This is a genomic window from Lentzea aerocolonigenes, assembly GCF_000955955.1.
GTDB classification, from domain to species: Bacteria; Actinomycetota; Actinomycetes; order Mycobacteriales; family Pseudonocardiaceae; genus Lentzea; species Lentzea aerocolonigenes_A.
On record NZ_JYJG01000149.1, the window covers coordinates 1 to 47,152 of the forward strand.

At 68.5% G+C, this 47,152-nt stretch carries 45 protein-coding genes; 27 read left to right on the plus strand and 18 right to left on the minus strand.

The window, feature by feature from the left end; all coding sequences use genetic code 11:
* From UK23_RS21610 to UK23_RS21620, 3 genes are all read right to left on the minus strand, one after another.
* Window positions 1-658: chorismate-binding protein (locus tag UK23_RS21610; RefSeq protein ID WP_045313400.1), on the minus strand; the 658-nt coding region annotated here is incomplete at its 3' end.
* Window positions 655-1,278, minus strand: coding sequence for an isochorismatase family protein (locus UK23_RS21615; RefSeq protein WP_045313401.1), 624 nt, complete (start codon window positions 1,276-1,278; stop codon window positions 655-657). The genes UK23_RS21610 and UK23_RS21615, both read right to left, overlap by 4 nt.
* A 30-nt stretch (window positions 1,279-1,308) precedes the next feature.
* Window positions 1,309-2,271: a ParB/RepB/Spo0J family partition protein gene (locus UK23_RS21620; RefSeq protein WP_045313402.1), complete on the minus strand. Its 963-nt coding sequence runs from the start codon at window positions 2,269-2,271 to the stop codon at window positions 1,309-1,311.
* A 263-nt stretch (window positions 2,272-2,534) separates the two neighbouring features.
* Here UK23_RS21620 and UK23_RS21625 point away from each other — a divergent pair, with 263 nt between their 5' ends.
* The 6 genes from UK23_RS21625 to UK23_RS21650 all read left to right on the plus strand — a co-directional run bounded on the left by UK23_RS21625 (window position 2,535) and on the right by UK23_RS21650 (window position 10,433).
* Window positions 2,535-3,539, plus strand: coding sequence for a methyltransferase (locus UK23_RS21625; protein ID WP_156213289.1), 1,005 nt, complete (start codon window positions 2,535-2,537; stop codon window positions 3,537-3,539).
* 10 nt (window positions 3,540-3,549) lie between these two features.
* Window positions 3,550-5,391, plus strand: a complete 1,842-nt coding sequence (gene asnB, locus UK23_RS21630; RefSeq protein WP_045313403.1) for an asparagine synthase (glutamine-hydrolyzing) — start codon at window positions 3,550-3,552, stop codon at window positions 5,389-5,391.
* Between the two features lie 268 nt (window positions 5,392-5,659).
* On the plus strand, window positions 5,660-5,956 hold the full coding sequence (locus UK23_RS21635) for a hypothetical protein (protein ID WP_156213290.1): 297 nt from the start codon (window positions 5,660-5,662) through the stop codon (window positions 5,954-5,956).
* A gap of 663 nt (window positions 5,957-6,619) precedes the next feature.
* Complete coding sequence (locus UK23_RS21640) at window positions 6,620-7,558, plus strand: NAD(P)/FAD-dependent oxidoreductase (RefSeq protein WP_045313405.1); 939 nt, start codon at window positions 6,620-6,622, stop codon at window positions 7,556-7,558.
* Entirely contained in the window at window positions 7,555-9,483 is a 1,929-nt protein-coding gene (locus UK23_RS21645) for a phosphopantetheine-binding protein (protein WP_045313406.1), read from the plus strand. Before UK23_RS21640 ends, UK23_RS21645 begins: the two co-directional genes overlap by 4 nt.
* Window positions 9,480-10,433 carry a ketoacyl-ACP synthase III family protein gene (locus UK23_RS21650; RefSeq protein ID WP_045313407.1) on the plus strand — a complete coding sequence of 318 codons (954 nt, stop codon included), beginning with the start codon at window positions 9,480-9,482 and terminating at the stop codon, window positions 10,431-10,433. The genes UK23_RS21645 and UK23_RS21650 overlap by 4 nt, the downstream gene beginning before the upstream one ends.
* On the opposite strand, the gene UK23_RS21655 is transcribed toward UK23_RS21650, so the two are convergent.
* The 4 genes from UK23_RS21655 to UK23_RS21670 are packed head-to-tail and all read right to left on the minus strand — an operon-like array spanning window position 10,417 to window position 22,811.
* Window positions 10,417-11,535 carry a class I SAM-dependent methyltransferase gene (locus UK23_RS21655; protein WP_156213291.1) on the minus strand — a complete coding sequence of 373 codons (1,119 nt, stop codon included), beginning with the start codon at window positions 11,533-11,535 and terminating at the stop codon, window positions 10,417-10,419. The genes UK23_RS21650 and UK23_RS21655 overlap by 17 nt on opposite strands.
* Window positions 11,532-12,737 carry a class I SAM-dependent methyltransferase gene (locus UK23_RS21660; RefSeq protein ID WP_045313408.1) on the minus strand — a complete coding sequence of 402 codons (1,206 nt, stop codon included), beginning with the start codon at window positions 12,735-12,737 and terminating at the stop codon, window positions 11,532-11,534. Before UK23_RS21660 ends, UK23_RS21655 begins: the two co-directional genes overlap by 4 nt.
* Window positions 12,730-19,029, minus strand: a complete 6,300-nt coding sequence (locus tag UK23_RS21665) for a type I polyketide synthase (RefSeq protein ID WP_045313409.1) — start codon at window positions 19,027-19,029, stop codon at window positions 12,730-12,732. Before UK23_RS21665 ends, UK23_RS21660 begins: the two co-directional genes overlap by 8 nt.
* Complete coding sequence (locus UK23_RS21670) at window positions 19,026-22,811, minus strand: non-ribosomal peptide synthetase (protein ID WP_052684918.1); 3,786 nt, start codon at window positions 22,809-22,811, stop codon at window positions 19,026-19,028. The genes UK23_RS21665 and UK23_RS21670 overlap by 4 nt, the downstream gene beginning before the upstream one ends.
* Window positions 22,812-22,936: 125 nt before the next feature.
* On the opposite strand from UK23_RS21670, the gene UK23_RS21675 reads away from it, so the two are divergent.
* The 3 genes from UK23_RS21675 (at window position 22,937) to UK23_RS21685 (ending at window position 24,455) form a co-directional block, all read left to right on the plus strand.
* Window positions 22,937-23,647, plus strand: coding sequence for a class I SAM-dependent methyltransferase (locus tag UK23_RS21675; protein ID WP_045313410.1), 711 nt, complete (start codon window positions 22,937-22,939; stop codon window positions 23,645-23,647).
* Between the two features lie 183 nt (window positions 23,648-23,830).
* Window positions 23,831-24,094, plus strand: coding sequence for a hypothetical protein (locus UK23_RS21680; protein WP_045313411.1), 264 nt, complete (start codon window positions 23,831-23,833; stop codon window positions 24,092-24,094).
* A 163-nt stretch (window positions 24,095-24,257) separates the two neighbouring features.
* A complete protein-coding gene (locus tag UK23_RS21685; protein WP_045313412.1) occupies window positions 24,258-24,455 on the plus strand; it encodes a hypothetical protein in 198 nt (65 codons plus the stop codon).
* Window positions 24,456-24,890: 435 nt separating this feature from the next.
* On the opposite strand, the gene UK23_RS52775 is transcribed toward UK23_RS21685, so the two are convergent.
* A complete protein-coding gene (locus UK23_RS52775; protein WP_196777811.1) occupies window positions 24,891-25,217 on the minus strand; it encodes a hypothetical protein in 327 nt (108 codons plus the stop codon).
* 154 nt (window positions 25,218-25,371) lie between these two features.
* On the opposite strand from UK23_RS52775, the gene UK23_RS21690 reads away from it, so the two are divergent.
* The gene (locus tag UK23_RS21690) at window positions 25,372-25,620 is read left to right on the plus strand and encodes a hypothetical protein (RefSeq protein WP_052684919.1); all 249 of its coding nucleotides are present in this window, start codon (window positions 25,372-25,374) and stop codon (window positions 25,618-25,620) included.
* A gap of 359 nt (window positions 25,621-25,979) precedes the next feature.
* Entirely contained in the window at window positions 25,980-27,053 is a 1,074-nt protein-coding gene (locus UK23_RS21695; RefSeq protein ID WP_045313413.1) for a PucR family transcriptional regulator, read from the plus strand.
* A 15-nt stretch (window positions 27,054-27,068) separates the two neighbouring features.
* Here UK23_RS21695 and UK23_RS48840 read toward each other — a convergent pair whose 3' ends face one another.
* The gene (locus tag UK23_RS48840) at window positions 27,069-28,166 is read right to left on the minus strand and encodes a PucR family transcriptional regulator (RefSeq protein ID WP_082114857.1); all 1,098 of its coding nucleotides are present in this window, start codon (window positions 28,164-28,166) and stop codon (window positions 27,069-27,071) included.
* Between the two features lie 391 nt (window positions 28,167-28,557).
* On the opposite strand from UK23_RS48840, the gene UK23_RS48845 reads away from it, so the two are divergent.
* The 6 genes from UK23_RS48845 to UK23_RS21730 all read left to right on the plus strand — a co-directional run bounded on the left by UK23_RS48845 (window position 28,558) and on the right by UK23_RS21730 (window position 31,864).
* On the plus strand, window positions 28,558-29,268 hold the full coding sequence (locus UK23_RS48845; protein ID WP_082114858.1) for a response regulator transcription factor: 711 nt from the start codon (window positions 28,558-28,560) through the stop codon (window positions 29,266-29,268).
* 188 nt (window positions 29,269-29,456) lie between these two features.
* Window positions 29,457-29,837, plus strand: coding sequence for a peptidase inhibitor family I36 protein (locus tag UK23_RS21710; protein ID WP_045313414.1), 381 nt, complete (start codon window positions 29,457-29,459; stop codon window positions 29,835-29,837).
* Between the two features lie 5 nt (window positions 29,838-29,842).
* Complete coding sequence (locus UK23_RS21715; protein WP_156213293.1) at window positions 29,843-30,220, plus strand: hypothetical protein; 378 nt, start codon at window positions 29,843-29,845, stop codon at window positions 30,218-30,220.
* A gap of 76 nt (window positions 30,221-30,296) precedes the next feature.
* Window positions 30,297-30,662 (plus strand): peptidase inhibitor family I36 protein, encoded by a 366-nt coding sequence (locus UK23_RS21720; protein WP_045313416.1) that lies wholly within the window; start codon window positions 30,297-30,299, stop codon window positions 30,660-30,662.
* A 141-nt stretch (window positions 30,663-30,803) separates the two neighbouring features.
* Window positions 30,804-31,346 (plus strand): hypothetical protein, encoded by a 543-nt coding sequence (locus UK23_RS21725; RefSeq protein ID WP_156213294.1) that lies wholly within the window; start codon window positions 30,804-30,806, stop codon window positions 31,344-31,346.
* Window positions 31,347-31,459: 113 nt separating this feature from the next.
* The gene (locus UK23_RS21730; RefSeq protein ID WP_156213295.1) at window positions 31,460-31,864 is read left to right on the plus strand and encodes a hypothetical protein; all 405 of its coding nucleotides are present in this window, start codon (window positions 31,460-31,462) and stop codon (window positions 31,862-31,864) included.
* A gap of 347 nt (window positions 31,865-32,211) precedes the next feature.
* Here UK23_RS21730 and UK23_RS21735 read toward each other — a convergent pair whose 3' ends face one another.
* Both UK23_RS21735 and UK23_RS54630 read right to left on the minus strand, forming a co-directional pair.
* Complete coding sequence (locus UK23_RS21735; protein WP_045313419.1) at window positions 32,212-33,132, minus strand: substrate-binding domain-containing protein; 921 nt, start codon at window positions 33,130-33,132, stop codon at window positions 32,212-32,214.
* A 17-nt stretch (window positions 33,133-33,149) separates the two neighbouring features.
* Window positions 33,150-33,275, minus strand: a complete 126-nt coding sequence (locus UK23_RS54630) for a hypothetical protein (protein WP_269112296.1) — start codon at window positions 33,273-33,275, stop codon at window positions 33,150-33,152.
* A gap of 286 nt (window positions 33,276-33,561) precedes the next feature.
* Here UK23_RS54630 and UK23_RS21740 point away from each other — a divergent pair, with 286 nt between their 5' ends.
* From UK23_RS21740 to UK23_RS55040, 3 genes are all read left to right on the plus strand, one after another.
* Window positions 33,562-34,089 carry a CAP family protein gene (locus UK23_RS21740; RefSeq protein WP_196777813.1) on the plus strand — a complete coding sequence of 176 codons (528 nt, stop codon included), beginning with the start codon at window positions 33,562-33,564 and terminating at the stop codon, window positions 34,087-34,089.
* A 289-nt stretch (window positions 34,090-34,378) separates the two neighbouring features.
* The gene (locus tag UK23_RS21745; RefSeq protein ID WP_063778098.1) at window positions 34,379-34,912 is read left to right on the plus strand and encodes a hypothetical protein; all 534 of its coding nucleotides are present in this window, start codon (window positions 34,379-34,381) and stop codon (window positions 34,910-34,912) included.
* Between the two features lie 61 nt (window positions 34,913-34,973).
* Window positions 34,974-35,537, plus strand: a complete 564-nt coding sequence (locus UK23_RS55040; RefSeq protein ID WP_419503897.1) for a hypothetical protein — start codon at window positions 34,974-34,976, stop codon at window positions 35,535-35,537.
* A gap of 7 nt (window positions 35,538-35,544) precedes the next feature.
* Here the strand turns inward: UK23_RS55040 and UK23_RS21755 are convergent, their stop codons facing one another.
* On the minus strand, window positions 35,545-36,075 hold the full coding sequence (locus UK23_RS21755) for a hypothetical protein (protein ID WP_156213296.1): 531 nt from the start codon (window positions 36,073-36,075) through the stop codon (window positions 35,545-35,547).
* A 143-nt stretch (window positions 36,076-36,218) separates the two neighbouring features.
* Between UK23_RS21755 and UK23_RS21760 the strand changes: the two genes are divergently transcribed.
* Entirely contained in the window at window positions 36,219-36,539 is a 321-nt protein-coding gene (locus UK23_RS21760) for a helix-turn-helix domain-containing protein (RefSeq protein WP_196777815.1), read from the plus strand.
* 112 nt (window positions 36,540-36,651) lie between these two features.
* Here the strand turns inward: UK23_RS21760 and UK23_RS21765 are convergent, their stop codons facing one another.
* The 4 genes from UK23_RS21765 to UK23_RS21780 all read right to left on the minus strand — a co-directional run bounded on the left by UK23_RS21765 (window position 36,652) and on the right by UK23_RS21780 (window position 39,079).
* Window positions 36,652-37,143, minus strand: coding sequence for a hypothetical protein (locus UK23_RS21765; RefSeq protein ID WP_156213297.1), 492 nt, complete (start codon window positions 37,141-37,143; stop codon window positions 36,652-36,654).
* A 30-nt stretch (window positions 37,144-37,173) separates the two neighbouring features.
* The gene (locus UK23_RS21770) at window positions 37,174-37,458 is read right to left on the minus strand and encodes a hypothetical protein (protein ID WP_045313426.1); all 285 of its coding nucleotides are present in this window, start codon (window positions 37,456-37,458) and stop codon (window positions 37,174-37,176) included.
* 300 nt (window positions 37,459-37,758) lie between these two features.
* Window positions 37,759-38,088, minus strand: a complete 330-nt coding sequence (locus UK23_RS21775) for a hypothetical protein (protein WP_045313427.1) — start codon at window positions 38,086-38,088, stop codon at window positions 37,759-37,761.
* A gap of 616 nt (window positions 38,089-38,704) precedes the next feature.
* On the minus strand, window positions 38,705-39,079 hold the full coding sequence (locus UK23_RS21780) for a winged helix-turn-helix transcriptional regulator (protein ID WP_045313428.1): 375 nt from the start codon (window positions 39,077-39,079) through the stop codon (window positions 38,705-38,707).
* Window positions 39,080-39,169: 90 nt separating this feature from the next.
* Between UK23_RS21780 and UK23_RS21785 the strand changes: the two genes are divergently transcribed.
* Window positions 39,170-39,982, plus strand: coding sequence for an MBL fold metallo-hydrolase (locus UK23_RS21785; RefSeq protein ID WP_063778099.1), 813 nt, complete (start codon window positions 39,170-39,172; stop codon window positions 39,980-39,982).
* Window positions 39,983-40,070: 88 nt separating this feature from the next.
* Entirely contained in the window at window positions 40,071-40,421 is a 351-nt protein-coding gene (locus UK23_RS21790) for a YybH family protein (protein WP_045313429.1), read from the plus strand.
* 371 nt (window positions 40,422-40,792) lie between these two features.
* Here UK23_RS21790 and UK23_RS21795 read toward each other — a convergent pair whose 3' ends face one another.
* The gene (locus UK23_RS21795; protein WP_045313430.1) at window positions 40,793-41,797 is read right to left on the minus strand and encodes an MBL fold metallo-hydrolase; all 1,005 of its coding nucleotides are present in this window, start codon (window positions 41,795-41,797) and stop codon (window positions 40,793-40,795) included.
* 19 nt (window positions 41,798-41,816) lie between these two features.
* Window positions 41,817-42,098: a GNAT family N-acetyltransferase gene (locus UK23_RS21800; protein ID WP_156213298.1), complete on the minus strand. Its 282-nt coding sequence runs from the start codon at window positions 42,096-42,098 to the stop codon at window positions 41,817-41,819.
* 38 nt (window positions 42,099-42,136) lie between these two features.
* On the opposite strand from UK23_RS21800, the gene UK23_RS21805 reads away from it, so the two are divergent.
* The 4 genes from UK23_RS21805 to UK23_RS21820 all read left to right on the plus strand — a co-directional run bounded on the left by UK23_RS21805 (window position 42,137) and on the right by UK23_RS21820 (window position 47,122).
* Window positions 42,137-43,114, plus strand: a complete 978-nt coding sequence (locus tag UK23_RS21805; RefSeq protein WP_045313432.1) for an LLM class flavin-dependent oxidoreductase — start codon at window positions 42,137-42,139, stop codon at window positions 43,112-43,114.
* A 46-nt stretch (window positions 43,115-43,160) separates the two neighbouring features.
* On the plus strand, window positions 43,161-43,589 hold the full coding sequence (locus UK23_RS21810; protein WP_045313433.1) for a hypothetical protein: 429 nt from the start codon (window positions 43,161-43,163) through the stop codon (window positions 43,587-43,589).
* Between the two features lie 226 nt (window positions 43,590-43,815).
* Window positions 43,816-44,607, plus strand: coding sequence for an ABC transporter ATP-binding protein (locus UK23_RS21815; RefSeq protein WP_045313442.1), 792 nt, complete (start codon window positions 43,816-43,818; stop codon window positions 44,605-44,607).
* Entirely contained in the window at window positions 44,600-47,122 is a 2,523-nt protein-coding gene (locus tag UK23_RS21820; RefSeq protein ID WP_045313434.1) for an ABC transporter permease, read from the plus strand. The genes UK23_RS21815 and UK23_RS21820 overlap by 8 nt, the downstream gene beginning before the upstream one ends.
* Window positions 47,123-47,152: the final 30 nt, after the last annotated feature.

The following is a 47,152-nucleotide window of genomic DNA, read 5'->3' on the forward strand; positions in this document are numbered from 1 at the left end:
GCGTGGGTCCGCCTGCCGGGTACCGGTAGGTGCCGCTGATCGGGTTCATCGTGACGACGCCGTTGTCGAGACTGACGTGCCGCTCCGGTGAGGCACCGACGAACGTCCGGTCGCCCGTGTGCAGCACGAATGCCCAGTAGTAGCCGGACTCCCGCGCGCAGAGCCGCCGGAAGAACGAGAGCGCCAGCCCGGCGTGGTAGTCCTCGAACTCCGCCACGAACGACCGCCGGATGACGAAGTTCGCGCCTTCTCCCCGGCCGATCTCGTCCGTGATCACCCGGCGGACGATCTCGGCGTACGCCTCGTCGTCCACGTCGAACCCCGCTCGTGCCGGCCGGAGCGCGTCATCGGGCAGTCTGTCGAGCGCACCGGCTTTGGGCAGCACGGCGTGCTCGCGAATGTTCATCACCAGCAACGGCGCCTCGTCGTCGACACACGCCAGTCCGCGTTCGGTCAGCTGCCGGAAGGGCACCACCACGAAGGCCTGCGGCCCCGCGGGCGCGTCCGCGTCCGGCAGCGGGACGTCGGCGAGCTCCGGCACCGAGACGACATCGCCCGTGAACACTTCGAGCTGTCCCTGACCGCGAGACCGTGGCCGGTGCACCAGCGCGTAGGGCTGCTCGGGCGAAGCCAGCACCGTGTCCAGCAGATCACTCATTCCACCAGCTCCTTCGTGCTGAGCACCACGGCGCAGCACCGTGCCGCGTAGTCGAGTGCCATCAGGTGGCGTTCCACGGAGAAGTCCGCCACCGCGTCGGCCACCAGGAACGGCTGGATGTCATGGCTGTACGCGTCCACAGTGGTCATGAGGACACCGATGTGCGCGTAGATTCCGCAGACGACCAGCTGGTCACGGCCGCTGGACCTCATGCGCTCCAGCAGGTCCGAGCGGTGGAAGGCGCTGTAGCGCCACTTGGTGAGCCGCCAGTCCGCCGGACGCGGTGCCAGGACGTCGACGATCTCCCGGTCCGCCGGGTCGACCCGCATGCCGGGCCCCCAGAAGTCCTTCAGCAGTCCCCTGTCCTCTGTGGACATGCTGCCGGGCTGGGCGGTGTAGGCGATCGGCATTGCCGCCGTACGACAGTGCCCGAGCACGGCGGCGATGTTGGCCGTGACCTGTTCGGCGAGCTCGGAGGCGAACGGACGGAGGAAGAAGCGCTGCATGTCATGCACCAACAGCACCGCGCGCGACGGGTCCATCGTCCACGAGACGCGCCGCTCGGGCAGGTCACCCTGCGTGGGCAGCCGGTACGCGGCGATGTCAGGGATTCCGGTCATGCGGCACCTTTTCGGGTAGAAGTCGACACGTCACGACGCGTGTTCACGCTCGAGGACCTCGGCCAGGCCGCGCCAGCTCATCGCGTTCTGCCTGGCGAACGCCGCCAGGCTGTCGTGGCAATGCGCGGGCAGGTGGTCTGCGATCTCGGCCCAGGAGGCCCGCAGTTCCACCTGGAGATGCAGCAGGCGCAGCAGAGCGCGCCCGCGTTGACTGGATCGAAGGGCGGGATCGTTGCGAAGCCGGCCCAACAGGTCCGCGCAGTCCATCGGCTCGATGGCGCGCCCAGCCGGGCCCGCGGTCCCGGTCCGCGCTCGCGACACCACCGGCAGGCCCTGCTCCGAACGCAGTCCGGCGCGGACGGCGCGGACGGTCTCCGGCGACACGCCTGTCGACCGAGCCACCTCACGCAGCGACAGGTGTGGCTGGTCCAGCAGCAGCTCACGGACGAGCTCGCGGCGCCGGACGCTGTCCGTCGGGCGGGTCCGCCCGTCCCTGCCCACCCTGGCCCCGGACTGGTCGCCGAGCAGAGTGCGGAGCCGGGCGATCGTCCTCGTCGCCACGCCGGTGATCGCGGCGACTCGCCGGTCCGACCACTGTGGACGATGGCGGAGGAGATGCTCGGCCGCCGCGCGCAGGTCCGCGCGAGCAAGCGGGAGCGTGGTGCTACTTCTGTTGGCCAGCAACGCGAACACGAACGCATCGACCTCGTCGCAGTCCAGGACCTTCGCGGTGATGTGTGACGCACCGCGCAGCCGGGCGGCGTGCAGGCGGTGCCGTCCGTCGACTACCGACATCGTGCCCCGGTGGACCACGACCGGCGGAAGCTCCTGCTCCGAGACGCGGAGCAGACGGTGCACATGCGCCGGGTTCTCCCCACCGATCCGCACGGGTCGCCCACAGCTCAACGCGTCGACTCGCAGGCGAACGACTGGATCGATCACCTGGTCGTGGGTGAGGGAGGTGCCCAGCAGCGAAACGGCCTGAACGGACATACTGCCCTCGATCCATCTCCAGGTGCCGCCGCGAACGCTTCGAGCCGCGGACGTTGCGCCAATCGTGGAAACAGCGCGACTGTCACCGCAATACGCCGTTTTATGAGGATCCCCGTCGAAAAGACGGAATCCCGGGACTCCGCAGTGTCTTCATTGGACAGTCGTTGACACGAAGCCCGGAACCTCACTACAACCGCAGCAGCAAAGCGATTCCGGAACACGAGTTCCAGTCGCGCGACAGCGCCGGTTGAAAGGTCTGGACTGTGGAAACGAACTTGCCGGCGGCGCAGCGCGCGGTCGAGATGATCACTGGCGGCTGGCGTGCACAATGTCTCTACACCGCGGTAAAACTCGGCATTCCGGACCTGGTGGCGTCCGGCCGGAACACCGATGCCGCACTGGCCGAGGCGACCGGCGCCGAGGAAGAGGGAATTCACCGGCTGATGCGTCTGCTGGTGGCCGTGGAGGTGTTCACGGGAGACGGCACCACCGGTTACGAGAACACTCCCGTGAGTACCGTTCTGACCGATACTTCCGACTCGCTGCGGAACATGTGCCTGCTCTACGGAGAAGAGTTCTACACAGCGTGGGCGCACGCCGCGGAGTCCATCTCCACGCTCACCGCGGGGTTCGAGATCGCGTTCGGTGAGCCGCTGTACCAGTACCTCGGTCACCGCGAGGACGTGAGCGAACGGTTCCAGCTCGCGATGAAGGCCGACAACCTCTTCTTCGACCACGTTCCGGACGTGATCAAGCTGTCCGGCAGCACGTTCGTCGACGTGGGAGCAGGTCCCGGCCAGCTCACCGCCGCGATCCTCGCCGCGGTGCCGGACGCGCGGGCGAAGGTCATGGACCGCGAGCACGTGATCCCGGTGGCCCGCGCGAACCTCGCCTCCTCCGTGGGGCTCGATCGGGTGGAGCTCACAGCAGGCGACATGACCGAGGCGGTTCCCGCCGGCGGCGATGTGTACTTCCTGTGCCGGGTGCTGGCCGGGTGGAGTGATGACGCCGTCGTCGGGGTGTTCGAGAACTGCCGCGCCGCGATGGCGGGCCCGTCGTCCCGGCTGGTGGTGCTCGAACGCCTGGTGGCCGACGAGAAGCCCACCATGCTGCCCTCGTTGTGGGATCTGCACCTGCTGATGACCAACGGCGGCAGGCATCGGACCCTCGAGCGGTACACCACTTTGCTGGCCAGAGCAGGACTTCAGGTGGAAGAGGTCGCGGAACTCCCGTCCGAGACCACCGCGATCATCGCCGCTGCCAGGTAGGAGATCGCGCATGTGCGGCATCACCGGATGGGTGGCCTTCGACGCGGACCTCACGTCGCGGCAGGACGTGGTGGCCGCGATGACCGCGACCATGGCCCTGCGTGGACCGGACGACTCCGGGACGTGGATCCGCAGGCACGTGGCGCTGGGCCACCGGCGGCTCGCGATCATCGACCGGTCCGGCGGCGTACAGCCGATGGTGGTGAGCACGCCGGCAGGCTCGGTCGCGCTGGTGTACAGCGGCGAGGCGTACAACTTCACCGAGTTGCGGCGCGAACTGGAAGGTCGTGGACACCGGTTCCGCACCGGCAGCGACACCGAAGTCGTGCTCAACGGCTACCTGGAGTGGGGTGACGCCGTCGCCGAACGTCTCAACGGGATGTTCGCGTTCGCGGTGTGGGACGAGCGGGACGAGAAGCTGGTGCTGGTCAGGGATCGGCTCGGCGTCAAGCCGCTTTACTACTACCCCACCCGGGACGGTGTGCTCTTCGGCTCGGAACCCAAGGCGATCCTCGCCAACCCCGCGGTGCCCAGAGCCGTCGACCTCGACGGCCTGCGCGAGCTCGTGTCGTTCACCATGACGCCCGGTTGGGCGCTGTGGCGGGGGATGCGGGAGGTCGCTCCGGGCACGATCATCACCGTCGACCGCAACGGGCTGCGCGAACGAACCTATTGGCGTCTGGAAACCCGCGCGCATCCGGACAGCCTCGGCTCCACGACCGAGGCGGTGCGCGGACTGCTGACCGACATCGTCGACCGGCAGCTGGTCGCGGACGTGCCGCGCTGCGTACTGCTGTCGGGCGGGTTGGACTCCAGCGTCATCACCGCGCTCGCCGCCACCCGTGTCGGCACGCAGGGTGAGAAACTCCAGACGTTCTCGGTCGACTTCGCGGACAGGGAGCAGACCTTCCGCGCCGACACGGCTCGCGACACCCCCGACACGCCGTTCATCCGCGACGTCGTGGCAGAGGTCGGTCAGCAGCACGAGTTCGTCACGCTCGACGCGGACATGTTGAGCCGAACGGAGTTGCGACGAGCGGTCATTCGCGCTCGTGACCTGCCCATCGGCTTCGGCGAGATGGACACCTCTCTGTACCTGCTGTTCGACGCCATCCGCCGGAGCTCGACCGTCGCGCTGTCAGGCGAGTCCGCCGACGAGGTGTTCGGTGGTTACCGCTGGTTCCACGACCCCGCTTCGGTGAGCGGGAACAACTTCCCGTGGCTGGTCTACCCCAGCGCGATGAGCGGGGACCGGGCCGCGGTGATGGCGCCGGACCTGCGCAAGTCGCTGGACGTGAACACGTACGTTGCCGACCAGTACGCGACCGCGGTCAGCCAGGTCGGGCACCTACCCGGTGACGACCCCGTCGAACGCCGGATGCGCACCGTCTCGCACCTCCACCTGACGCGGTTCATCCGGATGATGCTGGACCGCAAGGACAGGATCTCCATGGCGGTCGGTCTCGAAGTCCGCGTGCCGTTCTGCGACCACCGTCTCGTCGAGTACGTCTACAACGCCCCGTGGGCCATGAAGTCCTTCGACGGGCGGGAGAAGAGCCTGCTCCGGCACGCCACCGCGGACCTGCTGCCCGCCTCGGTGCGCGACCGGCTCAAGGCCGCCTATCCGTCCACTCAGGACTCGTCCTACAACACTGCGATCCAGCGGCAGGCCGCGGACGTGCTGGCCGACCGCAACCACCCGGCGCTGGAACTGGTCGACCAGGAGTGGCTCACGGAAGCCATCGGCCGTGACCCCTCGCAGATGTCGCCGAACGTGCGACGCGGCATCGACCGGGTCCTGGACCTGTACCACTGGTTCGACCTGTATCGGCCCTCGCTCACGCTCCGCTGAATCTTCGGCCGCCCGGCTCACGCTGGGTTCAGCCGATCTGTTGACCAGCGGTCGGCGTCGTCGGCGACACGACGCACGAGCTGCAGAAGATCGAGACCAGCATGGAGGTGCCAAGCCAGAACCTCGCCACCAAGGTCCACTTCCTTTGACCTGTCCCTGCGCGTCGGCGAGCAACAGGCCGGCGCGGCAGGCCGAACCATCATCTGCACTCGGAAACCTGGTCAGGGTCAGCTGATCCAGGCTCCAATCCAGACAGGACTGAACTCTCGTGATCAAGAAATTTGCGCTTGGCCTCACGGCCGGAATGGTTCTCGCCGCCTCGCTCGCAGGACTGGCGGCGGTTCCCGCGACGGCAGCCGGCAACCCCTGTGGGGACCGCGGCTTCTGGTGCAAGGAGATGTGGAAGGAACCGGAGATCACCTTCAAGGACAAGGCCAAGGCTCAGGCCGCGCTGCGCACGGTCCAAGCCAACTGCAACAAGGAAGGCGGAACGGTCGTCCGGGCCTTCGTCGACCCGCGCGGCGACGAGTGGGAGCCTGTGGTGTTCTGCCGCCTCCCGCGCTGACCGGCGCGCGTTGGGCGTTCACCGTTCGAGGTGACCGAAAGGCGCGTTCGCGCGCGAACGTGCCTTTCGGGCCGACTCACCAGCTCCTCCATCCAGAACAGCGCGAGCGACCTCGGCATCGGACACGCCCGCTCACGCAGGAACCGCTCGTCCCGGTGGAGCCGAACGGCGTGGTCTCGTTGTGCACCACCCATCCGCGTGCATACCTGCGGTCCGTGGAGCGTGCGTTCGGAGGCGATCAGAGGCGGTGACAACGCGGCTGCTCGCGGCCGTGGACCGATCATCAACGTGCGTCAGGCAATCGCTCGACAGCGCCCTCGACGACGAGGGTCTTCGCCGCGCCTCGGCCAGGACAGCTTCCCAGCGATCTCGCCTTCTCGGATGAGCACAACGCGTGGTGGCCATGACGTCCGGCTTCCACCTGCACCACAAAGCGAAAGTTGACCAGACTTCTTCTCATCCACCTCAGCGAAGAGCGAACTCAATTCTTCGCCCACGAGGCCTCGCCCACCTGCCAGAAGAACAGCCGAACGATCCGGGCCGGCACCCGCCCCGACGCAGTGCGCCTGCCACGGTGCCCAACACCACACCCTTATTGATATCGATTTTCATTCCCGATACGTTTGTTCCGGTTGGATCAGGGACGACAGGGAGACCAAGCGGATGCACGACGTCATCGTCATCGGGGCAGGGCCGGCCGGACTGAACGCGGCTCTGGTACTGGGCCGCCAGCAGCGCAGGACACTCGTGCTCGACAGCGGCCGTCCGCGCAACAGCCCGGCGGACGAGATGCACATGTACCTCAGCAGGGACGGCATCTCCCCGGCCGAGTTCCGCGCGATCGGCCGAGGTGAACTGGACGCCTACGAGACGGTGGAGCTGCGTGCGGCGGAGGTGACGGCGGTCAAGGCCGTCGAGGGCGGGTTCGAGGTCCGGCTGGCGGACGGCACCGGGGAGCAGGCGCGCAAGATCCTGCTCGCGACCGGTCAGGTGGACGCCTTCCCCGCAGTCGGCGGGCTCGTGGAGCGGTTCGGCAAGAGCGTGTTCCACTGCCCGTTCTGCCACGGTTTCGAAGCCAGGAACAAGCCACTCGCCGTGCTGGGCGGCGACTTCGTCAGCGCGATCCTGTCGCTCTACCTCGCGGACCGGTTCAGCACCGATGTCGTGCTGTGCACCAACGGCCAGGCCACGTTGCCGGAGGAGCTCACCCAGAAGTTGCGCGATGGGGGCGTGGCACTGCGGGAGGAGCCGGTCGCCTCGGTCGAGGGTGAGCTCGACGACCTCACCGTCGTCTTCGGCGACGGCACGCGACTGCACCGCGGCGCACTGTTCCACAAGACCGCCACGAAGCAGCACTCCGCGCTCGCCGCCGACCTGGCTTGTGAGCGGTTCGAGGACGGCTGCGTGCGCATCGACGAGTTCGGGCAGACCTCGGTGCCCGGCGTGTTCGCCGCCGGTGACCTCGCCCGGCAGGCCGCGTTCCCCGAAGCGCTGACCTTCGTGATCCTCGGGGCCGCCGACGGCGCGCGAGCCGCGATCAAAATCGACAACGAGCTGTTCCGCGCGGACGCGGGCATCACGCCTGCGGCGGTCCGGCAGTGAGCGAACACGCACAGCTGGCGGAGATCTGGGCCGAGGTGCTCGGGCTCGGCGCCGCCGAGATCCGCGACGACGTCACCTTCCTGAGCCTCGGCGGGGACTCGCTGCTCGTCGTGCGGGTCGCCGCGCTGGTCAGGCAGCGGCTCGGCGCCCGGCTCGCGATCACACAGATCCAGCCGGTACACACGCTCGCCGAACTCGCGGAGCTGGTACGCCACCACGGAGCGGACGGAGCCGCGGCGCAGTCGCCACAGGTCCGGGTGAGCCGCCGGCCGGACACCGAGGCCCCGTTCGAGCTGCTTCCACTGCAACAGGCCTACTTCGTCGGACAGCAGGGCGCGTGGGAGCTCTCGCACGACTCGGCGCACTACTACATCGACTTCGCACTGTCCGATGTGGATGACGAGTTCGCTGCGGAGGCGATCGAGGACGGCCTGCGCCAGCTCATGATCCACCAGCCCGTGCTCAGGGCGCGCATCTCCGCGGACGGGCGGCAGAACATCCTTCCAGCCGACGACCCGTCGGTGGACGAACCGCCGCTGCGCGTGCACGACCTGCGCGACGCGAGCGACGACGAAGCCGACGCGGAGGTCGGACGCATCCGGGACGAGATGGGCGGCACCGGCCCCGATCCACGGCACGGCCCGGGTTTCGCGGTGCGGCTGTCCTTGCTGCCCAAGGCCCGTGCGCGGGTGCACATCGCGTTGAACCTCGCCCTCGCGGACGGCTGGTCCGCGCGGGTTTTCATGCGCGACCTGCTGACGCTGGCCGCCGATCCGAACGCGATGCTGCCGCCGATGCTGATCGACTTCGGCGACTACGTGGATGCCGTGCGACGCCTGCGCACGACTCCGCAGTGGCAACGCGACCGCGACTGGTGGTGGGAACGACTCGACACCATGCCCACCGCGCCGGCACTCCCGCTCGTCGCCGATCCCGCGGAGGTCCACGCGACCGGCATGGCGTTGCGGGAACGCGTTTTCGAGCTGTCGGAGTGGACGGGCGTGAAACAGGCGTGCTTCCGCCACGACGTCACCCCGTCCGCCGCGTTCACGACCGTCTACGCCTGTGCGCTGGCAAAACTCACGGGCAACAGGCGGATGCTGCTGAACACGTTGCAGGCGAACCGCCACCCGCTGCACCCTGACGTGGACCGCATGATCGGCGCGTTCTCCTCGACCGTGCTGGTGCCGCTCGAACTACCGGAGCGCGCCGAGTTCGGCGAGGTCGCGAAGTCGGTGGCCGCGCAGCTGAACGAGGCGCTGTCGCACAACCTCGTCAGCGGCGTCGAGGTGGCTCGCGAGCTGGCCCGGCGCCGGGGTACCCGGCGGCCGATCGCGCCGGTCGTCATGCAGAGCGCGGTCGGCAGCATGATGACGATGCTCGACGAAGGACTGCAGGACGACTACGGACCGTTGGGCGTGCTGGACGAACGTGACCACCACAACCGCATCCGGACTCCCCAGGTCATGCTGGAACTGCGCGCGTACGAGGCCGCGGGAGACATGGTGCTCTCCATGGCGAGCATCGACGAGCTCTTCGACGGCGACGTGCTCGACATCCTGTTCCGCGAAGTGGTCGACCGTGTCAGCGGCCTTGTGCGCGAAGAAGGCTGGGCACAGGTCGTGCAGCTGCACGGCGACGCCCAGCCGGTGCACCAGGTCCAGGAACCCCGCAGCACCGTGCGGCCCGGTCCTGCCCAGGGCAACGCCGAGCTGGAGGTCGCCGCTGTCTGGGCCGAGATCCTCGGACTGTCCGAAGTGGATCGGTCGGCGAACTTCTTCGAGCTGGGCGGCGACTCGCTGATGGCCATCCGGATGCTGCGAAGGCTGGGCCGTGACCGCGCGACGACACCGTCTCCCGGGGACTTCCTGCGATCTCCGGTGCTCGCGGATCTCGCCGCGCTGCTGGACGGGTCGGGGTCGTGAGATTCGACGATCTCTGGATCCAGGGCACGGGTGGGGTGCTGGGCGAGCTGGTCCCGATCGACGACGCCGTCGCGGCAGGCCGTTGCCCGGCGCACCGTGCGGAGAAGACCGGGATCGTGTCGGTCTCGGAGTCCTCGCGCACCGCGCCGGAGCTGGCGGTGGACGCGGCGCGGATGGCGATGACGCAGGCCGGGAACCCCGTTCCCGGCCTGCACCTGCACGCCGGTGCCTACGTACAGGGACCTGATCTGTCGTCAGCCGCCTGCAAGATCGCCGGTGAGGTCGTCGGTCCCGAGCTGCACGGGTTGACGCTGGAGATGTCGGCGCTGTCCAACGGGTCGGTGGCAGCGCTGGAACTGGCGGCGAGCGTGCTGTCCGGACGGCCGGACATGACGTGCGCACTGGTGACCGTCGCCGACCAGTTCCCGGAAAGCAGCATCGACCGCTGGAACGTCGACGCGGGCATCGTGGTCGGTGACGGCGCCGCGGCGGCGGTGCTCGGCCGGACGCCGGGAAAGCTCCGGTTGCTCTCGGTCGCCTCCTTCTCCGACCCGCGGCTCGAGACCGAACGGGCGAGCGCGGGAAGTGATCGCGGGGCCGCGGTGCGGCGGACCGTCGAGGGCACCAGGCGGGTGCTGGACCAGGCACTGGCCGAAGCAGGGCACACGCTGGCCGAAGCCAGGTGGGTGGTGCCGCCGTTCTTCGGCCGCGCGCTGGCCGCCAGGTCCTACCTGGACCCGCTCGGGCTCGACCCGCGCCGCACGCTGCTGGAGTTCGGGCTGCGCACCGGCCACGTCGGTGCCGTGGACCAGCTGCTCGGGCTCGACCACGTGCTGCGCTCCGGCAGGCTGAGGCAGGACGACGTCGTCGTCCTGCTCGGCGTGGGCAACGGGTTCACCTTCTCCTGCGCCGTGCTCCAGGCAGGAGAACTGGTCAGACGCAGGCGGTGAAGACGTGTTGTGCCAAGGGTGCCAGCGGACTGCCGGCACCCGGCAGCACCGGCCCCACCCGAAACCCGCCTGCCGTCAACCGCTCCACCCACTCGTGCTCGGTGAGGAAGATCCGGTCGGTGCCCGCACGGAAGTCGGTGAAGTCCTGCCTGGCTTCACCGACCCTGCCGGACATCAGGAACTGCATCGACGTCATCACCTGGTAGTGCTCCCGGCACGACTCGATGATCACCAGGTGCCCACCGTGCGCCAGCAGCCCGCGCAGCCGGGCCAGCACGACGTCCACGTCGTGCGCGTTGTGCAGCACGTTCGCCGCGATGATCAGGTCCACCGACTGCTCCGGCCGGTCCGGTTCGGCGTTGACGTCGAACAGGCCGAACCGCATCCAGGGCCGGTCGGCGAACCGCTCGGCCGCGGGAACCAGGAAGAACCGGCTCAGATCGGTGAACTCGTAGTCCACTCCGGACAGACCGGCGCGCTCCAGCTCCTCGACGACACCCGCGGTCGTGCCGCCGATCCCCGCGCCCACCTCGAGCACGCGTCGTGCACCCGCCCGCGCGATCTGCCGCACCAGCACGGCCGCGACGCGGTTGGTGTAGGTGCTGATGATGTTGTGCGAGTAGGTGCCCAGCGCGGTGGCGAAGTCCCCGTCCGGGAACATGATGTTCTGCACGGACACCTCGTCGCGCACGAGCAGCGGCAGGCAGTCGATGGACTGCAGGAAGAACCTGGTCAGCTCCGGCGGATAGCCCAGCGCCCGCCGCGCGTCGTCGAGTGCCGCCCTGGACGCGGCGAACTCGGCCTCCCCGGCCACCACCAGGCCGCGGTACCGGCCGTCCCCGGTCAGCCTGCCTTCCTCGACCAGCACCCGCAGCCAGCGCCGGACGATCCAGTGATGTCGCGGCACGACCCCCAGTGCGCGCATCACCTCCTCCGCCGACCGGGGCTCGCCCGCCACGAGCGCGCGGTCAGCGCTCAGGGCACGGGTGATCCCGAGCAACGCGGTCTCGTCGAGCCGCCGCATGTGAGCCGCGAGATCGGTCAGATCGTGTTCCCGCAACGCTTCCGTTCCAGCGTCGGCGGCCATCTCGAACGACGTCATCGCGTGCCGTCCCACTCCACGCGTACGGCAGGCTGCGGCTCACCGGGCCGGACCCTCGCGAGGTGGTCGCGGACGGCCTCGGCGAGCCGTCCGGCCACGAACCGGACGATCGGGTCGGCGGGCGCGGGGCCCGCGGGCGGGATCAGGTCCACCGGGTCGCCGGACGGCGCGCACACCCGCAGCCGGGTGGGGTCGTCGAGGTCGAGCCCGACGATCGCGCCCGTACCCGCGATGCGCTCGCGAAGCACGTGCGGCGCAACGCCTCCGGGGTCGTCGCACAGCAGCGCGTTCGGAAGCGGGGTCTCGCCTCCACCGGCCGGCACAGCCGGCGGCGCCACGTGCAGCACGACGTCGCAGCGGTAACGGGTCAGCTCCGTGTCGGCCGTCATCGTCTTGGCCCGCACCGACATCGTCACCGGGCGTTCGCACCGGGTGGCGATCTCGGCCAGCAGCTTCGGGTCGAACACGAACTCCTCGTCCGCGGCCGCGCGGCGGGCCGCGTCCTGGTCGTCGGAGGACAACCACCGGTAGTACCGCCCGGCCAGCCCCGCGTGCCGGAAGTCGCCGATGATCACTCTTCCGCCGTCCGCGACGACCGCCAGCGCGTCGGAGACGACCGCGTCGAGGTAGTCCCTGCCGGGAAAGCACTGGGTCACCGAGTTGATCAGCACGCAGTCCGGGCGCCTGCCCGCCAGCGCGGTGACGACCTGAGACGACCCGCTTTCGTGCGCGGCCGCCAGCACGACGCTGACACCGGGCAGTCCGGCGGCCGTCAGCCGTTCCACCGCCGCCTCGGACACGTCCGTGCCCACGTAGTGCTCGACATCGGTGCACAGGCGGCGCAGCAGCAAACCTGTGCCGCAGCCCAGTTCCAGCACGCACCGCGGGTTGCCCTCGCGCACCAGCTCCACGGTCCGGTCGATCCATTCGAGCATGTGCTCGCGCGGCAACGGCTCACCGGTGTCCGACGCGCGCCAGCCGGACAGGTCCGCCTCCGGCGGCTGACCGTCCGAGGTGAGGTAGATCCACTCATAGACCTCGGACCAGTGTTCGAGATGCTCGCGCACCAGGTCGCCGAGCACCGGCCGCACGGCGACCGCGTCCGCGTGCGGCCGGACGACGACCTCGTCACCGGTGTGGCGGGCTCGGCCGACCCAGGGGTGGGACGAGATCACGTCGATGATCGGGCGAGGGTCAGACATCGCTCTCCTCGAGCTCGTCACGCAGCCGGGCGGCGATGACACCGACGGCGGTTTCCTGCAGTACCGAATAGTGGTGGGCGTCGACGTCGACGGTTTCGAGGTGACCGTCCACGTACGGCGTCCAGCCGAGGTCGGCGGAGGACACGTCGTCCACGCCCATGCCGATCCCGGCGTTGCGCGGTGACGGGCGGCAGCCGCGGAAGAGCAGCACCCTGGTCGCGGCGTCCAGCGGGCGGGCGGCGTGATCGGCCAGCATCCGCAGATGCCGCGCGAACACCGAGAGCCGCAGGTCGGTCGTGGAGGCGCCCAGACCGTGGTCGCGCAGCCGCGCCGCGATCACCTCCCGCCTGGCCGCGGGGGTGAGTGCGGCCAGTGCGTCGTCGGCTCCCAGGTCGATCCCGCGGGCGGCTTCCAGCGAACGCATGAAGCGCAGGCACACCTCGCCGTCGACGTCGCTCCCCGGCGCGGGCGTGATCTCGGTGATGTGCTGCGGCAGGTTGGAGTCGATCAGAACGACGAGCTCGACCTCGTCTCCCGCCCTGGTGAGCTCCACCGCCACCTCGTGCGCCACGGTTCCGCCCATCGACCAGCCACCGAGCCGGTAGGGCCCCTCGGGCTGGCAGGCGCGAACGGCGTCCACGTACTGGCGCACCAACGCGGGCATGTCCCGCGGCGCGTCCAGCCCGGCGAGCTCGGGATCGGTCAGGGTGACCACGGTCTGGTGCTGGCCGAGCTGACCGGCGAGCTCGGCGTAGCAGAGCACATCTCCGCCGGAGGGGTGCAGCAGGAACAACGGCCGTGTGGTGCCCTGCTGGAACACGATCGCGTTGTCCGGCGGCCCGGCCAGTTCGCGCAGACGTCGCACGTAGCGGCCGAAGACCTGCTCGGCCCGCACCGGATCGACCTCGGGCTCAAGGACGTCCCACTGCACGAGCAGCGCTCCCCGCTGCACGTACACCTGGTGGTCCAGCACCACCTGCGGGGTCTGGCTGACCGCGTACACCTGCTCGCCGGCCCAGTCGAGGTCGTGCGGTTCCTCCAGCAGGTCCTCGACGCCGACGGCTCCGGTGAACACCACCGGCACCAGACAGCTCTTCCCGTCACTCGCCGACTTCTCCGCCAGAACGTCGAGGCCGGAGAACGCGCCGTGGTCGAGGTCGGCGAACAGGCGTCGTTGCGTCGCCCGGGCCCGTTCACCGAAGGTCCCCGCGGTGGCCGACTCGACCTCGTGGATCTGCAACGTCGTGAAGTCACCCACCAGCCGGTTGACGTCCGGATGCACCTGGCGACGGTCGTAGCGGGTCAGCGTGAGCGCGAACCGTTCGGTTCCCGACCACTCGCCGAGTGCTTCGGCGTACGCGGTCAGCAGCACGGCGGTCGGGGTGACGCCGAGCTCGCCTGCCCTGCGCTTCACCGCGTTCCACCGTTCTGGCTCCAGGCGTGCGGCCAGGCGGTGGAACCGCCGCGGGCCGGGACTGCCGGCGGCCGGCAGCACCGGTGCCTCCGGCAGGCCGGGCAGGCGGGCGAGCCAGTAGTCGCGGGCACGCGCCGACTCGCTCGCGGAGGCCGCGCGTTCCGCCTCTGCCACGTACTGGGCGAACGTGACTCCCAGTGCGGGAAGGTCATACGCCGGATTCGTGTAGAGCAGCCGGACCTCGCGGTCGGCGATCAGATAGCTCGCGACGTCGCAGACGAGGACGTCGACCCCGATGAACAACCGGGTCCTGCCCCGTGGCAGCGTGGCCGCCTGGATCTCCACCAACGGCCAGCGGTCGTGACGCGGCACGCGGTGGGCGATCCGCTCGCGCAGGGCGGCGAGCTTTTGCTCCCGTTGCGGTTCTTCGGTCCTCGTCAGGTCATGGCGCCGGATGCGGTACGGGGGCACCCGGTCGAACGTCAGGTTGCGTCCTTCCCGGGTGACGACGGTGCGGAGCATGGGGTGCCGGTCGATCACCGCGCGCCAGGCCGCCTGGTATCGGTCGAGGTCGAGGTCCTGGCAGTCGTACTCCAGGTAGAAGTGGCACGCCACCCCGCCGAGCCTGGCGTTGTTCCGGCCTGCCCAGTAGGCACGCTGCACCGGGGTGAGCGGGAAGTCGTCCTCCTCGCGTGGCGCGGGCTCCGGCCGGGTCACGGGTCGCTCCGGCGCCCGCACCGAAACCAGGGGCGCCAGCCCGGCGATCGTGGGCTGCGCGAGCAGGTCGCTCAGCCGCAGGTCGACGCCGTGCTCGTCCCGCAGGCGCGCCAGCATCCCGGTGGCGAGCAACGAGTGGCCGCCCAGCGCGAAGAAGTCCGCGTTCGTGTCGCGCACCTCGAACCCGAGCACGTCCGTCCACAGTGAACAGAGGAGTTTCTCGCTGTCGCCGGAGGACTCGGGCATTTCCGCGCCGTTCCCGGACTGGACGGCCATCCGCTCGTTCAGGTCACCAGGTGACACGCCGATCACCGGCGGCAGGTGCCCGTGGAACGCCGCGGCCAGCAGCCGGTCGAGCGAACGCATGCCGTCCCGCGCGCCGAGCGAGTGCCAGATCGCCACCGTGCGCTCACCGCCATCAGGACCGACCCGCCACCCGTCCCACGCGACGCTGAACCACGTGGTGGTGTCACCCCTGCGTTGTTCCGCCATCGCGTCCAGGAAGCGGTTGGCCGCCGCGTACGGCCCGAGCCCGAGGCCACCGACCAGCGTCGTCGCCGACGACATCAGCAGCACGGCCCTCGGCCTGCTCGGCAACCCGGCCAGCGCCTCCTCCAGCACCAACGCGCCGCGGACCTTGGCGCGGACGTGCGCCTGGACGACGTCGGGCCCGAGTGTCCTCAGTGGACCGACTCCGGCCGACGCCACCACTCCGGCCGCGTGGACGACGAGGTCGATCCGCCCGTGCAGTGCGACGAGCTCGGTCAGCAGCGCCCTGGTGGCCTCCAGGTCGGAGGCGTCCACCTGGCGCAGGGAGACGGCAAGACCGCGCTCCGCGAGCTCGCCGACGCGCCGGGCCCGATCACCCGCCGCAGTTCGCGACGTCACCACCACGGTGGCGCCGTGGGCGGATGCGAGGTGCTCGGCCGTGGTGAGCCCGACATCGCCGCCCCCACCGATGACGAGGACGACGCCGAGTCCCGGCACCGAACGGTCGTCGGGACGCCACACCGTCATGCCTCGCCGCCACCTCAATGCTCCGCGCACGGCGATCTCCGCGGGACGACCGCCGTCGCGCGACAGGTCGGCGACCTCGGCCGCGATCACGTCCGGACGCACCTCACCGTCGAGATCGAGCGACCGCCAGTGCAGCGCGGGCATCTCCTGGGCGAGCACCCTCGGCAGGGCCAGCACGGAGGCCACCGCGGCATCGGGCCGATCAGCGCTCTCCACCTGCTGTGCCCCGACCGTCACCTGCACCCAGTACCGAGGTGGCTGCTCGGCCACCGCCGCGGCGATCCGCCCGGTCTCCCGCACCGTCCACTCGACGTGTTCCGCCACGCCATCACATCGCCGCGCGCCCACCAGCGACACGACACCGTCGAGCCCCTGACCGTCCACTTCGGACAGCACTTCCGCGCCTCGTGCGGTCAACGCCGCCCTGACCACGCCGTCGTCGTCACCGACGACGAGCCAGCGTCCTTCGATCGGAGTCGTGCTCGGCAGTGGCTCCGCCCGGTTCCAGGTCGGCAGCTGCAACGGCTCGTCGACGGACGCGCCGGAAGCCGTGGCGGGCATGTTCTCCGGCGGGTCGACCCAGCAGCGGAGACGGTCGAACGGGTACTCGGGCAGGGCGACGCGCGCACCCCCGGCGCGGTCGACCGCCGCGAGGTCCACCGGCACACCGCGCGACCACAGCGTTCCCGCGACGCCCAGCATCGCCGCCCGCTCGCCGTCACGGGGAAAACCGGCGACGGTGTCGATCAGACCGGGCAGTCCGTGCCTGCGGGCGAGAGCGGCGAGACTCGCCCCAGGACCGATCTGGACCAGCACGGCGGGCCCGTCCTGCACCGCGGCACGCAGTGCGCCGGAGAAGTCGACCGTCGAGCGGAGGTGGTTCACCCAGTGCTCGGGATCGGTGAGCTCCGTGGTGGCGAGCCTGCCGGTGAGAGTGCTGACGACCGGCAGCGCCGGCGGGTTCGGGCGCAGTCGGGTCAACGCCGCCCGCAGGCGGGGTACGGCCGGTTCCACCAGACGGGAGTGGGCGGCGGCGTCGAGCGAAAGCTCCTCGCTGTCGATGCCTTCGCCCTTCAGCGCGGCGGCGAACACGGCGATGTCGTCACGGGGCCCGGCGACGACGCAGGCGTCCTCGGTGTTGATCACGGCCAGGTCGATCGACGGATGCGCGGCCAGCGCGGCGCGCACGTACGACACGTCCGCGGTGACCGCCAGCATCACGCCCCGTCCCGCGGCTTCCGCCATCCCGATCGAACGGGCGGCGACGACCTCGGCGGCCTCGGCGGGGCTGAACACGCCCGCGACCGTGGCGGCGGCGTACTCACCGAGGCTGTGGCCGAGCAGGACGTCCGGTGTGATCCCCCACGTGCGCAGCAGGATCGCCTGCGCCAGGCACACCGCGAACAGCGCGGGCAGACCGACCGCGGGGTCGCGGGCCAGCTCGGCGTCCGATCCGAGCACCACGTCGCGGATGTCGGCGCCCAGCAACGGGATCAGCAGCTCGGCCTGGTCGTCGATCACCGCGGCGAACTCGGGTTCGCTGCGGTAGGTCTGTGCTCCCATGCCCGGATGCTGGCTGCCTCCACCGGGGAAGGCGAAGATCACCCGAGGCGCGGTGTCACCCGCTTCCCGGCCGGACACCGCCCGGACACGGGCGAGCTCGTCGTGACCGCTCACCACTGCCGCCAGCCGGGTGCGGTGGGCCTTGCGGCCGTTCCTCAGCGTGTGGGAGATGTCGGCCGGGTCTTCGTCGGCGCCTGCCAGCGCGGACGCGGCGGCGGAGAGCGCACGTTCGCCGTGCGCGGACAGCACGATCAGGCGCGGCACGTCCGCCTTCGGCGTCGCGGCACGGACGGGCGGTTCACCGAGCACCACGTGCGCGTTCGTTCCGCCGATGCCGAAAGAGCTCACGCCCGCACGCCGCACACCGGACCAGGACCGCGCCTCGGTGACCACGTCGAAGGGCGAGCCGTCGAGGCCCAGATCGGGATTCACCGGTGTGGCGTGCAACGTCGGCGGGATCAGGCCGTGCCGCAACGCCAGCACGGTCTTGATGAACCCGGCGATGCCCGCCGCCGAGTTCGTGTGCCCGATGTTGCTCTTGACCGAGCCCAGGCCGCACCACGCGGGTCCCGCGCCGAACACCTTCTTCAACGCCGCGACCTCGATGGGGTCGCCGAGCCTCGTCCCGGTGCCGTGCGCCTCGACGTAGGAGACCTCGCGAGGGCCGACACCCGCGACACCGAGCGCCTCGGCGATCACCCGTGCCTGCCCGGAGACCGAGGGTGCGGTGAACCCGACCTTCGAGGCGCCGTCGTTGTTGACCGCGCTGCCGTGCAGCACCGCGAGAACCGGGTCCCGGTCGGCGATGGCGTCGTCGAGCCGGCGCAGCACCGCCACGCCGACACCCTGGCTGTACACGATCCCGGTGCCGTCGGCGGAGAACGCGCGAGTTCGGCCGTCCACCGAGAACATCGCGTCCGGCACGTGCAGGTACCCCTGGCCCTGTGGCACCGTCAACGACACACCGCCCGCCAGCGCGGTGTCGCACTCGCCCGCGAGCAGCGACTGTGCGGCGAGGTGCACCGCCACCAGCGAGGTCGAACAGGTGGAGTTCACCGCCACGGCGGGCCCACGCAGGTCGAGCCGATGTGCCACCTGCAGCGGAAGGTAGTCGGTGACGGTCGCCATCGCGGTCTGCAGGCTGCCGACCGGATCGGCACCACCGCCGACCGGGCTGTAGCGGTGCGCGAGGTTGCTCATGAGGTACGCGCTGTGCGCGGCGCCCGCGAAAACCCCGACGGCGCCCGCTCCCGCACCGTGCCCGTGTCCGGCTGACTCCAGTGCGTGCCAGCAACACTCCAGGAACAGACGCTGCTGGGGATCGAGCAGCGCCGCCTCGTTCGCGGTGAGCCCGAACGCCGCCGGGTCGAACAGGTCCTGCCCCTCGATGAGCCCCGCGACCGGAACGTAGGAGGGATGGCCGAGCAGCGACGCCGGAACGCCCGCTCGCCGCAGGTCGGCCTCGGTCAGCCTGGTGAGCCCTTCCCGTCCGCCGGCGAGCAGGCGCCAGAACTCGGAGGCGTTCGGCGCGCCGGGAAATCGGCAGCTGACAGCGGTGACCGCGAGCAGAGGCTGGTTCATCGGGCCAGCTCCGCCGCCATCGCCCTGGCCTGCCGCCGGTCGGACGCCCTGCCACCGGCGGCACGGACGACGGGACCCCGTGTGCCGGTGACGTGCTCGGCGAGGGCTCGAACTGTGTTGTGCGCGAACAGATCGACCACCGACAACGTCTCGCACAGCTCGGCGCGCAGTCTGCGGTGTGCCACGACGAGGTTCAGCGAGGTCGCGCCCAGGTCGAAGAACGCCCGGTCCGGATCGACCGTCCGCCCGAGCAGTTCGGTGAACACCTTGCGCACCGCCTCCAGCACCCCGGCGTCGGCGACGACCGGAACGGGTTCGTCCGGCGCGGCGGCGGAACTGCTCGCGGCGGGCGGTTCGGGAGCACGGGGAGCGATGACCACGGCAGGTGTGCCGGGCAGCGGCGCCAGCTCGATCAGCCCGTCGACGGGCAGGCCCTCGGCGAGCACCACGCCCGCCTGTGCGGCGGCCCCCGACACCGAGCGTGCCCACTCCCCCGCCGCCGACAGCGCCTGCGCCGGCGGAAGCTCACCGGGGTGCACGACCACGGACAGCCGGAGCCCCCGCTTCTCCGCCTCACCCCGAATGGCCGTCCACAGGTCGGTCGGGGGCTCCTCGGCCACGCGAGCGACCGGCGCCGGTTTGGCCGCGTAGGGGTTGGGCAGCGCCGAGTGGTCGACCTTGCCGTTCGCGGTGACGGGCAGCGCGTCGAGCAGCACGAACCGCGCGGGGATCATGTAGTCCGGCAGCCGTTGCGCCAGGCCCGCCACGGTGCGGCGCTCGTCCCACCCGTCGTCCGCGACGACGTGGGCGACGAGCCGGGGCCGCTGGTCGGGACCGGGCAGCGCCGACACGACGCCTCGGCGCACCCCGTCCTGCCGCGCGAGCACGGCCTCGATCTCGCCGAGCTCGATCCGGTGGCCACGCACCTTGACCTGACGGTCGACCCGGCCGAGGAACTCGATCGTGCCATCCGGCCGCCAGCGACCGAGGTCACCGGTCCGGTAGAGCCGTTGCCCGAGAACAGGATGCGTGCGGAAGCGCTCGGCCGTCTGGGTGGAGTCGCCGATGTACCCGCGGGCGACCCCACCGCCCCCGATGTGCAGCTCGCCCGCGACGCCCACCGGGACCGGCCGGTCCTCCTCGTCGAGGATCTGGAAGCTCTGACCGCGCAACGGCCGGCCGTACGGAATGCTCGGCCACCCCGGGTCCACCGCCTCCACCGGGTGGCAGATCGACCAGATGGCGGCCTCGGTGGCACCGCCGAGGCTGATGAACCGGACCTCGGGCGCCAGGGCGCGCAGCCGGTCGGGCAGGGAGACCGGGATCCAGTCGCCGGAAAGCATCACCAGGCGCAGCGACCGCAGGTCCCGCGCCGCCGCCTCCGGGTCGGCCTCCGCGTAGTCGACCAGCATCTCGAGCAACGCGGGTGCGGTGTTCCACACGGTGATCCGGTGCGCGGCGAGCAGCTCCAGCCAGTGCTGCGGATCACGCTGCCGATCCGGCGACGGCAGGACCAGCGCACCACCCGCGCCCAGGACGCCGTACACGTCGAACACGGACAGGTCGAAACTCAACGCGGACAAGGCGAGCACCCGGTCGTGCGGGCCGATGCCGAACCGGTCGACGACATCGTCGACCGTGCACCGCGCCATCCGGTGCTCGACGGCGACACCCTTCGGCAGCCCGGTCGAACCCGAGGTGAAGATCACGTAGGCCAGCTCGTCGGCACGCGGCTTGCCAGGAATCGCCTCACCGGGCTCGATCTCGTCGATGCGATGCACCGATGTCCCTTGCGGCGCTTGCAACTCCACGTTGGTGACCAGGTGCCGGATCTCGGCTCGCGCGCAGATCGACTCCAGTCGTGCCGCGGGCCAGGACGGCTCCACCGGAACGTAACCCGCGCCGGTGAGCGAGACGCCCAGCACCGCGGTGATCTGGTCGGCGGACTTGGCGCACACCACCGCGACGAGGTCGCCTGGACCAACCCCGTGTGCCACCAGGTGGCTCGCCACGTTTCCAGCCGCCGCCATCAGCGCGCCGTGCGTGACGGCGACACCGTCCTGCAGCACGGCCACTGTCCCGTCCGCGCGCCTCGCCACGCTTCGCCACGGATCGTGCAGCAGCTCCCCGACCGGTCCGAAAGGCGCGCGGTCGAGCGGCTCGGCCTCGGCGAAGGTGGGATCCCAGCCGAGGCAACGGTCCTGCCAGGCACCGTCGTCATCGGCGAGACGCCTCAGCAGTCGCAGGTACGCGGCGGCCATGCCGTCCACGTGCCCCGGCGGCAGGGCCTCGTCGACGGCGTCCCACGCGACGCGCAGCTCCCCGCCCTCCTCCCACACGATGTGGTCGAGCAGCACCTGCGGTGTCTGGGAGACCCCGAACACCTCTTCACCGAGCCACGCCGCCGCGGGCTCGTCGTCGGCCCCGAGCCCGATGCCGCTCGTGAACACGACCGGATAGGGCGGGGCGCCGTCGATCACCCGCCGATCGCCGTGCGCGCGGATCACCTCGACCCCCGACACCGACCGGTGGTCGAGGTCGGCCCAGAACTGGTGGTTGACGCTGCGCGCATAGTCGGTGAAACCCGGCCAGTCCAACGGATCGACGGCGGGCAACGCGATCAGCGCGGTGGTGGTGAAGTCACCGACGAGGTGCTCGAGGCCAGGCTCGTCGGGGCGGTCGAACAGGGTCGCGTTGAGACAGAACGGATCGCGCGCGCCCCAGCGGTTCAACACGAGCGCGAACGCGGCGAGCAGCAGCGCCGTCGGGCTGATGCCCTCACGTGCCGACCGGTCGCGCAGCCGCGCCCAGGCGGGACGGTCGAGCCGGACCTCGTGCCGGGTGAACCTCGGAACGCCGATCTCCTCGGCGGACCTCGTCCACGGCAACCCCGGACCGCCCGGCAGGTGTGTCGCGCGGGTCCTCCAGTAGTGCTCGTCCTGTTCCACCTGTTCCCTGCGCTGCGGGTCGGTGTCCCGGCGGCGGACGAGCTCGCCGAAAGTCGTCGGTGCACTGGGCAAGGGTGCCGCCGGATCGTCCGCCAGCACCCGCCACTGCCGCATCAGCAACAGCCAGCTCGCCATGTCCAGCGCGAGCACGTCCACCCCGAAGTGGATTCGGGTGCGCCCGTCCGGCAGCAACGTCGCGTGCACGTCGTACAACGGCCCGGTGTCCGGCGGTAGCACCTGGTGCGACTTCCGGTGCCTGAGCTCGGCGAGCACCCGGTCGCACTCCTGCTGGTCCGCGGCACGCAGGTCGGTGACACCGAACCGGCGGGGCCGCCCGGCGGGACCGGTCCGCTGCCTGCCGTCGTTCCCGACGACCATGCGCAGCATCGGATGCCAGGCGACCAGCCCGTTCCAGGCTTCCTCCAGGCGCTTCAGATCCGTTTCCTGGTCCGCGGCAACAGGATTCCGGTCGTACTCGTAGTAGTAGAAGGTGGCGACACCACCAAGCGGGAAAGCCGGATCACGACCCACCCAGTAGGCGGCCTGCACCGGGGTCAGCGGAAAAGATTCCTCGTTCTCCGGACGCCCGTCGGCGAGAGCCTCCAACGACAGCAGCGACGCCTGCCCGAGGAACGCGGTCAGCGGCAGATCGAGTCCCAGCCTGTCGCGCAACCGCCGCCGCAACCGGACCGCGAGGAAGGACTCCAGCCCCAGGCTCGTCAACGGCACGTCCGGAACGAGGTCGTCCCTGCTGATGCCCAGCACCTCGGCCACACACGAACCGACCTCACCCCGCTTCGACTCGCTCGGCTCACACCGCATGGACGAGGACATGCCACCTCCTGTGACAGAACGTCTCAACGCTCACCCGTTCGCGTCCGGCGAAGGGCCTCACCAGGTATACGATAATGAATGTCGTTATCGCTAGGTAATGACGATCACTCGACCGAGGAACCCAGATGCCTGACTCGTACGCCGGCGCGGCCGAACACTTCGACCTCATCACCAAGCCCTACTGGTCCGCGATCGGCCCGGCGTTGCACGCGATCCTGCGACAGGCGGGCGACGGCCCCGTCGTCGACATCGGCACGGGCACGGGCCTGGGCCTGCCCACGATCGGAGAAGCCCTGCCGGCACACGAGATCATCGCGATCGAGCCGTCACCGTCGCTGCGCATCAGCTTGTTCTCCCGGCTCGCGGACCACCCGGAACTGGCCGAGCGGGTCACGGTGCTGCCCACCGGCGTACAGGACGCCGAACTGCCACCACGACTCGGCGCCGTGGTGGGGATCAACATGCTCGGCCATCTGAGCCCTGCAGACCGAGCCGCGCTGTGGAGCCGGATCGCGGCCTCGCTCGCACCGGGCGCACCCGCCGTGTTCACACTGCAGCCGCCGGACCGCCCCGCCAGCATCCCGGAAAGCCCGTTCGGCGAGGCCGCGGTCGGACGCCTGCGCTACAGCGCGTCCGGGTCGGCCGAACCGTCCGGAGTGGACCAGGTCACCTGGCGGGTCACCTACCGCGTCCACGACGGCACGAACCTGCTCTCCGAACGGACGATGCAACACCAGTGGTGGACGATGGGCGAAGACCAGCTCGACGACGAGCTCCACCACGCAGGCCTGCGCGCGAGCCGTCGTGATGGTCTCGTGGTGGCCCACCAACAGTAACGAGACCACTGCGGCGGGCCTGACAACCCGGGCTCATCGTGCCGCGCAAAATACTCGTCAAACAGGTGGATGTGCAGGGCACGCAGGTCTGCGGAGGTCGGTCTCGACCTACGATGACCATCGTCCCAACGCGAGGATCGCAGCCGGGATTACTCGTGCAGTCATCTCTCGAAAGGAACGTCCATGCGCCTGACGAACGGGGTCGTCCGCAAGGGCCTTGTCATCCTCTCACTCGCTGCCGCGGCTACCGCGGTGTCCAGTCTCCCTGCACAGGCCGGGCGTACCGACTGGCTGCGCGGGCCGGAGCGCACCGCCGAGGAATTCCCCCAGCACAACGACTTCGCTGATCTGGCGGCGCTGTGCAAGAAGCAGCGTGGCACCGCAGGGCAGCGTCTGGTCGACACGCCCAACGGAAATCTCCAGGCTGTGCTGGAGTGCAAGCACTGACAGTCCGTCGTGGACGAACGTCCTCGCGCCCGCTCGTCTCTGTGCCGCGATCGAACGTGATCGCTCGCAAAGCCGTGCCGTCTCGGGATCACCACCACCGCGGGGTGATCCCGAGCGGGACCCGTGAGACAGGACCCCGCGTCCCGAATCGACGAGACTCCACTTGAGACTGTTCCCTGCTGGAGCGCCGGCCGGAATCACCGACGCTCACGCATCTTCCCCGCGGACCTGTCCGGCCGACTGGAGCCTCAACTGCCTGCTCAACGAGAGCGCGGCCGGGATTCACCTCGACGCCGGCAACGGCCTGACCGGCATGCACTTCGACTTCCTGGCAACGGAGGCGGCACTCGACGTCGGCTGAGCAGGCCCTGCGACTCGTCGACTCGATCCACCTCGCCCCGGCCGACGACGGCACCGCCCTGGCGGTCGACGACCGGACGCTGACAGCCTTTCACCTCAATCGGACGCGCTCGTGACCGAACTCGCCGGGTTGGGCTGCCTACTGGTGCAGCCCCCAACGTTGCCGTGGTAATTCGCGGTCAGACGGTGCGTCGTGGCGCTTTGCTGAGCGCGAATCACCCGCCCTCCGGCGCGGTTTCCTGGTAGTTCCGGGCATCAACCCGCACCGTGCAGGATCGACGGTCGCTCAGACCGGTTTGACAAGACGAAGGCGACAACTGTCAAGCCTCGCACCAGCACGGGCGCCGGAGATCCGAGCAGCTGGTCGACTGCGCGAACTGGCCCCGGCGCATGACACCGGTCGCGACTCGGCAATCGTCGCACCCGAGACGGATTTCTAGAATTGACAATGTTTCTTCGAGAAACGCCGGTAGCCGCGGCGGTATCTCCGCTGCCATATTCTCAGAAATACGCTCTCCCTGCCAGTGAGGATGACTCGATGACGAAGAAACTCCTCTTTCAGTACGGCCTGATCGTCGCCGCCATTTCGGCCATGGCGTTCGCGAGCCCGGTTACCCAGGCCGGCGTCGGACTTGACGCCCACCCGACGCAGGCCGAGGCCATCGCGTCCCAGCAGGGCGCCATCACGCTGCCGCTCGCCAACCTTCAGGTGGACACCTCGCAAGGCGACCCGCTGCAGGCCGTCGAGGCCGAGCCCGGTCAACGCGCCGCCACTGCCCGGTCAACGCGCCGCCACTGCCGATGCCCGGGCGGCGGCGAACGCCTGGCCCACGCCGAACCGTCGCAGCTGGCACCTCACCAGTTCGTGCCAACGCCACGCCTCGGCGATCAGGAAGGGCGCGGCAGCATGGCAGGGGATGACCGAGGGCGGAGGCACCCCGGTGGAGTGCACGAACAGCTACATCAAGGGATGCGGCAACAGCCCCACCGTCGTCGGCTGCAACTGGGGCCGAGGACAGCGGATCGTCCTGTACATGAGCGGTGTCCGGGACGGAGCCCTTCTCGCCGCGCACGAGTTCGGCCACGACTGGTTCGACCACTCGCGGCAGCGGTGCAGCGGCTGGAGCAGCCCGGAGCACGTCATGGGACAGGCCACGTGCCAATGACGCCTGCGTCGCCGTGAGCGGCAGTGCTGCGGTCGTCAGTCACAGGTGCCCGGACGTCCACTACTGCAAAGGAACCGTTCTCCGGGAAGCATGTCGTGCGTGAAGATCTCCTGCTTCGCCCCGTCCGGCGACAGACCGGCCACAGTGGACGGTCGGTCGCCGGACGGCGGCAAGATGGCGACCATCAAGGGATGGTCCGTCTCGGCCGCACGGCAGTGATCTCCGTTCCTGCCGCCGATGAACGGCCGAAGCGAGCGCAACAGAACTCTTGTCCAATATGGACATGTTCGAACAACCGCCATCCGGGTATCGTCTGTGTTAGGCCCGTCTCACGGGCGGACGATCCGAAGGGGTGGCCGATGACCGGGAGCACCACGACAGCGCCGGAGACCGTCGCGGCGCGTCTGCTGCCGCTCTACGCGGCCGCGCTGGCGGGAGAAAGCTTCTGGGAGGCGAAAACCGCCGCCGAGGTGAGGGACACGGGCGAGCAGTGGCAGCGTTCGGGAGGATCGCTCGATCTCCTGCTCGAGACCGTCAGCACCATGGCGAGCCGGCTCATCGAGACCACGTTGAGCGACCACGTCGACCTGCATGCGCACTCCTGCGCGATGAAGCGGTTCGGTGATGCCTGCAGTCACGTGACCATCGAGCTGGTGCGTGGGTTCAACCAGGCCGGAGTTCACGAGGACGCGGGTGACACCGGGCAGCGGAGCAGGCATGATCTCGCGCTCGACGTACTGACCGGACGAACGGCGGCGCGGCGCGGCGAGCAGTTCCCATCCGCGTACGCGGTGGTGGCGCTGAAGGTTCGCGGAGCGACTTCCGCCACGACGGAGAACGCATTCCTCCGCCATGGCGGTCCTGACACGATGGCGCTGCTGCACGGGGACAGCGGATGTGTTCTGCTGCCTGTGCAATCGGAGGAAGAAGCGGTGCGAGTGTGCACACGCGTCTCGGCGGCACTGCGTCCTCATGAGATGTGGGCCGCGGTGGCCTGGGCGGAGACGACCGATGTGCCAGAAGGGCTGCAGGTGGCATCGGATGTGCTGGCCATCGTCACCGCTTTGCACCTGCCGTCCCGCGTTTACCGCCGTCATGACGTGCCGGCCGAGTACGCGGCTGTCCGCTCCCCCGCGATCGCCTCGCGCCTGCTGCGGTTGATCGAGCCGGTGATGGACTCGGCCGTCCTGCGGGCGACCCTCGAAGCGCTGGTCACGGAGGACGGCAACCGCACCCGCGCGGCCGAACGACTGATCATCCACCGCAGCACCATCGACTATCGGTTGCAGCGCATCGAGCAGCTGACCGGCCAGTGCCCCGCGAGCGTGCTGGGCATGCGCACACTCACCACCGCCTTCGTGCTGCACTCGTTGCGGGAGCAGGACCACAGCGCGGAAGCCGGTCTCGGGTCCGCCCTGCCGCAAGGCGCCTGATCGAACCGGTCTCCTTCATCTTCCGGAGTCAGGGCTCGCGCCGCCGTACAACGTCCTGCAGGCGATGAGGGCGGAGGCGAGAACCTGCACGCCGCGCCCGGTACCCGGCTGACACCCGGTGAGCTGCTCGATGCGGTGCAACCGGTGGTCCAGCGTGCTGCGGTGGATCTGCAACAGGGACGCCGACCTGCTGCGGTTGCCGTTGGTGGCGATGAGCACTTCCAGCGTGGCGAGCAGCATCTCCTGTCGAAGGACCGGGGTGATCATGTCGACCAGGGACTCCGTCACGGCGCGGTCCCGCAGCACCGCGTAGTCGACGAGAACGTCGTCGAGCCCGTACACACCGGGTTGCCGGCAACGCACGAGCGAGAGCACGGAACACGCCTCCCGCCTGCCGTCGCTCACCTCCCGCAGCACCCGCCAGGACACCGCGAACCACGGCGCTCCCCCGAGCAGCCCGTGCACCTGCCTGCAGAGGTTCACCGCCTGTGCCTCGTCCTGCGCCGGCACCAGCACGTAGCTGTCATCGCCGTCGCGCAATGACAGCACGCCACGACCAGCACAGGCCTGGAAAGCGCCGTGCAGCACCGTGTTCGTTTCGTCCACCGCCAGATCCGGCCAGCGCACGGCGACCACGCCGTAGCTGTTGGCCGCCGACTTCCGCAGCTCCGGAGGCACCTCGTCGCTCCACAACAGGGCCGAGGCGAGCAGCTCTTGGTCGACCTGCCCGCTCCCGTGGTCCTCGGGACGGGATTCATACGCCTGCTGGAACCCGATGAGCACCTCACCGGCGAATCGGGCGCCGTGCGCGCGAACGCGGTTCGCGAGCTCGACGCCGCCTCCGTCGGTCGCCACCGCGTGCGCCCTTTCCTCCGTGACGCCGCGCAGCATCGACAGCAACGGGTCGAGCAGGTAGTGCGACACAGCCCATCTGCTGCCCAGTTCTCGTAGCCGGACAAGGCCGCGCTCGGACGGCACCCCGCGCTCGAGCGTCTCCTGGTGCGCCGAGATGGCGAGCACGCGGGCCGCCTGCAACCCCGCCACATCGCAGGACAGCGTCGCCGCGAGCTCAGCCGGCCGCGTGGCGACAATTGTTTCGCTCACTTGAGACATGCGTCCTCCCCTGGATATGGCATCCTCGCGAGAGCAGGCACTCACCCACCCACAAGGGTGTACACGCGCGTGCAATTGAATACGGACTGTAACCACATTTTGCCCCGATTCCCCCTTCGCCCACCACTTTCACCGTAACTCGGAGATCTTTCGCGTAACTTGCCGAAAGCCTGCGCGACCACGCCCGTCGAATCCGCCGAACGAGCTCGCCTCCAGCGGAACCCTCTGGGACGCGAGCGAGAGGGCACCATTCGAGACGCATTCCGAGAAACTCCGAACGCGACTCGACGAGCAAGGCGCCGCGTTCGGCGGTACATATGTAGTTCGCCTCACCCCGCCACCACTTCACCCCGGTTCTGACACAGGGTGGAAGACACAGCCTGGACAGCTCATGCAACAGAAGAGACCTGCTGACGTTCCCGGACGACGCCCGTTGCGCGTACTCGTCGCCCATGACCGGCTGTCGGCCGCGACGGCCGTCCGCGACCACCTGAGCTCGGCAGGGATGCGGGTCAGGGCTGCGCCACTGGGAGAGCAGACGCTCGACCACGTCCAGAGCAGTGACTCCGACGTCGTCCTGCTCGGCGCCCTGGAACCGGACTTCACCGCAGGCACCGTGGCCAGGAGCTTGCTCAGCATGCGGGAGCGCCCCGGCATCGTGTTCATCACCAGGTACGAAGGGGCCGCCGAGCTCTGTCTCGCCGACGACTTCGTCCGGCCGGACTGCGATCCGGCCGAGCTCGTGCTCCGCGTCGAGGTGCTCGCGGCGAGGAGATCTCTGCCCGCCCCCGGTGCGACGCTCGAGACAGGACGGGTCTGGATCGACTGCGACGCCCGGCAGGTGCGCGTCGACGGCCGGCCGGTGAGCCTGACGCTGACGGAGTTCGAACTGCTGTCCCTGCTGGCGAGCAACGCCGGACGAGTGGTGACGAGGTCGACCATCCTCGACCGGGTGTGGTGCTACGGGTTCGACGGCGAGTCGAACATCGTCGAAACTTTCGTCTCGGCACTTCGCCGCAAGCTCGCCGACACCGATCGTTCACTCATCCGCACCGTCCGCGGCATCGGCTATCTCCTCGCTACCGAGAGCCTCAATGACTGAATCGTTTTAGCGGTCACCCGAGCCACGCCCTCCGAAAAACTGCGGATGCGGTTTCCGAATTATTTCCTGAGCTTATCTTCATGTTCCACATTCCGCCCTGTGTTGTAGTTGTCACACAGACACGGGGATGCAGAGTCGCAAATCGACCGGATTCCCCGGAACGTTGAGTCTCGAGGAGCTGGTCAATCTTGAAGAAGCAGGCGGGCATCGGTCTGGCCCTGAGCATCGCAACGCTCGCGGCCGTGACCACGGCAGCCCCCGCGTCGGCGGACGTGTGGGACTGCCCGGACTTCGGAGTGGCGTGCGCGTACATCGACGCCAACTACAAGGGCAAGATCGTCTGGCAGGAAAGCTCGCCCGGTCTCTACACCTACACGGGAGACTTCCGCAAGACCTCGTCGATCATCAACCGGACGAGGTACCCCCTCCGGCTCATCGGCAAGTTCGACGGCGCGAGCCTCTGCATCCACACCGGACACTCGGTGCGCCAGCTGCCCAAGGGCTCCTACGCGGACCAGCTGAAGTCCATTGAGGTCAAGCCCTCCCAGAGCTGCACCGAGTGGAGGTGATCGTCATGCGCGCACGTATCGCCTTCGGCGCACTGGCGGCCGTGATCGGTGTGGTCGCAGGGCCGGCCGCCACCGCCTCCGCGGCACCGGTCGACGACTGCAAAGGGCTGCGGCTGGTGTGCATCTTCGAGAACCCCAACCACGGTGGAGCCGTGGTGTGGACTGGTGTCGAGAACGGCACCTACGGCGCTCCCTACCGGACCCGCACCAGAGGATCGAACGTCCTCAACTCGAGCTCCAGCTGGGTGCGTCTGAAGCAGGCCAAGGGCACCAGGGCCTGCCAGATGTCACCCGGTCGCGACGTCGACCTGCCCGGCTGGATCAACGACAACATCGGCCAGATCGTCATCGGCGGGCATGCCTCGGGCGTCCCCAACTGCTGAGTCTCGCCGCGCGTTCATGCGTCGTGCCCGTCGTTCGGGCACATGTTCAATCCACGAGATCGAGATAGGAACGTGTATGAAGAAGCTTCGAGTTCTTCTGGTTGCTCTCGCCGCGGTGCTGACCTCCCTGGTGGCGATCAGTCCCGCGCAGGCGGCGCAACCGTGCGAGCAGGGGCAGGTCTGCTTCTACGTGGACACGAACTTCGGCGGGTTCAAGAGCAGGTACTGGGACGACCAGAACAAGGTGAACAAAAAGCTGCGGTTCTCAGCGCTTCCCGAGTCACGCACTGTGTCGTCGATCAGAAACCTCACCCCGTACAGCTTCAACATTTGGAACTCCAAGGGTAAGCGCAAGTGCCTTCCCCCGAGCTACAAATTGGCCTACCTGGCCGAGTGGGACAACGACGTCCAGTACATCGCGTTCTACACGAGCCAGTGCTGACGTCTCGTCCTCATCGAGATCGCGGTCCCTGTCCGACAGTCGCACCTCCCGGGCCGTTCGACGAATGCCCTCGAGCGTCCCGGTTCCCACCGGGCCTGACCTGTCGTGCCCGGCACATCAGCACAACATCGGAGGTTGGACGTGAAGGTTGGAAAGCCCGTCGTGCGGGCGCTTGTCGTGAGTGGCCTGGCTCTGGGGATCGCCACGGCGGGGCTCGCTCTGCCCGCTCAGGCGAACCCGTTCGCACCGGAGGCGAACGCGGCGTCGTGCGCGGCGTTCACGCGCGCCAAGGTGGTCAGCAAGCGCGAGATCCTGACCACGGTCGTCGACGGCGAGCTGCGGAACATGACCTCGAAGCAGTCCGTGCTGGTTCTCGACAGGATCGTCACTGACTCGCGCGAGACCTCGACCGAGTACTCCGCCCAATGGTCCCTGTTCAGCGATGCGCTCAAGCTCGGCGTCTCCCGCACGGTCACCGAAGGCCACACCGTCACCGGCACGCAACAGGGACGCTTCGACGTGGCCGCACACACCACGGTGATCGTCACCGGCCAGGCGCGCAGCTGGTACGTGAAGACCGAGGTCACCCAGCGCGACTCCAAGTGCAAGTACAAGACCTGGCAGGTGCAGGGCGAGGTGGCCTCCAGCGGTGGCCTCGTCTGGACCGCCAGGCAGAAGCGCTGAGACCGACCGAGCACAGCGAGTCGGCGCCCACCGGTCCTCCTCGGGCGCCGACCTGTTCACACGATTCCTTTCGTCTGCGGCAATCCGGATCAACCGGAAGAGCGGAGTCCACAATGCACCAGAGAAGTTTCGCGCGCCGGGCGGCTACCACCATCATGGCGCTCGCGGCCTTGGTCGGCGTCACCGCGATCATCGCGCCTGGCGCGGAAGCGGCGGCGAATCGTCGCGTCTGCGTCTACAGCAAGCCGGACGTGACCGCGAACAACCGCAGCAACTTCCAGTGGGCGATGAATTTCAAGAAGGACGGCGGCTGCCCCGAGAACAACAACCGGGCTTCACTCCAGTCCACGGCCAGGGCGAAGTCGTACTACAAGATCACGTGTGAGGAGTACGCGCAGTGGATCCGGGTCAAGTTCGACCCGTGCCCGAACCACATGCCGACGGACCAGCTGGTCTACATCGAGTGGTCCCTGGACGGCAAGACAGCGACGAAGTTCTCGCCCCGCGGACACTACTGATGGGCGAAAGTCAGGAGGACGGGGTGGAAAGGCGGAGCTCCCCGTCCTCCTGACTCGCGGGACCTGGTCGGTCGCACCGATGGAGCGTTCGTGGGCAACCGGCGGCCAGTTCGGCGCGGAAGCCGGCAACACGTTCCTGCGGGTGAGTGCGACCCTGCGCCGACAGGGCTGCCGCGTGGACGGGAGCGGACGTGCAGAAGCGCCGGAGTGCCACACAGGTCGAGCCCGGAGATCCACCGCGCTCCGTCCACTGTGTACGCGGCGGTTGCCCGCTGTCGTCGAGGTCGAGAAACTTCTCGATGGACCTGACCACCAGAGGCAGCGGCGTTGCAGGACGGCCCCAGGTGCTATTTCCGGAACCCTGCCACGTTCTGCTTCGTGACGATTCGCACCGGCACGTCCACGACTTGCTGGGCCCGCGCGCCGCGCGCCGCGCGCACAGCCTGCTCCACGGCCCTGCGGCCGAGCAGTTCCGGCTGCTGTGCGACGGTGGCCGCCATCGTGCCGTCCTGGACCGCCTGCAAGGCCTCCGGAGTGCCGTCGAAGCCGACCACGTGCACGTCCCTGCCCGCCCGGTCCCCGAGCGCGTCGACAGCACCGAGCGCCATCTCGTCGTTGTCCGCGAAGACACCCCTGATCGGTGTGCCGGACCGCAGAACTTCCGTCATCACCTCGGTGGCACGGGCACGGCTGAACTGAGCAGTCCGCGTCATCGCGACCTCAAGACCACCCGAGTTGAGGCCGTGTTCGAAACCCTCGCCGCGGTCGGTGGTCGCAGAGGCACCGGGAACGCCCTGCAGGTGCACGACGTTGCCGTTGGTGGCACGGCCGAGCTCGATCGCCGCCAGCGCGCCACCCTGCACGTTGTCCGAGGCCACCTCCGACGCGACCTCGGCGCCGTAGACCGACCGGTCCACCGACACCAACGGGACGTGGGCCGCATGTGCGGCATCGGCCGCCTGCTTCGCCTTCTCGGAATCGACCGGGTTGATGATGATCGCGCGCACGTGCTGCGCGGCGAGCGCCTGCACCTGCTCGGCTTGGGCTGCGGCGTCGTTGCCCGCGCTGACCACGACGACCGTGGCGCCCAGCTCGGCCGCGGCCTTCTCGACGCCGTCCTTCATCGCCACGAAGAACGGGTTGTCCAATGTGGACACTGCGAGGCCGATGGCGATTCCGTGACCGGCCTTTTCCTCAACGCCGGCGCACGCGGCCAGCACCAATGCCGAACACGCGAGGAAAGCCGTGCCGAACCCGGAGCGCTTCATGGCGACCGTTCTACCGGTCACCGCACCGGCATCGGCGACTTCTCCCGCCGTCCACGAAGATCTTCCTCGTCGTGCGGAGACGACGGGCGGCCGTGGACTTCGCCGAGATCGAACGCATGCAGCCGAGAGGCCGAGTCAGACATCTCCACCGCGCTGCGCCTCGGCCGCAACAAGATCGCCGTGCAGGTGCACCAGTGGAGCGCGGGCTCCTACCTGGAGGACCACGGGGGCGGCCGCGCTTCCCGCGAGCCGCCGTCATCTCGCGAAATCATCGAAGCACCGAACCGCGTCCGCTTTTTTGGAAAACCGCAGACATCGGGCACGGGAAGTTCGCCCGCAGCTCGAATTCCGAAGCTTCCGCCGCCAGTTGAGACAAATTTCCGCCCAATACCCGTTGCTTCTTTCAGCCACATGCGTCAAAACCACATCATGCGAACTCTTCTCACCGTGATGGCCATTGTTGCCACGATATGCACAGCGGCACCTGCCGCGCAGGCAGCCAACCCTGCGGGCACCGTGCTCTCCACGATCAACCAGTACCGCGCCCGCCACGGTGCGCCGCCCGTGAGACTCGACTCCTCCGTCAGCCAGGTCGCCCAGGACTGGGCGAACCGCCTGCAGTCCCGCGGTGGCCCCTCACAGCACCGGCCCAACAACCAGTTCGGGGAGGACATCTTCTGGGGCTCCGGAGGCGGGGAGAACCCGGACGGCTTCTCACGGCATGGCATCGACGCCTTCTACGGCGAGGGCCGCGGCTACAACTACTCACAGGAATGGAACGGCTCCAACATCAACCAGAACCACGCGCTGCACTTCACCGCGCTGGTCTGGAGGTCGACCAACCGGATCGGCGTCGGCCTGGCCCAGGGACGCAACGGAAGCTACCTCGTGGTGAACTTCGCTCCCGCGGGCAACGTTCTCGGCCAGTTCAGGGCGAACGTACTCCCTCCCCGCTGAACGGTGAGCATTTCGGGAAACCCGCTGTTCTCGTGTCTCCGTCCGCCAGTGGTGCCGCACTCCATCCGGAAGGTGCGGTGCCACCGGCCCGCAACCACAGACCCGCCAAGAGGAACAACAGCACCCAAGCCCGCCCAAGGCGTACGAGTACTTCCGACGACCCCACAACGGGCAAATCGCGGAGAGCACTCACCGATCGGCGCCGACGTTCTGCGGAAAGGCTTCCACAAGAAGCTGAATCCGTCCGAAGTGGACGATCAAGTCGCCGTCGAGTCCGTAACCTTCTGACATGATCTCCACGCTCGCGAAGGCCACTGCCATGCTGGCCGTCCTGGCTGTCACGACGCCCATGGCCGCGCAGGCACATCCTGCCGCCGTGGCGCACCGCACGGTCGACTCGGGAGGGACGACCTACCGGCTCACGCTCGCGGCTCCCACGACGATCAGGCCGTCGGTGCCCACCACGATCACGGGACAGGGCTACAACGCCGGCCAGGGCATCTTCGTCGCGCTCTGCGCCATTCCGGCCGGGGTGAAGCCGCACAAGCCCGCGACGTTCACCGCACGTCCTACTCCATGCCTCGGGCCCAGAGGCGCCGGGAACACCTCGCGCCGGATCGTGAACGGTGCGACCGGAGAGCACACCTCACCGTACGGCCCGAACGGCTCGTTCCTGGTCCAGCTCGACCTCCAGCCGAAGATCGCAGACGGCGTCGAATGCGATGTCGACGTGCGGTGCGCGATCGTGACCAGAGCCGATTTCACCGCGACCGATGACCGCACGTGGGACCTCTACCTCCCGGTGCGTTTCCGCCGCGGGTAACGCTCACTGACGTCCAGCTGCCATTGAGACGGCTCTCGGCTCTGCTGGTGATGCGGATGCTCTGCGAGATGTCAACGGCCGCGCCGCGGGCGTGGTGCTCGACGTGATCGTGCCGACCACCGTGCTGTCATGTCTCAGCTCAGGTCTCCACACCGCTTCCCGGATGGCGTTCTCGCTCTCCGGCCGGGGTGATGCACCGCGTTCGTGGGGCCGGGTCTCGGCTTCCGGCGTGCCGAGGACCGCGGTGCCGGCGTCCACTGTGGTCGGCAGTGGGCACGATCGTGCCCACTACGCGGTTCCCGGCGTGGTGTTCGGCTTCCTGCTCAACACGTCCGCTGCCATCGCGTTGTTCGTTTGGATCACGATCGCGGCGTCACACCTGCGGATGCGCCTCACGCTCGAACACGACGAGCCCGAGCGCCTGGCGCTGCGGAAGAGCCTGGTGCTCACGGCAGGCACATCGCCCCGTGGGGCGGGCACGTTGGGTCAGGCGGTCAGCACAAGGACCCAACGTGTCTGTCGCTCCCTGGACCCGGCATGGCCAGTTGGTGCGCGCGTGCGATGGAGGCGTCTCCTGGGATGGAAAGGACGGACGCCTCGTGTTCACCCGCGGGACGAGCGGTGAACGCGGATCACCTGATCCGGCACGAGACGGTCGAGCCGTTGGGTGCCGATTTCGGAATGAAGCAGGACGTGTTCCTCGGGGTTTCACTCGTGAACCAGTGCTGGATCTGCACGGACCGACCAGTGGCCCACCAGTAGACGTTCCTCGACGAGAGGATCACACCGCAGACGCCAGGTGGGTACACCGCCGTTCCGTTCGTCGTGACCCGCTGACCGTTCTGGTTCACTCCGCTGACGGTCACGGCCTGATCGCGCTTGTTGCCGTTGCAAACCGAAACCCGCACCGACGGTTCCGAGGCTGCGGCCAGTTCCGGCGTCACGGCTGCACCCAGGGCGAGCAGACCGGTCATGGCGATGGCCCCTGTGAGCACACGTTGTTTCATGGTGTTCCTTTCGATCTGTCCTGGCTGTGTCGAAATCAGTTCCCCGGCAGTGTCGAAGATGGAACTCCCCTGGTCCACACAATGGGCGCTCCTTCCGGTTTTTGCTTGTGGATTTCGTGCACGCGACGAGACGCCGGCAGCCACGAACACCGACAAGATCCAGCAGGCCGTCGCCGGGCAGCGAAGACTACTGACACCACCACCACCATTTGCCATTAACGTCACAGCGCCGGACGCATAAGATCACCAATCGCGTCCGGCGCCGGAACGAATGAGCGTGGGATACCGGACAAATGACGATGACGCCGGGCAGAGACGAGTTCGGGCAGGAGCTGCGCCGGCTGTGCGAGGAGGCCGGCCTCACCCAGGTCCAGCTCGCAGCCCGCCTCGGTTATCACCACACCTGCGTTTCCAAGATCGAGAGCGGCGCCCGTGAACCGCGGATCGCGTTCGCGAGCACGGCCGACGACGTGTTGCAGGCGGGCGGCGCCCTGCTCGCCGTCGCCACGAAGGTCCGCGCCCGGCTGCGCGCGAACCTCATGTCAGGTTTCCCAGAGCGGGCATCGGACCGCACAACGACGAGTCCGATGTGGACTGTCTACTGGAGATGGACCGCCTGACCGCGCCGCACGGCATCGCCCACCAACGTGCCGTGGTGCGCAAGATGCCCAGACCGGCCGACGTGGCAGACCGGCTGGTCCGGGGCTCTTGCGCACCCGAATTCCCGCGAGGTCAGCTCAAGGAGCCGAAGTAGGCGACGTAGGCGACACCGTTACCGCGGACCCTGAAGGCGACGAGGCCGTCGGCCCTCATCTGGGTACACGGGTCCGCCGTCGCCTGCGGACTGACGTCGTAGGAACCCCAGAGGTACCTGGACGCACCGATCTGCCGGCCCCAGTTCTCGCAGACGACCTTCCCGACGGGCTGGGCGTTGAGGGGAAGGTTCTTGACGGCGCCGGAAGACGCCCGCGGACAAGCGCCGTCCTTCTTGTAGTTCATTCCGACCCAGGTCCTCACCGCGAACGTCCCCTGCCCGCGCACGCTGATCGTCTGCGAGGCGCCGGAGACGTACAGACAGATCCTGCGGTTCGTGGCGGCCTCGGCCTGGGGCGTCAACGAGGTCGACGCGGCAGGCGCGATCGTGGCGATGAACGCGAGTACCGCGACGAACAGGAACATACGGCGCCAACCGGGCGAGACGTTCAAACTTCTGATTACGTTCATGATTTGAAGCATATGACCGCACCCGATATACTATTGGTTTTCCGTTGTTCGCCCGACGAATTTCATCAAATCTCCCAGGCCAACCTGGGAGATCAGTGAATCGCGGACCCCATTTCGAAAAACGCCGCCGACGTCAGCTCGTGGCGCCTCGAACAGCGCCGGCAACGGCTCGCTGACGCGGCACCACGGCATCGAGCCGACCTCGAAAGTTGCTCTCCTCGGCTGGCCAACGGACTGCACCCACATGTCGAGCACGGCAGTCGGTTGTGGCTCGTCGTCCGGTTGTCCGAACTGCGTGCGCAGCTGCTCGAACACGGCACAGTCGCCGCGATCAGCCGAGAGACCCTGCGCCGGAACTTGGGTGCCGGCGGCGTCTCTCGGCTGACCTGGAGGCCTCGACAGATCGGGACTTCCTGACCGGATGCGCCGGATCCCGGATCTCTACGAGCATCCGCCCCGTGACGGGCGACCCACAACCGCTACGACGGCGTCGTGGACGTGCTCGTTGCTCGCGACCTGGCGCGCACGTCGGCCGGACGAGGAGTCATACCTGTCTTCCTCCGTGCGGGGACTAGCACGGCACCGGATGAGCCAGCGATGCCGTGTCCCGTCCCGTCATTTGGTGTCGCGGCAGTTCCACCAGCTGATGACCAGTCCCCTGGGGCCGGACTGCTGGAAGTTCGTCAGTTCGACCGACTTCGTCGCGTTGCTTTCGATTCGGCACCCGCGCCAGGCCGTGGCCCAGATGGTCTTGAACACCTCCTCCTTCGAGGGTGAGGCGCTCTTGAACACGTAACCGGGGGCCCAGTTGGTGATCTGGCCGACGGTCTTCGCACTGGCGGGAGTGGCCAGCCCGAGGACCAGCGCGGTCGCGGCACCGCATGCCAGCGCGCCGCTCGCCAGCCTCCGCCGCAGATCCGATTTCCTGCCGTCCTTGCTCAACACGATTCTCCTGACGCTGTACCGATAGAGGGCCTGTCCAGAATCAGGTTTCGCCGTCGCGACATCAAGCCGACGGGATGTGATTCCGCGTATTTCCCAAAATCGACGCCGCATACTGAGTGAACCTCGGAGGAACAGGCGACTACCGGCTTTGGCAGTTCTTGACGGGGACAGCGATCCCGACCGGCACAACGATCACCGATCTATGGTTCTTCCGGCCACCAACATCCGAATTTCGACGACAACTCCGCCGTTCGTCGGACGCAGTCCCCACCGGCTTGTTCCGGATTCACCGCGGTGGATCCCCCTCATTTCCTGGAGGAAGGGATGGCACTGATGAAGTCAGCCCGTCCGACGTGCCGCCAGGCCGACGCGGCCACTGCCGACCTCAACACCTCTTACCGCCTGGTCGACCGATCCGGCCAGCGGTCGCGTGGTCGTCTCCGCCGACTGGCGACGCGATCCAGACCGGCCGTGTGGGCAGCTCGCTCGGCTTCAACGTGAAGGACGGCGCGGGCGAGGCTCTGATCCCTCGTGAGCTCTCAAGCCTTGTCGCACCGCACCCGAGACGGGCCTGGTGAGCCTTGCACGGTGACGTGTGCACCCCGAGCCTGCCCTTTCAGGGCGTCGAGTCGGTGGTGTGGGTGCCTCGGTGGTGGACGTAGTCGCTGGTGTGTTGTTCGGCCCAGTCCTGCAGGTGGTGCAGTGCTGAGGTGACGCCGCGGGCGAGGTCGGTCAGGGCGTACTGCACCGTCGGTGGCCGGCTGGTGTGCACGATGCGGGTGATCAGCCCACCTGCTTCGAGGTCGCGCAGGGTCTGCGCGAGCATCTTGTCGCTGACGCCGCCGGCCCGCCGGCGCAGCTCGGACCAGCGTTGCGGGCCGTCCTCGAGGTCGACCAGGACCAGGGCGGCCCACCGGGCGGTGACCAGGTCGAACAGCTGCCTGCCGGGGCAGGCGGGATCGCGGACGTTGCCTCGCTTGCTTTCCCGCACGTGCTCACCTCACCTGAAGGTATGTACTTCCCAAGAGAAAGTAACTCGGTCAGAGTGAGTGAGTCAACCGCTGATCGTCAAGGAGTACCTGTGGTAACCGACGTTGCCGTGACCCGTGCCGCGAACACCGCGACGGTGCTCGGCGGCCCCACCGCACTGATCCACCTGGCCGGCTGGACGCTGCTGACCGACCCGACCTTCGACGCCGCCGGCACCGAGCACCAGGACGGCCCGGTCGTGGTGCGCAAGACCGCCGGCCCGGCGTTGAAGCCCTCACAGCTTCCCGCCCTCGACGCCGTACTGGTCAGCCACACCGGGCACCTGGACAACCTCGACACCGCCGGGCGCGCGGTGGCCTCCGGTGCCTCGGAGGTGTTCACCACCCCCACCGGCGCCGAGGATCTCGGCGGCGCAGCCGCCGGCCTGGAGCCCTGGCAGACCCGGACCCTGTCGAAGCCGGGCCGCACGCCGCTGAACATCACCGCGGTCCCCGCCCGCCACGGTCCCGTCGGCACCGAGGCCATCACCGGTCCGGTCACCGGCTTCCTCCTGCACACCGACGACGATTCGGCACCGACGGTGTACGTGTCCGGTGACACCGTCGACCTGGACGCGATGAGCGCCCTGGCCGAGCGCTACCGCGTGGACGTGGCGCTGCTGCACCTGGGCGCGGCAGGCTTCGAGGCATTCGGTGACGTACGACTGTCGCTGACCGCGGCCCAGGCCGTCGAGGCCCGCCGCCTGCTCGGCGCCCCCCTCGTGGTGGCCGTGCACGCCGAGGGCTGGGCCCACTACACCGAAGACCGCGACCACGTCCGGCAGACCTTCGACGCCGCCGGCGCCCCGCTGCACTGGCCCACCCCGGGCGAGCCCATCACTCTGCCCGATCCGCACACCCGCTGACACAGCTCATCCAGGGCCGCCGGAGACGCGGGCGGATCGGCCTGTGGCCGGCCCGCCCGTCCGCAACGAAAGAAAGACAGGAAAGAACATGACACCGGAAGTCGTGCACGAGCGCTTCGCCCAGCACCTCAAGGACCAGGACCTCGACGGACTGGGTTCCCTGTTCGACGAAGACGCCATGTTCGTACCGGGACCGGGCCAGAAGCCGGTCCACGGCAGGGAAGCCATCAAGGAAGCGCTGAAGGTCTACCTCGAGTCGCCCAGCACCATTGAGGTGGAGGCCACGTCGGTCCATCAGAACGGCGACCTGGCGATGGTCCAGGCGTCCTGGCGGATCACCGGTGAGGGCGGCACCGTGGAAGGAAAAGCGCTGGAGGTGATGAGGAGGACGAGCGAGGGGCACTGGGTCTACATCATCGACAACCCCTACGGCGTCTGATTCTCAAGTTGTCCTCCGTCGCGCGCGCGTGGTGCCGTTGTGGCGAGGCTGAGCAGAGTGAGCGCCGGTGTCCGAAGTCCACCGCGTGGACACCGGCGCTCACAAGAGGCCTGTCTGGTCGGCGAGCTCATCCGCGGTCCTCTCTTCGTCAGCTCAACTGCCATGACGAAGCTGTCGCGTGCGGAATCGGGCCGCGGCGCGGGCACCGAGATCGCGTTGAACCAGCCTTGCGGCCCGCGACATCCGTGGATCGGAATGCCTTCGTACTGCGGGACGTCGTCGTGCCGCCGTCGGAGTCGAGCATCACCACCGCGTAGCGCCGTCGATGTCGGCGCTTCCTCTGCACGCCGGGCATGTCCCCGACGTGTGTGTCAGAGCAGGTATTCGAGCACGCCGGCGTTCACCGTTCGGGTCAGTTCACCACGTTCGACCAGAACGTCGAGGTGCGCGGCGGTCTCGCCGATCGCCAGCACCTGGTTGAACATGTCGAGGTCGTCGAACCGGCGCTGACGACGGGTCCAGCCGATCTTGCGGGCGGTCTCGAAAGCCGAGCCCGAGACAGCCTTCAAGATCTCTTCCAGGCGCTGTTCGTGGTGCTGCAGCAGCTCGTCCACGCGGGCGTGCGAGCTGTCCGTCACGGGGCCGTGAGCGGGCAGCAGCGTGAGGTCGGGCAGCTCGCGGGTGAGCCGGAGCGACGTCATGTAGTCGCCGAGGGGCAGTTCGGGCCGCAGGGGCTCGAAGCCGATCGACGGCGTGATGTGGGGCAGCACGTGGTCGCCGGAGAACAGCACCTTCGCGGTGTGGTCGACGAACACGACGTGGCCGCGGGTGTGGCCGGGCGTCGGGATGACCTCGAGCTTGCGGTGCTCGAGTTCGACGGTGCTGCGTTCGAGCCACTCGTCGGGTTCCTCGTAGTCGCGCAGGGCGTCGTCGCGGTTGACGTGGTGCATGATCTTGATCCACGTCTCAGCCAGCTCGGCCGCGCCCCATTTGCGCAGGTCGTCGACGTGCTGGTCCTCCTGGCCGTGCAGGATGTGCCGCAGTGACGGCTGCTCGCCGAGGCCGAGCGCGATCTTGCTGCCGAACATGCGCCGGAGAGCCACGGCCATGGTGAAGTGGTCGCGGTGCACGTGCGTGACGAGGAACCGCTTGATGTCCTCGAAGCCCTTGTTCAACGTGCCGAGCGCGGCTTCCAGCTGGTCGCGGGCCTCGTCCAGCGCCCAGCCCGAGTCGACGAGCACCAGCCCGTCGCCGTCCTCGATCGCGTACACGTTGACCGCGCGCAGGCCGTCGTTCGGCAGCGGCAGCGGAATCCGGTGCACACCTGGTGCCACCTCGAACGCGCCCGGCTCACTCCACACGCTCGCCCACCTCATTGTTAGCGCTCGCAACTATCTACCGGACGGTAACACGGTATTCAGGGTGCTTGTCGATGTACTTCGCCACGAACGGGCACAACGGGGAAATCTTGACATCTCGGGCCATGGCGTCGTCCAGTGCGAACTTCGCGAGCTCGGCTCCGAGCCCCTGCCCCGCGTAGGCCTCGTCGACCTCGGTGTGCACGAGAGCGAGGACCTCACCGATGGTCCGGTACTCCAGGAACCCGGCGAGCGCGCCGTCGACGTGAACCTCGTAACGGCTCTCGGCCTCGTTGTTCGTGACAGCGTTGGTGTCCATGTCAACCATCTTGCCCCGGGAGAGGGAAAATGGCCCGCATGGACGTCTACCTCCTGATCCTGGGTGATCACCTGCCCAACCCGTGCACCGGTGAGGAGGTGTCCCAGGCCGACCGCCTGCGGGCGATGGTGGAGCAGGCGGTCGTGGCCGAGGAGGCCGGGTTCGCGGGCGTCGCGATCGGCGAGCACCACTTCACCCGCTACATCGTGTCGGCACCGGAACTGCTGCTCGCGGGCGTGGCGGCACGGACGTCCACGCTGAAGCTCTCGACCGGCGTGACCCTGCTGGCCCACCGCGACCCGGTGCTCGTGGCGGAGTCCCTGGCGACGCTGGACGTGCTGTCCAACGGCCGCGCCGAGCTGATCGTGGCACGCGGGGTCGACCAGCAGACGGACGCGGCGTTCGGAGTGCAGCCGGGTCAACTGCGGGAGCGCTTCGAGGAGCACCTGCGGTTGCTCATCAAGCTGCTGGAGGAGCCGGAGGTGAGCTGGGACGGCAGGTTCCGCGGCCCGCTGTCCCACGTGACCACGACGCCGCGCCCGGTGCAGACGCCGCGACCGACCGTGTGGATCGGGTCGGGGTCGGCGGTGTCGGCCGATCTCGGGGCCGAGTTGCGGATGCCTCTGATGCTGCCGTCGACGTTGCGCGACCCGTCGATCTACGCGGAAGTCGTGCAGCGGTACCGCGAACGGTTTCCCCTTGGGCGCGTCGGGGTGCCGAGCCATGTGTTCGTGGCACACGAAGACGCTCGCGAACGGTGGCGGCCGCACCTCGCCGAGTACGCGCGGTTCGCGGACCCGTGGCGCGGCGACGGTGACATCGACGTGGACACGATCATGGACGGCGCGGCGATCTGCGGGACGCCGGACGAGGTGGCGGACCGGCTCAACGCGCTGGCGGAGCTGCTGACCATCGACACGCACCTGGTGATGGTGGACATCGGGGGCATGCCGCCCGAATCGGTCATCGAGACGATCCGCCTGTTCGGCGCGGAAGTGCTGCCGAAACTTGTTTAACGCCAGCGCTGCCAAGGGTTAACACGCGCCCGCCAGGATTGCCGTCGTGGGCATCAACGTCATCGGCATCACGCATCCTGGGCAGGTCGGGGCGCTCCCCGGCGGCACCAACGTGCTGGTGCTGGCCGATGACGGCAGGTACGCCGATGAGTTCCTCGACACCGACTTCCGTGCGCATCGGCTGGTGGTGCGCGCACACGGGCGCGGGTCGGCTTTCTTCGGGGTGGCGGACAAAGCCCGTGAGTTGGGTGCGAGCCGGGTTCTCTTCGGTGGCTTCCGGGACGTCGCCACCGAGGAGGACCCGACACTCGTTCTCGACGACGTGATCGCGTTCAACTCTTCTTTCGCGCGGCGCATGTACGACTGGATCCGGCCGGCGAGTGCGTACGGTGACGGACTCGTCACCTGGCTCACCGAGAACGCGGCCCGCACGGGACTTCGCGTGGTGCAGCCCATCCGCCCTGGAATCCATTGAGGACTGATGTGTTCCTGCGATCGCGACGGAAGTTGACCGGATCGGATCCGGAAGTGTCAAGACGCTGCCCCATCAGTGAAATATCGTTCCCTCACGAGCGCAGTCGCACGCGCACGCACCGGAGCTGAGAGTTTTCTCAGCGTGTCCACTCGGGGGTAGGGGCACACTGGTTTCAGGGTTCTCTCAGGGGAGATCCTGACCCTTCGGTGCGTTCGTGTCGCCGAAGATGGTGCGCACGAAGGCCACAGGAGGGGAAAAGACAGTGAGCGCGTCCGAAGGTGTCGCGGCGAGAGCCGTCGACGTGTGGAAGGAATACGGGTCCGGCGATGCTGCCGTGACCGCGCTCGCGGGGGTGAGCGTCGAACTGGAGAGGTCCCGCTTCACTGCGATCATGGGGCCGTCGGGTTCTGGCAAGTCGACGTTGATGCACTGCCTCGCGGGCCTCGACGACGTGACCCGCGGCGAGGTGTGGATCGCGGACACGAAGGTCACCGGGCTGAAGGACCGCGGGCTCACGGAACTGCGGCGCGACAAGGTCGGCTTCATCTTCCAGCAGTTCAACCTGCTGCCGACGCTGACGGCGGAGGAGAACATCACGCTGCCGCTCGCGATCGGTGGCAAGAAGGTCGACAGGGCCTGGTTCGACGTCGTGGTCGACACGGTGGGTCTGAGGGACAGGCTGACCCACCGGCCGACGCAGCTCTCGGGTGGTCAGCAGCAGCGCGTGGCTTGTGCGCGTGCGCTGGTGTCGCGGCCTGACGTCGTGTTCGCGGACGAGCCGACCGGCAACCTGGACTCGCAGTCCGGCGCCGAGGTTCTCGGCTTCCTGCAGCGGTCCGCCCGTGAGTTCGGGCAGACGATCGTGATGGTCACGCACGACCCGAACGCCGCTTCGTACGCCGACCGCGTCATCTTCCTCAAGGACGGCCACGTCGTCCGCGAGCTGCTGGCACCGTCGTCCGAAGAGGTTCTGGAGACGATGAAGCACCTCGACGACGTCGCGGTGCCGCATGTTTAAGGCGACTATCAAGAGCTTGCTGTCGCGCAAGCTCCGGCTGGTGCTGTCCGCGCTCGCGGTGGTGCTGGGCGTGATGTTCGTGTCTGGTTCGTTCGTGCTGACCGACACCCTTCAGCGTTCGTTCACCGACCTGTTCTCGTCGGCTTACGCCAATGTGGACGTTTCGGTCTCGCCTCACCACGAGAAGGGCAAGGAGCCCAAACCCCTGACGCCGCAGGCGATCGCCGACGTGAAGTCGGTTCCGGGGGTGGCGTCCGCGGTCGGCGACGTGCAGGGTTCCGCCCGGCCGATCGGCAAGAACGGCAAGGTCATGACGACGTCGGGCGCGCCCCGGCTCGGGTTCAACTGGACGGGCACCGGCCAGGAGAAGATCCGGGACGGCAAGGCGCCCCAGTCGGACAGCGAGGTCGCGGTCGGCGCGTACCTGGCGTCGACGGGCCAGTTCAAGGTGGGCGACGAGATCTCGCTGCTCACGCTGGAGCCCAAGAAGACCTTCAAGATCACCGGCATCTACGAGTACGCGGGCGGCCGTGACTCACTGGGTGGCGAGCTGTCGGTGGCGTTCACCGAGCCGGTGGCGCAGCAGTTGTTGCTGGGCGCGAAGGACACGTTCTCCGGCGTCACCGTCACGGCGGCGCAGGGCACTTCCGACGACGCGTTGCGCGACGCCGTGGCGGCCAGGATGGGCTCCGGCTACGACGTGAAGACCGGTGCCACGCTGGCTAAGGAGCAGGCCGACCAGATCAACGAGGGCCTGAAGTTCTTCAACTACGTGCTGCTCGGGTTCGCCGGCATCGCGTTGTTCGTCGGCATCTTCATCATCCTCAACACGTTCTCCATCATCGTCGCCCAGCGCACGCGTGAGCTCGCGCTGCTGCGGTCGATGGGTGCGTCCCGCGGCCAGGTCATCGGGTCCGTGGTGCTGGAGGCGTTGGTGATCGGGCTGATCGCGTCGATCGTCGGCCTCGGGGCCGGTATCGGCGTGGGTGCGTTGCTGGCCACCATCTTCAGCACGATCGGCGGCGGCAACCTGCACCTCGCGGGCATCGGCGTACCGCTGTCGGCGATCATCTCGTCGTTCGCGGTGGGCATGATCGTCACCGTGATCGCGGCCGTGATGCCGGCACTGCGGGCGTCGCGGATCGCGCCGGTCGCGGCGATGCGGGAGGCGGCGACGCCGGACCGGCCGCTCACGAAGATCACGATCATCGGCGCGGCAGTGGTCGCGCTGGGTGGCACGAGCCTGGTCTTCGGGTTCAAGCAGCAGTCACTGCCGTTGATCTTCGGCGGCATCCTGGTGGCGTTCGTCGGTGTCGCGTTGCTGACGCCGCTGCTGTCCAAGCCGATGGTGTCGCTGATCGGCCGTCTGCTGTCGTGGTCGATGCCAGGTTTGCTGGGACGCAGGAACTCCGCCCGCAACCCGCGCCGGACCGCGATCACCGCGGCCGCGCTGATGGTCGGCATCTCGCTGATCACCGGCGTGAGCGTGGTGCTGACGTCGGCGACCAAGTCGATCGAGAAGCTCGCCTCCGGGCAGCTGCAGACCGACCTGATCATCTCCGGCGAGGGCCAGATGGAGGGCATGCCGGCGACGTTCAAGCCGGACGTGCTCGCCGAGGTCGAGCAGACCGACGGCGTCAAGTCGGTGGTCGGCTGGTCGCAGGACGGCGTGCTGCAGGGCGAGAACCAGATGTTCGCGGTCGCCGTCAACGACATGCCCGCGATGGCCACGATGTTCGCTCTCAAGCCGAAGTCCGGTGACATCGCGCCGCTGAAGGCCGACCAGATCGCGCTGCCGGAGGACATGGCGGCCGAGAAGGGCTGGTCGATCGGCAGCAAGGTCACGCTGCAACTCGCCAAGTCCGCCGAACCGACGACGTTCACGGTCGGCTTCATCTGGGCCAAGTCGCAGGTGCTGCAGGGCGCGCTGGTGCTGCCGGAGTCGGCGGGCCGCAACTTCCGGTCCGACGGCATCGGCCAGGCGTTCGTGCAGGTCAAGCCGGGGACGAACGCGACGGACGTGCAGAAGCGCATCGAGCCGTTGTTCGCCGACAACCCGGAGATCACCGTCCAGGACCGCAGCGCGTTCGTGAAGCAGACGACCTCGCAGTTCGACACGGTCCTGCTGATGATCCAGATCCTGCTGGCGCTGGCGATCCTCATCGCGGTCCTCGGCGTCATCAACACCCTGGCGCTGTCGGTGATCGAGCGGACCCGCGAGCTGGGTCTGCTGCGAGCGATCGGCATGCGGCGGTCGCAGGTGATGCGGATGATCACCGTCGAGTCGGTGGTGATCTCGGTGTTCGGCGCGGTGCTCGGCCTCGCGGTCGGTGTGGCGCTCGGGCTCGCGACCGTGCAGGCGTTGAAGGACCAGGGCATCTCGGAGATCGGGTTCCCCTGGATGACCATGGTCCAGTACCTGGTGGTGGCGGCGTTCGTCGGTGTGATCGCGGCGATTCTGCCCGCGATCCGGGCCGCGCGCCTCAACGTCCTGGACGCGATCGCCTACGAGTGAGCCTGTTGTCGATGAAGGGAACCTTCATCC

Coding starts and splice junctions, on each gene's coding strand:
- UK23_RS21615 (WP_045313401.1), bottom strand. CDS start 1,278: ATGACCGGAATCCCTGACATCGCCGCGTACCGGCTGCCCACGCAGGGT.
- UK23_RS21620 (WP_045313402.1), bottom strand. CDS start 2,271: ATGTCCGTTCAGGCCGTTTCGCTGCTGGGCACCTCCCTCACCCACGAC.
- asnB (WP_045313403.1), top strand. CDS start 3,550: ATGTGCGGCATCACCGGATGGGTGGCCTTCGACGCGGACCTCACGTCG.
- UK23_RS21640 (WP_045313405.1), top strand. CDS start 6,620: ATGCACGACGTCATCGTCATCGGGGCAGGGCCGGCCGGACTGAACGCG.
- UK23_RS21655 (WP_156213291.1), bottom strand. CDS start 11,535: ATGACGTCGTTCGAGATGGCCGCCGACGCTGGAACGGAAGCGTTGCGG.
- UK23_RS21660 (WP_045313408.1), bottom strand. CDS start 12,737: ATGTCTGACCCTCGCCCGATCATCGACGTGATCTCGTCCCACCCCTGG.
- UK23_RS21665 (WP_045313409.1), bottom strand. CDS start 19,029: ATGAACCAGCCTCTGCTCGCGGTCACCGCTGTCAGCTGCCGATTTCCC.
- UK23_RS21670 (WP_052684918.1), bottom strand. CDS start 22,811: ATGTCCTCGTCCATGCGGTGTGAGCCGAGCGAGTCGAAGCGGGGTGAG.
- UK23_RS21675 (WP_045313410.1), top strand. CDS start 22,937: ATGCCTGACTCGTACGCCGGCGCGGCCGAACACTTCGACCTCATCACC.
- UK23_RS21680 (WP_045313411.1), top strand. CDS start 23,831: ATGCGCCTGACGAACGGGGTCGTCCGCAAGGGCCTTGTCATCCTCTCA.
- UK23_RS21690 (WP_052684919.1), top strand. CDS start 25,372: ATGACCGAGGGCGGAGGCACCCCGGTGGAGTGCACGAACAGCTACATC.
- UK23_RS21695 (WP_045313413.1), top strand. CDS start 25,980: ATGACCGGGAGCACCACGACAGCGCCGGAGACCGTCGCGGCGCGTCTG.
- UK23_RS48840 (WP_082114857.1), bottom strand. CDS start 28,166: ATGTCTCAAGTGAGCGAAACAATTGTCGCCACGCGGCCGGCTGAGCTC.
- UK23_RS48845 (WP_082114858.1), top strand. CDS start 28,558: ATGCAACAGAAGAGACCTGCTGACGTTCCCGGACGACGCCCGTTGCGC.
- UK23_RS21715 (WP_156213293.1), top strand. CDS start 29,843: ATGCGCGCACGTATCGCCTTCGGCGCACTGGCGGCCGTGATCGGTGTG.
- UK23_RS21720 (WP_045313416.1), top strand. CDS start 30,297: ATGAAGAAGCTTCGAGTTCTTCTGGTTGCTCTCGCCGCGGTGCTGACC.
- UK23_RS21730 (WP_156213295.1), top strand. CDS start 31,460: ATGCACCAGAGAAGTTTCGCGCGCCGGGCGGCTACCACCATCATGGCG.
- UK23_RS21735 (WP_045313419.1), bottom strand. CDS start 33,132: ATGAAGCGCTCCGGGTTCGGCACGGCTTTCCTCGCGTGTTCGGCATTG.
- UK23_RS54630 (WP_269112296.1), bottom strand. CDS start 33,275: ATGTCTGACTCGGCCTCTCGGCTGCATGCGTTCGATCTCGGCGAAGTC.
- UK23_RS21740 (WP_196777813.1), top strand. CDS start 33,562: ATGCGAACTCTTCTCACCGTGATGGCCATTGTTGCCACGATATGCACA.
- UK23_RS21745 (WP_063778098.1), top strand. CDS start 34,379: ATGATCTCCACGCTCGCGAAGGCCACTGCCATGCTGGCCGTCCTGGCT.
- UK23_RS21760 (WP_196777815.1), top strand. CDS start 36,219: ATGACGCCGGGCAGAGACGAGTTCGGGCAGGAGCTGCGCCGGCTGTGC.
- UK23_RS21765 (WP_156213297.1), bottom strand. CDS start 37,143: ATGAACGTAATCAGAAGTTTGAACGTCTCGCCCGGTTGGCGCCGTATG.
- UK23_RS21790 (WP_045313429.1), top strand. CDS start 40,071: ATGACACCGGAAGTCGTGCACGAGCGCTTCGCCCAGCACCTCAAGGAC.
- UK23_RS21795 (WP_045313430.1), bottom strand. CDS start 41,797: ATGAGGTGGGCGAGCGTGTGGAGTGAGCCGGGCGCGTTCGAGGTGGCA.
- UK23_RS21800 (WP_156213298.1), bottom strand. CDS start 42,098: ATGGACACCAACGCTGTCACGAACAACGAGGCCGAGAGCCGTTACGAG.
- UK23_RS21805 (WP_045313432.1), top strand. CDS start 42,137: ATGGACGTCTACCTCCTGATCCTGGGTGATCACCTGCCCAACCCGTGC.
- UK23_RS21815 (WP_045313442.1), top strand. CDS start 43,816: ATGGTGCGCACGAAGGCCACAGGAGGGGAAAAGACAGTGAGCGCGTCC.
- UK23_RS21820 (WP_045313434.1), top strand. CDS start 44,600: ATGTTTAAGGCGACTATCAAGAGCTTGCTGTCGCGCAAGCTCCGGCTG.